Origin of the sequence: Solilutibacter pythonis, assembly GCF_003697345.1 — a bacterium.
Classification (GTDB): domain Bacteria; phylum Pseudomonadota; class Gammaproteobacteria; order Xanthomonadales; family Xanthomonadaceae; genus Solilutibacter; species Solilutibacter pythonis.
On record NZ_RFLY01000017.1, the window covers coordinates 1 to 56,773 of the forward strand.

General features: G+C 65.8%; 46 protein-coding genes and 1 pseudogene (1 of these 47 cut by a window edge). 20 read left to right on the top strand and 27 right to left on the bottom strand.

Features of this window, described 5'->3' with window-relative positions:
* The 3 genes and pseudogenes from EBB59_RS13510 to EBB59_RS10980 form a co-directional block, all read right to left on the bottom strand.
* Window positions 1–1,000: pseudogene (locus EBB59_RS13510) on the bottom strand (AHH domain-containing protein); the annotation flags it as partial.
* A gap of 42 nt (window positions 1,001–1,042) precedes the next feature.
* Window positions 1,043–1,675 carry an imm11 family protein gene (locus tag EBB59_RS10975; RefSeq protein ID WP_122102195.1) on the bottom strand — a complete coding sequence of 211 codons (633 nt, stop codon included), beginning with the start codon at window positions 1,673–1,675 and terminating at the stop codon, window positions 1,043–1,045.
* Window positions 1,676–2,027: 352 nt separating this feature from the next.
* Window positions 2,028–2,270: a hypothetical protein gene (locus EBB59_RS10980; protein WP_122102196.1), complete on the bottom strand. Its 243-nt coding sequence runs from the start codon at window positions 2,268–2,270 to the stop codon at window positions 2,028–2,030.
* Window positions 2,271–2,504: 234 nt separating this feature from the next.
* On the opposite strand from EBB59_RS10980, the gene EBB59_RS10985 reads away from it, so the two are divergent.
* Window positions 2,505–3,281 carry an SDR family oxidoreductase gene (locus EBB59_RS10985; RefSeq protein WP_122102197.1) on the top strand — a complete coding sequence of 259 codons (777 nt, stop codon included), beginning with the start codon at window positions 2,505–2,507 and terminating at the stop codon, window positions 3,279–3,281.
* 296 nt (window positions 3,282–3,577) lie between these two features.
* Here the strand turns inward: EBB59_RS10985 and EBB59_RS10990 are convergent, their stop codons facing one another.
* The 14 genes from EBB59_RS10990 to EBB59_RS11050 form a co-directional block, all read right to left on the bottom strand.
* A complete protein-coding gene (locus EBB59_RS10990; protein WP_122102198.1) occupies window positions 3,578–3,967 on the bottom strand; it encodes a cupin domain-containing protein in 390 nt (129 codons plus the stop codon).
* A gap of 78 nt (window positions 3,968–4,045) precedes the next feature.
* On the bottom strand, window positions 4,046–4,798 hold the full coding sequence (locus EBB59_RS13865) for a DUF4124 domain-containing protein (protein WP_158601784.1): 753 nt from the start codon (window positions 4,796–4,798) through the stop codon (window positions 4,046–4,048).
* On the bottom strand, window positions 4,795–5,511 hold the full coding sequence (locus EBB59_RS13870; RefSeq protein WP_158601785.1) for a hypothetical protein: 717 nt from the start codon (window positions 5,509–5,511) through the stop codon (window positions 4,795–4,797). Before EBB59_RS13870 ends, EBB59_RS13865 begins: the two co-directional genes overlap by 4 nt.
* 50 nt (window positions 5,512–5,561) lie before the next feature.
* On the bottom strand, window positions 5,562–7,040 hold the full coding sequence (locus tag EBB59_RS11000) for an FAD-dependent oxidoreductase (RefSeq protein ID WP_122102200.1): 1,479 nt from the start codon (window positions 7,038–7,040) through the stop codon (window positions 5,562–5,564).
* Window positions 7,037–11,491 carry a glutamate synthase large subunit gene (gltB, locus tag EBB59_RS11005; protein WP_122102201.1) on the bottom strand — a complete coding sequence of 1,485 codons (4,455 nt, stop codon included), beginning with the start codon at window positions 11,489–11,491 and terminating at the stop codon, window positions 7,037–7,039. The genes EBB59_RS11000 and gltB overlap by 4 nt, the downstream gene beginning before the upstream one ends.
* A 79-nt stretch (window positions 11,492–11,570) precedes the next feature.
* Window positions 11,571–12,131, bottom strand: coding sequence for an L-threonylcarbamoyladenylate synthase type 1 TsaC (tsaC, locus tag EBB59_RS11010; protein ID WP_122102202.1), 561 nt, complete (start codon window positions 12,129–12,131; stop codon window positions 11,571–11,573).
* A 25-nt stretch (window positions 12,132–12,156) separates the two neighbouring features.
* Complete coding sequence (locus EBB59_RS11015) at window positions 12,157–12,546, bottom strand: hypothetical protein (RefSeq protein ID WP_122102203.1); 390 nt, start codon at window positions 12,544–12,546, stop codon at window positions 12,157–12,159.
* Window positions 12,547–12,639: 93 nt separating this feature from the next.
* Window positions 12,640–15,129, bottom strand: a complete 2,490-nt coding sequence (locus EBB59_RS11020; protein ID WP_122102245.1) for a DNA topoisomerase I — start codon at window positions 15,127–15,129, stop codon at window positions 12,640–12,642.
* A 143-nt stretch (window positions 15,130–15,272) separates the two neighbouring features.
* On the bottom strand, window positions 15,273–16,148 hold the full coding sequence (locus tag EBB59_RS11025) for an RDD family protein (RefSeq protein WP_122102204.1): 876 nt from the start codon (window positions 16,146–16,148) through the stop codon (window positions 15,273–15,275).
* A 43-nt stretch (window positions 16,149–16,191) separates the two neighbouring features.
* Window positions 16,192–16,920, bottom strand: coding sequence for a pilin (locus tag EBB59_RS14410; protein WP_122102205.1), 729 nt, complete (start codon window positions 16,918–16,920; stop codon window positions 16,192–16,194).
* Complete coding sequence (locus EBB59_RS11035; protein ID WP_158601786.1) at window positions 16,917–18,098, bottom strand: RDD family protein; 1,182 nt, start codon at window positions 18,096–18,098, stop codon at window positions 16,917–16,919. The genes EBB59_RS14410 and EBB59_RS11035 overlap by 4 nt, the downstream gene beginning before the upstream one ends.
* Window positions 18,099–18,177: 79 nt before the next feature.
* Window positions 18,178–18,870, bottom strand: a complete 693-nt coding sequence (locus tag EBB59_RS11040; RefSeq protein WP_147455568.1) for an ATP synthase subunit B family protein — start codon at window positions 18,868–18,870, stop codon at window positions 18,178–18,180.
* An 11-nt stretch (window positions 18,871–18,881) separates the two neighbouring features.
* Window positions 18,882–19,538, bottom strand: coding sequence for an orotate phosphoribosyltransferase (gene pyrE, locus EBB59_RS11045; protein ID WP_122102208.1), 657 nt, complete (start codon window positions 19,536–19,538; stop codon window positions 18,882–18,884).
* Window positions 19,535–20,074 (bottom strand): GNAT family N-acetyltransferase, encoded by a 540-nt coding sequence (locus EBB59_RS11050; RefSeq protein WP_158601787.1) that lies wholly within the window; start codon window positions 20,072–20,074, stop codon window positions 19,535–19,537. The genes pyrE and EBB59_RS11050 overlap by 4 nt, the downstream gene beginning before the upstream one ends.
* Before the next feature lie 67 nt (window positions 20,075–20,141).
* Here EBB59_RS11050 and EBB59_RS11055 point away from each other — a divergent pair, with 67 nt between their 5' ends.
* Window positions 20,142–20,960: an exodeoxyribonuclease III gene (locus EBB59_RS11055; protein ID WP_122102210.1), complete on the top strand. Its 819-nt coding sequence runs from the start codon at window positions 20,142–20,144 to the stop codon at window positions 20,958–20,960.
* A gap of 11 nt (window positions 20,961–20,971) precedes the next feature.
* Window positions 20,972–22,291 (top strand): AmpG family muropeptide MFS transporter, encoded by a 1,320-nt coding sequence (locus tag EBB59_RS11060; protein WP_122102246.1) that lies wholly within the window; start codon window positions 20,972–20,974, stop codon window positions 22,289–22,291.
* On the opposite strand, the gene EBB59_RS11065 is transcribed toward EBB59_RS11060, so the two are convergent.
* Entirely contained in the window at window positions 22,279–23,397 is a 1,119-nt protein-coding gene (locus EBB59_RS11065; RefSeq protein ID WP_122102211.1) for an anhydro-N-acetylmuramic acid kinase, read from the bottom strand. The two genes, EBB59_RS11060 and EBB59_RS11065, sit on opposite strands and share 13 nt — an antisense overlap.
* Before the next feature lie 79 nt (window positions 23,398–23,476).
* Entirely contained in the window at window positions 23,477–24,913 is a 1,437-nt protein-coding gene (locus EBB59_RS11070) for a M23 family metallopeptidase (protein ID WP_122102212.1), read from the bottom strand.
* Between the two features lie 163 nt (window positions 24,914–25,076).
* Between EBB59_RS11070 and tyrS the strand changes: the two genes are divergently transcribed.
* A complete protein-coding gene (gene tyrS / locus EBB59_RS11075; RefSeq protein WP_211327739.1) occupies window positions 25,077–26,294 on the top strand; it encodes a tyrosine--tRNA ligase in 1,218 nt (405 codons plus the stop codon).
* 62 nt (window positions 26,295–26,356) lie between these two features.
* Here the strand turns inward: tyrS and EBB59_RS11080 are convergent, their stop codons facing one another.
* Window positions 26,357–26,710, bottom strand: a complete 354-nt coding sequence (locus tag EBB59_RS11080) for a TfoX/Sxy family protein (RefSeq protein ID WP_122102213.1) — start codon at window positions 26,708–26,710, stop codon at window positions 26,357–26,359.
* 8 nt (window positions 26,711–26,718) lie between these two features.
* Window positions 26,719–27,108, bottom strand: coding sequence for an MAPEG family protein (locus tag EBB59_RS11085; protein WP_122102214.1), 390 nt, complete (start codon window positions 27,106–27,108; stop codon window positions 26,719–26,721).
* An 854-nt stretch (window positions 27,109–27,962) separates the two neighbouring features.
* Here EBB59_RS11085 and EBB59_RS11090 point away from each other — a divergent pair.
* Entirely contained in the window at window positions 27,963–31,787 is a 3,825-nt protein-coding gene (locus EBB59_RS11090) for an autotransporter domain-containing protein (protein ID WP_122102215.1), read from the top strand.
* 415 nt (window positions 31,788–32,202) lie between these two features.
* On the opposite strand, the gene EBB59_RS11095 is transcribed toward EBB59_RS11090, so the two are convergent.
* The gene (locus EBB59_RS11095) at window positions 32,203–33,906 is read right to left on the bottom strand and encodes a M28 family metallopeptidase (protein WP_122102216.1); all 1,704 of its coding nucleotides are present in this window, start codon (window positions 33,904–33,906) and stop codon (window positions 32,203–32,205) included.
* A gap of 38 nt (window positions 33,907–33,944) precedes the next feature.
* A complete protein-coding gene (locus EBB59_RS13875; protein ID WP_158601788.1) occupies window positions 33,945–34,751 on the bottom strand; it encodes a DUF4097 family beta strand repeat-containing protein in 807 nt (268 codons plus the stop codon).
* Between the two features lie 92 nt (window positions 34,752–34,843).
* On the opposite strand from EBB59_RS13875, the gene gpmI reads away from it, so the two are divergent.
* From gpmI to EBB59_RS11120, 6 genes are all read left to right on the top strand, one after another.
* Window positions 34,844–36,385 carry a 2,3-bisphosphoglycerate-independent phosphoglycerate mutase gene (gene gpmI, locus EBB59_RS11100; RefSeq protein WP_122102217.1) on the top strand — a complete coding sequence of 514 codons (1,542 nt, stop codon included), beginning with the start codon at window positions 34,844–34,846 and terminating at the stop codon, window positions 36,383–36,385.
* Window positions 36,382–37,632, top strand: coding sequence for a murein hydrolase activator EnvC family protein (locus EBB59_RS11105; RefSeq protein ID WP_122102218.1), 1,251 nt, complete (start codon window positions 36,382–36,384; stop codon window positions 37,630–37,632). Before gpmI ends, EBB59_RS11105 begins: the two co-directional genes overlap by 4 nt.
* 74 nt (window positions 37,633–37,706) lie before the next feature.
* Window positions 37,707–39,173, top strand: a complete 1,467-nt coding sequence (locus tag EBB59_RS11110) for a S41 family peptidase (protein ID WP_122102219.1) — start codon at window positions 37,707–37,709, stop codon at window positions 39,171–39,173.
* A gap of 144 nt (window positions 39,174–39,317) precedes the next feature.
* Entirely contained in the window at window positions 39,318–39,482 is a 165-nt protein-coding gene (locus EBB59_RS13880; RefSeq protein ID WP_158601789.1) for a hypothetical protein, read from the top strand.
* A 102-nt stretch (window positions 39,483–39,584) separates the two neighbouring features.
* Complete coding sequence (locus tag EBB59_RS11115) at window positions 39,585–40,244, top strand: hypothetical protein (protein WP_122102220.1); 660 nt, start codon at window positions 39,585–39,587, stop codon at window positions 40,242–40,244.
* 13 nt (window positions 40,245–40,257) lie between these two features.
* Window positions 40,258–41,640, top strand: a complete 1,383-nt coding sequence (locus EBB59_RS11120; protein ID WP_122102221.1) for a phospholipase effector Tle1 domain-containing protein — start codon at window positions 40,258–40,260, stop codon at window positions 41,638–41,640.
* 115 nt (window positions 41,641–41,755) lie between these two features.
* Here the strand turns inward: EBB59_RS11120 and EBB59_RS11125 are convergent, their stop codons facing one another.
* On the bottom strand, window positions 41,756–42,436 hold the full coding sequence (locus EBB59_RS11125) for a rhomboid family intramembrane serine protease (RefSeq protein ID WP_245979265.1): 681 nt from the start codon (window positions 42,434–42,436) through the stop codon (window positions 41,756–41,758).
* A 189-nt stretch (window positions 42,437–42,625) separates the two neighbouring features.
* Between EBB59_RS11125 and EBB59_RS11130 the strand changes: the two genes are divergently transcribed.
* Window positions 42,626–44,047, top strand: coding sequence for an OmpP1/FadL family transporter (locus tag EBB59_RS11130; protein WP_122102222.1), 1,422 nt, complete (start codon window positions 42,626–42,628; stop codon window positions 44,045–44,047).
* A 477-nt stretch (window positions 44,048–44,524) separates the two neighbouring features.
* The gene (locus EBB59_RS11135) at window positions 44,525–47,404 is read left to right on the top strand and encodes a TonB-dependent receptor domain-containing protein (RefSeq protein ID WP_245979267.1); all 2,880 of its coding nucleotides are present in this window, start codon (window positions 44,525–44,527) and stop codon (window positions 47,402–47,404) included.
* Here EBB59_RS11135 and EBB59_RS13885 read toward each other — a convergent pair.
* Both EBB59_RS13885 and putA read right to left on the bottom strand, forming a co-directional pair.
* Window positions 47,394–47,537: a hypothetical protein gene (locus tag EBB59_RS13885; RefSeq protein WP_158601790.1), complete on the bottom strand. Its 144-nt coding sequence runs from the start codon at window positions 47,535–47,537 to the stop codon at window positions 47,394–47,396. The two genes, EBB59_RS11135 and EBB59_RS13885, sit on opposite strands and share 11 nt — an antisense overlap.
* Window positions 47,534–50,725, bottom strand: coding sequence for a bifunctional proline dehydrogenase/L-glutamate gamma-semialdehyde dehydrogenase PutA (gene putA, locus EBB59_RS11140; protein ID WP_245979269.1), 3,192 nt, complete (start codon window positions 50,723–50,725; stop codon window positions 47,534–47,536). The genes EBB59_RS13885 and putA overlap by 4 nt, the downstream gene beginning before the upstream one ends.
* A gap of 332 nt (window positions 50,726–51,057) precedes the next feature.
* Here putA and coxB point away from each other — a divergent pair, with 332 nt between their 5' ends.
* Genes coxB through EBB59_RS11160 form a run of 5 tightly spaced genes read left to right on the top strand, consistent with a single transcriptional unit; the run spans window position 51,058 to window position 55,203 of the window.
* Complete coding sequence (gene coxB / locus EBB59_RS11145; RefSeq protein ID WP_245979276.1) at window positions 51,058–51,891, top strand: cytochrome c oxidase subunit II; 834 nt, start codon at window positions 51,058–51,060, stop codon at window positions 51,889–51,891.
* A 42-nt stretch (window positions 51,892–51,933) separates the two neighbouring features.
* Window positions 51,934–53,568 carry a cytochrome c oxidase subunit I gene (gene ctaD / locus EBB59_RS11150; RefSeq protein WP_122102225.1) on the top strand — a complete coding sequence of 545 codons (1,635 nt, stop codon included), beginning with the start codon at window positions 51,934–51,936 and terminating at the stop codon, window positions 53,566–53,568.
* A 10-nt stretch (window positions 53,569–53,578) separates the two neighbouring features.
* The gene (locus EBB59_RS14020; protein ID WP_170156557.1) at window positions 53,579–53,719 is read left to right on the top strand and encodes a hypothetical protein; all 141 of its coding nucleotides are present in this window, start codon (window positions 53,579–53,581) and stop codon (window positions 53,717–53,719) included.
* On the top strand, window positions 53,716–54,294 hold the full coding sequence (locus EBB59_RS11155) for a cytochrome c oxidase assembly protein (RefSeq protein ID WP_122102226.1): 579 nt from the start codon (window positions 53,716–53,718) through the stop codon (window positions 54,292–54,294). The genes EBB59_RS14020 and EBB59_RS11155 overlap by 4 nt, the downstream gene beginning before the upstream one ends.
* A gap of 21 nt (window positions 54,295–54,315) precedes the next feature.
* Entirely contained in the window at window positions 54,316–55,203 is an 888-nt protein-coding gene (locus EBB59_RS11160; protein ID WP_122102227.1) for a cytochrome c oxidase subunit 3, read from the top strand.
* Between the two features lie 262 nt (window positions 55,204–55,465).
* Here EBB59_RS11160 and EBB59_RS11165 read toward each other — a convergent pair whose 3' ends face one another.
* Window positions 55,466–55,690: a twin transmembrane helix small protein gene (locus EBB59_RS11165; RefSeq protein WP_122102228.1), complete on the bottom strand. Its 225-nt coding sequence runs from the start codon at window positions 55,688–55,690 to the stop codon at window positions 55,466–55,468.
* A gap of 47 nt (window positions 55,691–55,737) precedes the next feature.
* Between EBB59_RS11165 and EBB59_RS11170 the strand changes: the two genes are divergently transcribed.
* Both EBB59_RS11170 and EBB59_RS11175 read left to right on the top strand, forming a co-directional pair.
* Window positions 55,738–56,469 carry an SURF1 family protein gene (locus EBB59_RS11170; RefSeq protein WP_122102250.1) on the top strand — a complete coding sequence of 244 codons (732 nt, stop codon included), beginning with the start codon at window positions 55,738–55,740 and terminating at the stop codon, window positions 56,467–56,469.
* Window positions 56,462–56,773, top strand: partial view of a hypothetical protein gene (locus EBB59_RS11175; RefSeq protein WP_122102229.1) — the 5' portion only. 267 nt of this gene lie beyond the right edge of the window; only the first 312 of its 579 coding nucleotides appear in the window; the start codon lies at window positions 56,462–56,464; its stop codon lies off the right edge, out of view. Before EBB59_RS11170 ends, EBB59_RS11175 begins: the two co-directional genes overlap by 8 nt.

Sequence of the window (56,773 nt, forward strand, 5' to 3'; positions counted from 1 at the left end):
TGCCGGTGAGGAATGCGCCGGGCCCGGTCCAGGCGCCGGTGGCCGCGCCATAGCCGGCGCCGAACAGGAAACCGCCGGCCATGCCGCCGGCATTGCGGCCGATGAAATGGTTCTGCGCGGAATCCGCACCGGGTTCGTTGCCTTGGGTATGCAGTTGGACGACGCGGTGGCCGGTATCGATGAAGTCGTGGGCCAACAGGGCGACGCCGGCCGCGCCGGCAACGCGAACGGCCCGGCCGCCGGGGGCGGGGGTGCGTATGGTGCTGGTTTCCGGCCCCACCGGCGCACCGGCCAATATGAGGGGCATCTGCTGTGGGAATGTCGTGCGTAGACGTACATCCAGGGCTTCGGATACTGGCAGACGGCCGGCTTGATTGGCATCGGCAATCGCGGTGCCGAGCGATGGCCGGCCGCCCCAGCGCTCACTGAGCGCAGTGCTGCCCGGTGGGTCGATGGCGTCCAGCGTTTGCCTGAGGTGGGTTTCGGATTGGGTGATGGTTGCCCAGCGCGATTCTGGTGCGGACATCGTGCTGATTTCCGCGATTTGTTTGGCATGGGTACGTTGGTAGCCGTCGATATCGCCGAAGAAGGCGCGAATCTGAGAATTGGCTTGCTCGGGTGTCATGCCTTGCGGCGTATTGGTGACGAGGTCGCCGTTGATCAAGCCGGCTTTGAGTGTGTCGGTCAGCCCATTGACCCGAGTGGCGATGCGTTGGGCGGCGGATCGGTCGCCGTCAAGGGTGGCTTGGCCGTCGGGTGTAAGCTGTAATCGTTCTAGCCGCAATTGCACACCGTCCGAATACCCGCTTAAAGGACCACCTGTGTGCGGCGATACACCGAGGTTGGTTGCCAACACCTGATTGGCTGGTAGGTTAAGCATATTGCGAGAGCCGTGTAGGTCGAAAAGACCTTGTTCCGATAGTGCTCGCAACAACTGGCTGTCTCGAAAAGCTACTTGCTCAATAATGTGATGACCTTGGAAGGCTGGTCTGTCGGCCATTACAGATACTCCCATTCAAAATTCTGTGAATGATGAAATTGATTAACAGTCAGCGGCATCAATGAATCTGATGCCTGTCAGCTTTGACTGCATCACTGCATCATGAAGAATATGATCGCAAAATATCGTAAGTGCGAAAGGCGTGCGGAATATGTGCGATGAGCCAATAGATTCTTCTTTGAAGGTAAGATTTGCCCCACCAGAACGGTCGTAATATTTGCCATTGACAAAATCACCCTTCTCTATCTTAAGTCTTGACGCTTCTTCATCGAGTGCATCCAGTGTGCGCACGACATTACAGAGATAACGTTGGTCGCCGGGTGAGCCATCGGCAAGCGCGAAGTCACAGGCTACAAATGCAAATCCTTCGGGATCGATGGATTCAAATAGCTGCTTCAACCGTTCGGAAACAATCCAGATGCCAGCCAAGCTCTCCAGGTCTCGCGGCATGGCCCCCAATTCCGGCACATGGATCAGTTTTGGTTTCTCGGAGTATTGCTTGGGGTCGCCGTTAGGGGAGGGGATTCTGAAAGTACCAGGAACTCTAAGAGCCTTTTCATTGGCAAACTCTAAGCCGTGGCCCTTTCCGCCACGAATGTCATTTTGAATGATGTAGAACTTACCTATTTGATGCGTACTGTCATACGTGACAGGAATTGCGGTTTCATTGGTCATGGTGATTTCCCTCGTAAGTTTTGTCGCGCTGATCTGGATAGGGGTTGAAAGGTTGGTGGATTAAAATTCAATGAAATTCACGTTCAATAACCTTATAAGAGATCGGGTGGTCGATCAACAGTCGGCAGCATCAATGAACCTGACGCCTGTGGGATTTGATTGCATCACTGCATCACGAAGAACATGGTCGCAAAAGGTTTCTTCTCCAGAAATCAGCTTCATTGCATTGTAGTCGTGTCATGCCGGCTCATAATGGGGTGCTTTCTGTGGCCTTGGCTTTCCGCATTGCTTCCACCTTGGCTATGAGCTCCATCTCTGTATCATCTCATCCCACTCGTGTTTCCACGGAGAATTAATAATAAGCATCTTCGATATTTGGGTTTTTATGATTCCTGTAATTCCCATTTGAAAATCTGGGTTCGAAGGGGGGCTGCTTTATTGGTTCTTTGACGCTTCCCGCTTTCGCATCCTCAATCAGCGGCGGCAAGCCGTGCGGCAGTGCTCGCACATCTTCATTGTTCGGGTATTGCTTCAGCACCCACTCCAAATGTTCGGCGGCCGCTTTGAGTTTTATGTGGGCGATGGTTTGGGTCATGGAAGAATTTCCTCGGTCGAAGGGTGGGTTGCCATGGATGACACATGACGAAGGCTCCGGCTTCGCAATGTCGGATCGCCGGGTGCATTGGGGGTGAGGGGGGCATGGCCGGGCGCCTGGAGTTGCGCCGGAACGGTTTCCGCATTGGCGGTCAAAAAGCCGGGCGTTTCATCGGCAATTCTTCGTTGGGCTGCGGCTATGCTAGTGCGGTCGAATAATTGAGGGAGCAGGCCGATGACCACGCATCGCTGGCGGTTGGACGGGCAACTTGCATTGGTGACGGGGGCGAGCGCCGGTATCGGCCGCGCCATTGCCGCCGAGCTGTTGGGCTTTGGCGCCACGGTGCTCATGACCGCGCGCGACGAGGACGCGCTGGAGGCGGCGCGCGAGGAGCTGGAGGCGGAAATCCCGGGGGGCGAGGCGCATGTGTTCGCCGCCGACGTTGCCGATGGCGGCGACCGTCAGGCGCTGTTCGACTGGGTGGAGGATTTCGGCGGCGATCTCAACATTCTGGTCAACAACGCGGGGGGGAATCTCTCGCGTCCGGCCACCGATTACGCGGATGACGAGTGGCGCGAGATTTTCGAGCTCAACACCTTCAGCGCTTTCGAGCTGTGCCGTTACGTGCATCCGCTGCTGACCCGGCATGCCGTTTCCAGCATCGTCAATGTCGGCAGCGTGTCGGGGCTGACCCACGTCCGTACCGGCGTGGCCTATGGCATGAGCAAGGCGGCGATGCACCAGATGACGCGCAATCTGGCCGTCGAGTGGGCCGAGGACGGGGTGCGCGTCAACGCGGTTGCGCCGTGGTACATCCGCACCCGGCGCACTTCACGAAAACTGGCCGATCCCGATTATCTCGACGAGGTGCTCTCGCGCACGCCGATGGGCCGTGTCGGCGAGCCGCGGGAAGTGGCGGCGGCGGTCGCTTTTCTCTGCCTGCCGGCGGCCGCCTACATCACCGGCGAGTGCATCGCGGTGGATGGCGGCTTTCTGCGCCACGGGTTCTGAGCGCCGGCCGGGGCGGTGGCGCGCTGCGTTTGCGGCGCGTTTGAGCGACGCTGGCTGGTTTTGACATCGAAGGGTGCGGGGCAGCGGCCCGGACGAGAAGGCCGGACGCACCGGTAAATCGCTTCGAACGATGGCCGCGTTGCGCGCTTGGTTTGCCCCGTGCGTGTCTGGTGTGGTCTCAAGCTGGGCGCGGGTGAGCGCTGGCGCGAAACGCCGGCGCGGTATGGCTGGAAGTGCGGGGCCGGCCGCGAGGGGAAACGCCGGGCGGCATGGCGGCCACCCGGCGCGTGCCGGCCTTATTCCGTGGTCTTGCCGTCGAAATGTTCTTCGGTCTCGTCGGCCTTGGTCGGTTGCAGCACGCCGTCGCGGTGTTCCGGCGGGCCGTACAGGGTGTAGAGCTTGAGCGGCGCGTCGCCGGTGTTGATGACGTTGTGGCGGGCGCCGGCCGGGACGATCACGCCCATGTCGGCGCCGATCGTGTGGGTGAGGCCATCGATCACCACCTCGCCCTTGCCGGCTTCGAAGCGGAAGAACTGGTCGTGGGTATCGTGTACTTCGGCGCCGATCTCCTCGCCGGGCTGAAGGCACATCAGCACCAGTTGCAGATGCTTGCCGGTGTAGAGGACGCGGCGGTAGTCGGTGTTGTCTTCGGTGGCTTTCTCGATGTCGTCGACATAACCCTTCATCGGGCTTCTCCTTTTCGTGAACCAGGCCCACATGATGCCGTGGATTGATGAAGATGGCTTGAGTGGCCTCAAGCTGGATCAGGGGCCAGCGGGGGGCGTGGCGCAACTGGTGGCGCTCATCACGCGGCGGGTGCGCAGATGGAGCGCGCTGGCTTTCGCGGCGAGTTCGGGGTTCTCCAGCCGCACCAGCGACTCCGCCTGGCGGTCGTACTGCTTCCATGCTTCGCACAATTCCTGGTCGGGGATGCGTTCGCAGTGGTCTTCGCGCATCTCGCAGGCGGTGGCGCCGCTGTCCTTGCCGTCGCCATCGATGCCGCGCACGCTGAGTTCCTCGCAGCGGGGTTTGCGCTCGCCATCCTCGCTGAGATAGCTGTTGCCGCCGCTCCAGGCGCGGCAGCGGTACAGCGGCGGCGGGGGCAGTGGCTCGGGGGGCGGGGCCGCCACGGTGGCTGGCGGCGGCGGCGGGGGCGGCGGGGGCGGGGCGGGGGCGGCCCGCGCGGCGGGTGCCCGCGCCGATTGCCCGGTGGGGCAGGACGGGCCCGTTTGCGGGGGGATGTCGCCGGTGGCATCCACGCACATCACGGGGGATGAGGCGATGGGGGCCGCCGCTGGCTTTAGGGGTGGAGGCGCCAGCATGGTGCGGGTTTGCTGCGACTGCCCTTTGGGACAGGGCACGCCGTTTTGCAGGGTGACGTTGCCGGTGGCATCGACGCAGCGATAGACCGTCAGTGGGGCGGCGGTGGGCGGGCGTTTTTGCGCGCCGGCGGGCGAGGCGCCGGCGATCGCGAGGAGGAGGGCGAGCAGCGGCCGCTGGGCGGAAGGGTGCGTCATCGTGGGGGGCATTCGGTGGCGAGGCGGGTGTCGATGCCGGCCGATTCCCGGTCCAGTGTGGCGCGTTCGCTCGGCATGGCCTGGAAGTAGCGGCGACGGATTTCGGACTGACGCTCGGACAGCCGTGCGCAGACTTCGGCCTGCGGCAGGGGTGTGCAGGTGTCGTAGACCCAGGTGCCGGCGTTGACGGGGTAGGCGTGGCCGCCGTGGATGGGGGCGCCGATCAGTCGCCGTCCGCTGTCGATCCGCACCGAGGTGTGGCGGTCGCGGTAGTGGATACTGGCCGCGCCGCTTTCGGTCACGGGCATCGGCGGCCAGCCTGGGGATCCCGGCGTCACCGGCAGGCCGATCCACAGTGGTTGCCAGCGCGCCCGGCCCTGTGGCGATTCGCTGGTGTAGCGGCCGCCGTCGGGCGCTTGGCATTCGTACAGCGGACGCGGCGCGGCCAGCGTCATGTAGCGCACGGTTTCGCGCATGGGCGGCGGGGGCGGTGGTGGGGGCGTGCGCACGACCGGCGCGCGCGGCGGGTCGCGCGGGCGGATCATCTGCCGGGTCTGTTGTTTTTCGTTGGGTTGGCAAGGCGAGTCGCGCAGGGTCTGTCTGCCCTTGGCGTCGAGGCAGCGGTAGAGGGTGAGGTCGTCGGCGCGCGCGGCGGCGGCGATGGCGGCCATCGCCAGCGGCAGGAGCGACAAGGGCAGCCACGGGATTCGCATGGCGGCATCATGCGCCGCTTGTCGTGAAGACGAAAGTGGCGGCGGCTGGTTTAGCCGGCCACGGCGGGTTTGTCGCCCAGGAAGCGGGCGATGGCGGCGGCGGCATCGCGGCCTTCGGCCACGGCGGTGACGACCAGATCGGCCCCGCGCACGGCATCGCCGCCCGCGAACAGGCGCGGATGGGTGGTCTGGAACGGCAGCGCCCGCGGCACGGCGTCCGGACCGACGCGGATGCGGCCATCGGCCTGTGCGTCAACGCTGGCTTCGCCCAGCCACGTCGGCAGTTCCGGCGAGAAGCCGAAGGCGATCAGCACGATGTCGGCGTCCAGCACGGTTTCGTTGCCTTCGATGATCCGCGCGCCGCGGCGTCCAGCGGTGTTGGCGGGGCCGGGTTCGGTTTGCGCCATCCGCACGCCGCTTGCGCGGCCGTCGGCGTCGCCGAGGATTTCCAGCGGCTGGCGGTTGAAGAGGAAGCGCACGCCTTCCTCGCGCGCGTTCGCCACTTCGCGCGCCGAGCCGGGCATGCTGGCTTCGTCGCGGCGGTAGACGCAGGTGACTTCCGCCGCGCCAAGCCGCACCGAGGCGCGCACGCAATCCATGCCGGTGTCGCCGCCGCCCAGCACCACCACGCGCTTGCCGCGCACCGCCGGCAGGGCGAGCGTGTGTTCCCAGCCGGCGACCGGGCGCGCGGCGGCCCCGGGCACGCCCTCCACCTCGCGGCCGTGGCCGATCAGGAAGGGCAGCGCCGGCAGCACGCCTCGCAGTTCCTGGCCCGGCAGGCCGCCATCGGTATAGCGGTAGGCGCCGGTGCCGATGAAGACGGCATCGAAATCCTCCAGCAGTTGTCCGATGGCGATGTCGCGGCCCACTTCCACGCCGAGGCGGAATTCGATGCCCATGCCTTCGAGCACTTCGCGGCGCAGGTCGAGTACGCGTTTTTCCAGCTTGAAGGCGGGGATGCCGTAGCGCAGCAGGCCGCCGATGTCCTCGTAGCGGTCGAACACGCGGGCGTGGATGCCGGCATGGGCGAGCCGGTCGGCGCAGGAGAGGCCGGCCGGGCCCGCGCCGATCACCGCGACGCGCTTGCCGGTGGCGCCGACGCGGGAGAGGTCGGGCCGCCAGCCGTCGCCGAGGGCGCGGTCGGCGATGGCTTTTTCCGCCGCGCCGATGCTGACCGCGCCGAAGCCGTCGTTGAGCGTACAGGCGCCTTCGCACAGGCGATCCTGCGGGCACACGCGCCCGCAGATTTCCGGTAGCGGGTTGGTTTCGTGGCAGCGCTCGGCGGCGTCGAAGAGGCGGCCTTCGTCGAGCAGGCGCAGCCATTCCGGGATGAAGTTGTGCAGCGGGCACTTCACCTGGCAATAGGGGTTGCCGCAATCGAGACAGCGCCCGGCCTGCGCGGCGGCGGTGTCCGGGGTGTAGCCGCCGTAGAGTTCGCTCCAGTCGCCGGCCAAGCGCAATTCCAGCGGTTTTTTCGCCGGCATCTCGCGCGGGATGTCGAGGAACTGAAAGACCTGTTTCCGGCTCATGCGGCGCGCCTCAGTTCGTGGGCCAGGGATTCCAGGCTGGCCGCCTTCGGCTTCACCAGCCAGAAGCGGCCGATGACGTCGCGGAAATCGTCCAGCAGCTTCGCGCTCCACCGGCTGCCTGTGTGCCGCGCATGCAGGGTGATGAGGTCGAGCAGATGCTGGCGGTGATGCTCCATGCCTTCGGGCGATATGCGCACGATGTCGATCAGCTCGTGGTTGTAGCGGTCGACGAAATCGCGCTCGACATCCAGCACGTAGGCGAGGCCGCCGGTGAAGCCGGCGCCGAAGTTGCCGCCGGTGCGGCCCAGTACCGCGACCACGCCGCCGGTCATGTATTCGCAGCAGTGCTCGCCCGCGCCCTCCAGCACCGCCAGCGCGCCGGAGTTGCGCACGGCGAAGCGCTCGCCGGCGCGGCCCGCGGCGTACAGCTCGCCGCCGGTGGCGCCATAGAGGCAGGTGTTGCCGAGGATCGGGGTGTCCTGGGTGGCGAGTTTCGATGCCGCGAACGGGCGGATGACGATGCGCCCGCCGGCCATGCCCTTGCCGACGTAATCGTTGGCCTCGCCGGTGAGTTCGAGGTGCAGGCCACCGGCGTTGAACGCGCCGAAACTCTGCCCGGCCACGCCCTGGAGCTTGAGCGTGACCGGGGCGTCGCTCATGCCGAGGTTGCCGTGCCGGCGCGCGATCAGCCCGGACAGCGCCGCGCCGATGCTGCGATCGGTATTGCCGATGGATTCGCTCGCCGTGCCGCCGCGTTTGCGCGCGATGGCGTCGGCCAGCCGCGCCTGCAAGCGCTCGGCCAGGCCGCCGCCGGGCGTTTGCAGCGCCGGCGCGCCGCAGTAGGCGGCGGGCTGGGCGGCGTCGCGTTGCAGGAGGCGGGAAAGATCGATGCCGACGTGATCGCGCGGCATCGTTTCGATCTGTTGCAGCAATTCGGTGCGGCCGATGATTTCGTCGAGCGTGCGGGCGCCGAGCTTCGCCAGCCATTCGCGCACGTCCTCGGCCACGTGGCGGAAGAAGCACTCGACGCGCTCGGGCAGGCCGTTGAAGTGATCCTGGCGCAGGCGCGCGTCCTGCGTGGCCACGCCGGTGGCGCAATTGTTGAGATGGCAGATGCGCAGGTACTTGCAGCCCAGCGCGATCATCGGCGCGGTGCCGAAGCCGAAGCTGTCGGCGCCGAGGATCGCGGCTTTCACCACGTCCAGCCCGCTCTTCAGGCCGCCGTCGGTCTGCATGATCACCTGGCCGCGCAGTTCGTTGGCCTGCAAAGCCTGCCGGGCTTCGGAAAGCCCCAGTTCCCACGGGATGCCGGCATAGCGGATCGAGCCGAGCGGGCTGGCGCCGGTGCCGCCGTCGTGGCCGGAGATGGTCAGCATGTCGGCGCCGGCCTTCGCTACGCCGGCGGCGATGGTGCCGACGCCGGCATGGGCGACCAGCTTCACCGAGATCAGCGCGTGGGGATTGACCTGGCGCAGGTCGAAGATCAGTTGCGCCAGGTCCTCGATGGAATAGATGTCGTGATGCGGCGGCGGGGAGATCAGGCCGATGCCGGGCTTGGCGTAGCGCAGCCGCGCGATCAACGCATCCACCTTGTTGCCCGGCAGCTGTCCGCCCTCGCCGGGCTTCGCGCCCTGGGCGACCTTGATTTGCAGCACGTCGGCGTTGACCAGATATTCCGGGGTCACGCCGAAACGGCCCGAGGCGATCTGCTTGATCGCGCTGCGGCGCTCGTCGCGGTAGCGCGCCGGGTCCTCGCCGCCTTCGCCGGAATTGCTGCGCGCACCGAGCCGGTTCATGGCGATGGCCAGCGCCTCGTGCGCCTCGGGGGAGAGCGCGCCGAGGCTCATCGCGGCGGAGTCGAAACGGCGCACGATGCGCGATACCGGCTCCACCTCGTCGAGCGGGATCGGCGTCGCGGCTTCGCGCAGCCGCAGCAGGTCGCGCAGCGCGGCGGCCGGGCGCTGGTCGATGAACTGGCGATATTTTCGCCAGTCCTCGCGGCTGCCCGAGTGCACCGCCTGTTGCAGCGCCATCACCACTTCGGGGTGGTACTGGTGGTATTCGCCGCCGTGCATCCAGCGCATCAGCCCACCGGGCTCGGGCGTGGTGGTGGCGTCCCAGCCGAAGGCGGCGAGCAGGCGGGCGTCTTCCTCCAGCCGGGCGAAACCCGTGCCCTGGATGCGCGAGGGCGTTCCGGCGAAGCATTTCGACACCACCTCGTCGGCCAGCCCGACAATCTCGAACAACTGCGCGCCGCGATAGCTGGCGATGTTGGCGATGCCCATCTTCGAGAGGATCTTCAGCAAGCCTTTCTTGATGCCGCGGCGGTAGCTGCGTCCGTATTCGCGCGGCTCGCTGGCATGTTTGCCGGCCAGGATGCCGGCGTTGCCGAGCGCGTGCAGTGTCTGGTAGGCAAGATACGGGTAGACGGCGGTCGCGCCGTAGCCGATCAGGCAGGCGAAATGATGCGGATCGCGCGCGCTGCCGGTCTCGACGATCAGGTTGACGTCGCAGCGCAGCCCGGCCCGTACCAGGTGCTGGTGGATGGCGCCGGTGGCGAGCAGCGCGTGTACCGGGATGGCGTCGGGGCGCGGGCGGCGGTCGGAGAGGATCAGCAGCTCGATGCCTTCGCGCGCGGCGGCATCGGCTTCCCGGCACAGGCGATCGAGGGCGGAGTCGAGGCGTTCGCCGCCGGCGAATTGCAGGTCGAGGTAGCGATGCGCCGTGGCGAAGCGTTCCATCCGCAGCAGTTGGTGCAGCTTGCGCTGCGAGAGCACGGGTGAGTTGAGGATGACGTGATCGACGTTCGAAGCCGCGTCCACGAATAGATTGCCCTCGCGGCCGATCTGCGTGGCCAGCGTCATCACGCAGGCTTCGCGCAGCGGGTCGATCGGCGGGTTGGTCACTTGCGCGAACGCCTGGCGGAAGCAGTCGTAGAGCGGGCGCACGCGCTGGCTCAGCACCGCCATCGGCACGTCGTCGCCCATCGATCCGATGCCTTCCTGCTCGGTATCGGCCAGCGGCCGCAGCACGTAGTCGATTTCCTCGCGGGTGAGCTGGTGCAATTTCTGGAAGCCGGCCAGCACGCCCGGTGGGAAGGGGGCGTCGGCGAGCGCCGGGTCGATCAGCTCGGTATGCAGATAGGTCATGCCGTGCTTCAGCCACTCTTTGTAGGGCGCGCGCCGGCGGTTGAGTTCGTCGATGGCGTCGCTGTCGAGCAGCGTGTCGTTTTCTAAATCGACCGCGATCATCTCGCCGGGGCCAAGCTTGCCGCGCGCGGCCACCTGCTCCGGCGCGATGTCCCAGACCCCGGTTTCCGAGGCGATCAGGAAGCGGCCATCGTCGGAAAGAATCCAGCGCGCCGGACGCAAGCCATTGCGGTCGAGCGTGCAGGCGGCGTGGCGGCCATCGCACATCACCACCCCGGCCGGGCCGTCCCAGGGTTCCGAGTTGATCGCGTAATACTCGTAGAAGGCGGCCAGATCGGCATCCTTGAACTCCAGCGATTGCGTCGCCGGGGGGATCAGGATGCGCATCGCCTTGGGGATGTCCATGCCGCCGGCGAGCAGCCATTCCAGCGCGGAATCGAGCGATTGCGAATCGGAGCCGCGCATGGCGATGGGGCTGCCGACATCGTCGATGTCCAGCAGCGGCGAGCGCCACAGGCCACGGCGCGCTTCGGCCCAGCGGCGGTTGCCTTCGATGCTGTTGATCTCGCCGTTGTGGGCGAGGCGGCGGAACGGATGCGCCAGCTTCCAGCGCGGCAGCGTGTTGGTGGAGAAGCGTTGGTGGAACACCACCGCGCGGGCGATGAGTTCAGGTCGTTGCAGGTCGGGATAGAGCGTGGCGAGGTGCTGCGGCAACACCATGCCCTTGTAGTTGATGAGGCGCGCGCTCAAGCCGACGACATGGAAATCGGCTTCGTCGGCCAGGTCGCGTTCGGCGCGCAGGCGGGCGGCGTAGAGGGCGCGCTCGAAGGCGGGGAGCGCGCCCGCCCCGCGCGTTTGCGCGAACACCTGGCGGATGAGTGGACGCGTGCGTTGCGCCAGCGCGCCGCAGATCGAGACATCGAGCGGCACTTCGCGCCAGCCGAGGGTATCGATGCCGGCATCGGCCAGATGCGTTTCCAGCGCGACGACGCAGCGCGCGGCGGCGCGCTCGTCAGTCGGCAGGAATACCAGCCCGGTGGCGAGCGGCGTGTCGGCGCGCGCGCCGAGGCCGGCCTCTTCCGCCAGCAGCCGGATGAAGGATTCCGCGCCGGCGATCAGCACGCCGCAGCCATCGCCGGACAGGCCGTCGGCGGCTACGCCGCCGCGATGGGTCATGCGCGAGAGCGCGTTCAGCGCATCGTCGATCAAGGTGCGTTCGGCGTCGCCGCGGACGCGCGCGATCATGCCGAAGCCGCAGCTGTCGTGTTCGGTGTCGCTGGCGTAGAGACTGCGCGTGTGCATCGCGGGGTCCGGCTGGCGTGGCCCCTGAATACAGCACAATTTGTGCGCCGCCGCAATTCGCTCCGGTGTGGACTTTGGTCTAGCCGCGCACGATGGCGCCGCTGCGGGCGTCGCGGATCAGGCTGGGTGCGTCGCGGCCGTCGGTTTCGCCTTCGCACACACCGTCGATGCGGGCGAGAAGCGTGGGGTCCAGCTCGCCTCGCCGACGCGCGGCCGGCTGGCCGGAGAGATTGGCGCTGGTCGATACCAGCGCGCCGCCGAAGGCCGTGCACAGCGCGATGACCCCGGGGTGCGCCGAGACTCGCACAGCGATGCCGTCATGCGCGCCGGTGATCCAGCCGGGTGCGTTTGCCGTGGCCGGCACGATCCAGGTGTTCGGGCCGGGCCAGCTTTGGCGCGCGGCGGCGCGCGGCGCGGGGGGCAGGCGCGCCATGTCGATGAACGGGGTTAGCTGGGTCTCGTCGGCGGCGATCAGGATGAGCCCCTTGCCGATGTCGCGGTGCTTGATTGCGAGTAGGCGCCTTACCGCGGCTTCGTTCGATGGATCGCAACCCAGGCCCCAGACGCCTTCGGTGGGGTAGGCGAGGATGGCGCCGGCTTTCAGGCGGTTTCCGGCGGCGTGGGGGGGCAGGGGCGGCATGGGGGTGGATTGGAGAGGGCTGCGCTCAGTCATCGATTCCACCGAACCATGCTTCGACGTCGCGGTTCGGGCCGTTCGGTGGGCGTGCGCGGGTCAGCCGGTGGAGGTTGTCGTCATCGGCATACGCCACATAGGAGCGCCGACGCGGGATGGCGTCGTCATCGAACCTGACCTCGATCCGGGATACCCGGTCGGCCCCGTAGGGCGCGGTGCGCGCGTGGCCGTGGCGGGGCTTGCCATCGGCCGTGCGGCGCAGGCGGAGCGCCTCGTCGTCTTCGTTGCCGCTGGCGGCCAGGCTGCGGTGGCGGCTGGCCTTTCGGGTGGCGTCATAGCCGATGACCCGATAGCGGCCGGCCGGCCAAGCGCTGGCCCTGGCCTGGTTGCCCTGGGCCGGCGGACGCGATTCCGCCAGCACGCGTTCCGCGGCCGGATCGGGCGGCGCTGACAGGGCAAGCAGCAGGATAGGGTCGATGGCGTTGCTCCTAAGGCCGTCTGCCGCGTGGGGCGGTCAGAACGGCGCGTCGTCGCTGGCGGGCTTGGCGGTTTTCTTCGCCGCCTTCTTCGTCGCGACTTTTTTGGTCGCGGTTTTCCTGGCGACGGTTTTCTTCGTGGCCGCTTTTTTCGCCGGCGCCTTGGTCGCGGCCGCTTTCCTGGCCGGCGCTTTCTTGGCCACGGTCTTGGCCGCGGCCTTCTTGCCCCAGCCCTTGCGCGCCGGTTTGCCCGTGTCGGCCAGCATTTGGGTGGCTTCTTCCAGGGTCAGCGATTTCGGGTCGCGATCCTTGGGAATCTTGCCGTTCATCGCGCCGTCGCTGATGTACGGGCCGAAGCGGCCGTTCAGCACTTGCACGTCGCTGCCTTCCCACTGGCTGATGATGCGGTTGCGGGCGATCTCCTCCTTCTCCTCGATCAGGGCGAGCGCGCGCTCGAAATCGATGGTGTAGGGGTCGTCCTCTTTCTTCAGGCTGGCATAGGTGCCGCCGCGCTTGGCGAACGGGCCGAAACGGCCGATGCCGACGCTGACTTCCTCGCCGTTGGATTCGCCGAGTTTCCTGGGCATGTCGAACAGCTTGAGCGCCTGTTCCAGGGTGATCGAATAGATGCTCTGGCCGGGCGTGAGCGAGGCGAAGCGGGGTTTTTCCTCGTCCTCGACGGTGCCGATCTGCACCATCGGGCCAAAGCGGCCGATGCGGGCGCTGACTTCCTTGCCGCTGGCCGGGTCGGCGCCGAGCACGCGCGCGCTGCCGGCGTCGGTGCGGTCGAGGCTTTCGGTCTTGTCGGTCACGAGGGTCTTGAACGGGCCCCAGAACTTCTCCATCAGCGGAACCCACGCTTCCTCGCCGCGCGAGACGGCATCCAGCTCGTCCTCCATGTGGGCGGTGAAGTCGTAATCGACGTATTGGGTGAAGTGCGAGGAAAGGAACTTGGAGACCGCGCGGCCCACGTCGGTGGGACGGAAGGCGCGGCCTTCGAGTTCGGTGTATTTGCGAAACAGCAGCGTGGCGATGATCGAAGCGTAGGTGGAAGGCCGGCCAATGCCGTATTCCTCCAGCGCCTTCACCAGCGATGCTTCGGTGTAGCGTGGCGGCGGCTGGGTGAAATGCTGGTCGGCGTGGATGCGTTCGAGCGGCACGTTGTCGCCGGGCTTCATCGTCGGCAGTTTGCGGCCTTCGTCGTCGTCCTCGGCGGATTTCTGGTCCTTGCCCTCTTCGTACACGGCGAGGAAGCCGGGCACCACCACCGTGGTGCCGCTGGCGCGGAAGGCGTGCTCGCTGCCGGCGGCCAGCTCGACGGTCACGGTATTGAGCGTGGCCGGAATCATCTGGCAGGCCACGCTGCGCTTCCAGACGAGTTCGTAGAGCTTGCGTTCGTCGTCGCTCAGGAAGCGCGCGACCTGCGCCGGCGTGCGCAACGCGGAGGTCGGACGGATCGCCTCGTGCGCCTCCTGCGCGTTCTTCGATTTGGTCTGGTAGAAGTTGGGCTTGTCCGGCAGCGAGGCGGTGCCGTAATCGCGGGCGATGACGTCGCGGATCTCGCCCAGCGCGTCCTGCGACAGGCTGACCGAATCGGTACGCATGTAGCTGATCAGGCCGACCGTGCCTTCCTCGCCGATGGCGATGCCTTCGTACAGTTTCTGCGCCACCTGCATGGTCTTGCGGGTGGTGAAGCCCAGCTTGCGCGCGGCTTCTTGTTGCAGGGTGGAAGTGGTGAACGGCGGCGAGGGCCGGCGCTTGCGCTCCTTGCTGGCGACATCGGTGACGTGCAGGCGACCGTTGGCGGCGGCGGAGATCCGCTTGCGCGCGTCCTCGGCGGATTCGCCATCGGTGAGGGTGAATTGTTCGAACTTCTTGTTGTCGAGCTTGACCAGCTTGGCGCTGAAATGCTGGGTGGGATGCGCGCAGTCGGCTTCGATCGTCCAGTATTCGCGCGCCTTGAAGGCTTCGATTTCCTCTTCGCGCTCGACGATCATCCGTAGCGCCGGCGATTGCACGCGGCCGGCCGACAGCCCGCGCTGCACCTTGCGCCAGAGCACCGGCGAGAGGTTGAAGCCCACCAGGTAGTCCAGCGCGCGCCGCGCCTGTTGGGCATCGACCAGCGGGGCGGAGATGGTGCGCGGTTCGGCGATGGCCTCGCGGATCGCGCGCGGGGTGATTTCGGTGAACACGACCCGGTGCAGGGGCTTGTCCTTCAGTAGCTTCTTTTCTTTCAGTATCTCGGCGATGTGCCAGCTGATCGCCTCGCCCTCGCGGTCCGGGTCGGTGGCGAGGTAGATGTCCTCGGCGGCCTTGGCGGCCTTGGTGATGGCGGCGACGTGCTTTTCGTTTTTCTCGATCAGCTCGTAGCGCATGCGGAAGTCGTCGTCGGGATCGACCGCGCCCTCCTTCGGCACCAGGTCGCGCACGTGGCCGTAGCTGGCGAGGACGTGGAAATCCTTGCCGAGGTATTTGTTGATCGTCTTGGCCTTGGCCGGTGATTCGACGATGAGGAGGTGCTTGGACATCGCGTGCGGTTCCATGCGGCGCGGCCGCAACGGGAGGTGGGAGTGCAGAAACCGGCGCCCGGGGGACGCCGGGCGCCGGTGAGTTCTTTTTATAGTGGAATCATGCCGATGAGCGACCTGTCAAGCCAACGGGAGGCTGCGGTTCAGTGCCAGCCGCCGGCGCCGATCGCGGCGATTACCAGGCCAAACAGAACCAGGCTGAGCAGGATGAGGATGGCGCCGACCACCAGCACGGCGATGGTCACGCCGTCCAGGCCGCGTTTTTGCAGTTCGGGGCGGTGGGTGTAGGCCCATTTGTCCACCACCACGGTGTCGCAGATCATGTCGTGGAGGCCGCGCTTGCGCTCGGTGAAGGCGGCCATCAGCACGCCGACGTAGAGCGGCAGGCAGCCCAGCAGCAGGGCGAAGTAGCGGCCGAAGCCGCGCCAGAAGCCGATCCGCGCGCCCTCCGGGCCGCAGACCTTGATGCCGACGGCCATCTTGCCCAGCGTGGCCTGGGCCGGGCGCGAATGCATCCAGGCGAAATAGGCGGCCTGCATGCCGAACAGCAGGAAGTACACCAGGCTCATCAGCGGCAGCATGGTCATCAGCGGGGCATCGGCGTACTGATTGAGGCTGGCGGCGGTCAGGCCCATCATCATGGATAGCGGCAGGATGAGCGCGTAGCTGGCGACGCCGATGATCATCGAATCCAGCCAGTTGGCCGCGACCCGGCGCCAGAAGCCGGCGTAGGCGATGTCGCTGCGGTCGATGTCGGCGCCGGCCGGCATGATCGCGGCCTGCGAGGGTAGCGGGTCGATGCCGGGCGCGGCGGGGGGCGTGGCCAGTTCCGGCACCGTGGCCAGCGGCAGCCAGTCGGCCATACCGTCCTTCCACACCAGGGTGTCGGCGCGCAATTCGCCGCGGGCCAAGCGGGCCATCAGCTCGTCGGTGGTGATCGGGCCATGCTGCTGGCGCGCGGCATCGACGTGGAACCATTCGGCGGCGGGCAGCACGGGCGGGAGGGTGTCTTCGGTCATGGCGATGCGCCGGGAGAAGTTGGGCGCAGTGTAGCGGGGTGGATCAGTCGCGGCACTGCCGCGGCAGGTATTGGTGGTTGGCGGTGCCGGCGCAGACCCATTCGCGCGGGCCGTCTTTCCCGCTCTGGCGGTACTCCCAGCGCAGCGTGGTGCCGTCGAGACGGGTATGGCCGGTGCCGCCGAAGGTGAGGGTGATGGCGCAGACCGGGGTGGTTCCGTCGCCGTCTTCGCGCGGGCCTACCTCGACGCGCGTCACGCCATCGAGGTCGAAGCCGTTAGCGGTGGGGATGTCGTCCTCGCCGTTGCCCGGGCAATGGCCGTCGTCAGCCTGGCGTTCGGCGAGGTGGGCGCGCAGGCCCGCCAGCCCGGCGCTGGCCGTCGCCACTTTGGCGCGCAGGACGTAGTTCTGGTAGGCGGGCACGGCGATGGCGGCGAGGATGGCGATCACCGGGATCGAAATCGCCATCAGCCCGGCGGCGACCAGCAGGGCGATCAGGCAGCCGCCCATTTTCTTCTTCCCGGCCGCGGGGGAAGGCGTGCCGCTGCCGAAGGCGACCGCGCGCATGTCGGGCGGCGGCAATTCGAACACCTCGGCCAGGGGCCGCCACTTGTCCATGCCCTGGCGCCAGACCAGGCTTTCGCGGCGCAGCCGGCCGTCGCGATGGAGCGCGAGCACGTCCTCGCGCCCGACCGGGCCTTGGCGCCGGTAATCGAGATCGGCGTAGAACCAGGCTTCGCCGCTTGGCGGCGGGGCAGTTTCTTGATTGCTCATCGGCAGTCTTCCGGCAGGCTTTTATTGGGCAGGCCATGGGCGCTACAGCGCCAGACGCCGCCGTGGTCGGGGCGGTATTCCATCGTCATCTGGCCGACCAGCGGGGGCTTTTCCTTTTGGCCGTTGATGTCGATCCGCAGCGCGCAGCCGCCGTTGCCGGTGGGGCCGAACTCGACCGCCTGGAGCATGTAGTCGCGGTAGTCGCGCGGTTGAGTGAAGGAATCCTCGCCACTTACCGGGCAGCGCCCGGTCTGGTCGTGGAAATGCTGGATTTGCATGCGCATGACCTGCGTGGTGGCCAGCAGGTAATCTTCATCCTTCGTGGCGTACCGCACGTAGGCCGACAGGGCGAACGCGGCGACGATGACGGCGAGGCCCACCGCCGAGACGGCCGCCAGTGCGACGAGTACGACCAGGCAGCCGGAGCGGCCGCCCCGCTGGCGCTCGGGGTAGGGGGTGAAGGCCCATTTGTCCACCACCAGCGTCTTCGCCATCACATCGTGCAGGGCCTTCTTCTCGGGGGTGAAGGCGGCCATGATGAAGCCGATGCACAGGGTGAGGTAGGACAGGCTGGCGGACATCCAGCGCAGCAGCGCGCGCGGCGGCTTGATCGGCTTGCCAGCGGTATCGGTGACTTTGATGTTGAGCGCGCGTTTGCCCAGGGTGGCCTGGTGGCGGCCGGATTCCTGCAAACTGTAGTAGAGCGCCGCGATGATGGGGTAGAGGAAGAGGTAGAGGTCGCCGAGGTCGCTGACCTGCCCTCGGTCGATGTTGCGGAACGCCCCGTTCAGGAAGCCGAATAACAGGGTCAGGCCGATCAACGGAATGCTGATGGCCAACTGGTCGAGAAACAGGGCCGCCCAGCGCCGCCAGAAGCCGGCGTGGACCACCTCGTGGGGGCGGCCTGGTGGCGGGGCGTCGGTGGCGCGGTGGAGGTCGCCGGACGAACGCGCCGCTGGCGTGGCCATCGAGTCCCCGGCGGGCGCGGGTCGCGTGGCGGCGAGTTCGGCGAACTCAGCGATGTCGCGCAGGGGCTTCCAGGCTTCCATGCCCTCGCGCCAGGCGAGCATGTCGGCATGGGCTTCGCCATTGTGCAGGGCGAGCCTGAGCTGTTGCGTGTCGAGCGGTCCCTGGCGCTTGCGCGCGCTATCCAGGTAGTACCAGTTGTGTCGTTCCATCCCCATTGTCCCCTGGCGCCGATGCTAGCGGCGCCAAGTGGAGTGTAGGGGCCGCGCGCCAGGCAGGGAAGATGTGCCCTCAGTCGCCGCTGGCGGTGGTTTCCGGGGTGGGGGCGGCATCCAGCCCACGGGCGCGCCGCCAGCGCGCCACCGCTTCGACCAATGCACTGTCGAGCGCGACGCGTTCTTGTTGCTGTTGGCGCAGCGATTGTTGCGCTTCCATCACCGCGGCGCGTTGGTTGCGTACGTTCTTGGCCAGTGTGGCGGACACTTCGCCGCCTTGCAGCTCGGCATCGGCGGCGTTTTGCAGCAGTCGCAGCAGGGCCATGTGCTGGTTATCGATGGCCATCCGCGCGGTCTTGATGCCTTGGTCGACCAGGTCGTAGCGGATTTTGTAGGCGCGTTGCAGCGCTGCCTCGGATTCGTAGGATTCGGCTAGCGCGAGATCGGCCCGTTTGCGGGCCTGGGCAAGTTCGTTTTCGAGTTTTTGCCGTGCTTCCAGCACGCGCTGGGCGGCTTGTTCTTCCGCTGTCGGCGCGCGTTCGATGCGGGCGTTGGGCAGGCCGGTCTTGCCGCTCATCTCGGTGCGCGCGCTGTTCACCGCCGAGGCCGGCAGGGCATCGGCGCAGATCCGGCGTCCGTCTTCGTTCCAGCAATACAGGCGTTTTTCGGCCGATTTTTCCTGTGCCGGCGCGAGCGGGGCAAGGCCGAGGGCGAGGAGGGTGGCGAAGAGGGCGGTGGGGCCGGTGATGCGCATGCGTGGCTGCTCCATGGCGGCGGTGTTCAGTTCGGCGTGGCGCCGTAGCGTTGGCGATAGGCGGCCAGCGCTTCGCGCCAAACGCCGAGTTCGGCGTTGCGGGTAGAGAAATCTAGCAGGTCGGCCAGGGTGGCGACCGCGATCACGGGGATGTCGTGCTCCTCGGCGACGCCTCGCGCGGCCGAGCGCGGGTCGCCTTCGCGGACGATCTCCTGGCGGTCGAGGCCGATCACGATCCCGGCCACCGTGCCGCCGGCCTCGGCGATCAGGCCGAGCGCCTCGCGGATGGCGGTGCCGGCGGTGATCACGTCATCGACGATCAGCACCCGCCGCCCGGCCATTGGCGCGCCGATCAGCATCCCGCCCTCGCCATGCGATTTCGCTTCCTTGCGGTTGAAGGCCACGGGCACGTCGTGGCCATCGGCGGCCATCGCGCAGGCGAGCGCGGTGGCGAGCGGGATGCCTTTGTAGGCCGGGCCGAACAGCAGGTCGAAGTCGATTCCCGTCTCGGCGATCGCATCGGTATAACAGCGGCCGAGCGCGGCCAGCGCGGCACCGGAATCGAAGCGGCCGGCATTGAAGAAGTACGGGCTGACGCGGCCGGATTTCAAGGTGAATTCGCCGAAACGGAGCGCTTTGGCCGCAATCGCGGTGGTGAGGAAACGGGCGCGGTGGTCGTTCATTGGGCGGGTTCCTGCGGAGGTGTTTGCGAAGACGGCCGGGCGGCGTCGAGTGCCAGCCACATGAGTTGCTGCGGCCCGGCGCGTCCCCCCGGCTGCCACTCGCCGGTGGCGACGAAGCCGGCGCGCCGGTAGGTGGCGATGGCGGCGCGGTTGCGGCAATGCACGGCCAGCACCATGAGGCGGCGCTCGGCATGCCGGCGCGGCACGTCACGGATCATCGCGCTGACCGCCGCGTGGCCAAGCCCGATGCCTTGCAAACGATGGTCGATGCAGAACGCGCGCAAGCCGACGTGCGGCATGCCGAGTGCGCGGCCGAGCACCGCGCGCGGGGCGAAGTCCAGCCGATAGAAGCCGATGGGGCGGTCGCCGGCGATGACCGCCATCGCCTCGCTGGCGTCGTCGCGGAGGGCGTCGTCGAGGTTGAAGGCGACATCGCCGACGAACATCGACTGCTCCCGGCCAAGTTCGATCGCGCGCACGCCGGCGGCGAGCGTCGGCGTGACCGGGACGACGCGGATCGGCACGTGGGTGGGCATCGGCGGGCGGTGGGCGAATGGGGAAACGGCGTTGCTATCATCGTCCCACATCCATCGGGCCTCGCCTATGCGTATCCTCAGTTTCAACGCCAACGGCCTGCGCTCGGCGGCGAAAAAAGGCTTCTTCGACTGGTTCGCCGCGCAGGATGTCGATGTCCTGTGCGTGCAGGAAACCAAGGCCCAGGAACATCAATTGCAGGGGGCGGAATTCCTGCCCGCCGGCTACCGCGCCCGGTTCCGTGATTCCACGGTGAAGAAGGGTTACAGCGGCGTGGCGATCTACAGCCGGCGCGAGCCGGACGAGGTGCTCACCGCGCTGGGTCGCCCCGATTTCGACGAGGAGGGCCGTTATATCGAGGCGCGCTTCGGCAACCTCTCGGTGGTGAGTTTCTATATCCCTTCCGGCAGCTCGGGCGAAGTGCGGCAGGGGGTGAAGGAAGACGTGATGCGCTGGCTGGCGCCGATCCTCGACGAATGGCTGGCCAGCGGCCGCCAGTACGTGCTGTGTGGCGACTGGAACATCGTCCGGGCCGGTAACGACATCAAGAACTGGCGCGGCAACCAGAAGAATTCCGGCTGCTTGCCGCACGAGCGCGCCTGGCTCTCCGGCATGATCGACGACGACTGCCATGACGGCCTTTCGCGCCGGCGCGAAGGCGGCTGGAAGGACAGTTTCCGCGTCGCCAAGCCCGATGCGGTCGAATACAGCTGGTGGAGCCAGCGCGGGCAGGCGCGCGCCAACAACGTCGGCTGGCGCATCGATTACCAGTTGGTGACGCCGGCGCTGGCCGGGCGCATCCGCCATGCCGAGATATTCCGGGAGCCGAAGTTCTCCGACCACGCGCCCTATCTGGTGGAGTACGACTGGGCGGACTGGCGCGAATGAGCGGTGGCGAGATGGCCGCCGCCGCGGACGGAAAAGTGTCGTACAAGGGCTGGCGCGGCATCCGCCGGGCTTTCGGCACGCCCTCGGCGCTGACCATGTTCTTCCTCGGCTTCGGCAGCGGCCTGCCGTTCCTGCTGATCGCCTCGCAAACGCTGTCCACCCGCCTGCGCGATGTCGGCATCGATCTCAAGAGCATCGGCCTGATCAGTCTGGCCAGCTTCTTCTATCTGCTGAAATTCGTCTGGGCGCCACTGCTCGACCGCCATGCCTTTCCGCTGATCGCCTTCCTCGGCCGCCGCCGCTCGTGGCTCCTGGTTTCGCAGTTCGTGGTGATGGTCGCCCTGTTCGCGCTGGCCTACACCCGGCCGGAGATGGGCGTGGGGCCGCTGGTGCTGTGGGTGCTGGTGGCCTCCTTCGCCGGCGCGACCCAGGACTCGGTGGTGGATGCCTACCGTATCGAGATCGCGCCCGACGCCGCCCAGGCCGCGCTCGCCGCCACCTACACGCTGGGGTATCGCATCGGCCTGATCTTGGCCGGCGCCGGCGCGTTGTATCTGGCCGAATTCAAGGGCTGGGTCTGGGCCTATCTGGCGATGTCGGCGCTGATGCTGCTGCCGATCCTCACCACCTTGCTGTGCCGGGAACCCGTCGCGCCGGTTGCCACCGTGCAGCGGCGGGTCGATTTCTTCGGCGCGTTCTGGCAGCCGATTTCCAGCTTCTTCACCCACAACGGCGTGGCGATGGCGCTGGTGCTGCTGCTGTTCGTCGGCATGTTCAAGTTTCCCGACCAGGTGATCGGGGTGATGGCCGGGCCGTTCTATCTGGATTCGGGCTTCACCAAGGCCGACATCGCCACCGTGTCCAAGCTCTTCGGGGTGTGGATGGGCATTCTCGGCGCGTTCCTGGGCGGCGTCTGCGTGGCCGCGTTCGGCTTCAAGCGCATGCTGCTGGTGGCGACGATCGGCGTGGCGCTGTCCAACCTGGCTTTCCTGTTGATGGCGCGCCATCCGGGCGAGCTGTGGGCGTTCTATGCCGCGCTTTCGGCCGACAACCTGTTCCAGGGGTTCGCCGGCGTGGTGTTCATCGCGTTCGCCTCTTCGCTGACCGATCGCAACTTCACCGCCACCCAGTTCGCGCTGCTGGTCTCGCTGGCGAATCTACCCGGTAAATTCGTCGGTGGCGTTTCCGGCTACGTGGTGGAAGCGACTTCCTATGGCACGTTTTTCGTGCTGAGCACGCTGACGGTGATCCCCACGCTGTTGATGCTGGCTTGGCTGTGGAAACGGATACGGCCTTCGTCGCCCGGTGACGCCGGGCCTCAGGCGGGATAAATCGCCCCCAGCACGCGGAGCCCGCGCGCACCGGTGACGGCGGGCAGGTTGCCCGGCAGACCGCGCAGAGTCTGCCGCGCCAGCCAGGCGAAGCCCATGGCCTCGACGTAATCGGGATCGACGCCCCGCTCGGCGGTCGATTCCACCACCGTGCCGGGCAAGGCCGCCGCTAGCGCCGCCATCAGCGCCGGGTTGTGCACGCCGCCGCCGCAGACCAGCAGCCGCCGGGTGGCCGGCTGGTTGGCGCGGAGGGCGTCGGCCACGCTCCGCGCGGTGAGCGTGAGCAGGGTGGCCTGGACGTCGGTGGCGGTTTCCTCGCCGCCGAGATGGCGGCCCAACCAGTCGAGGTGGAAGTGCTCGCGGCCGGTGCTCTTCGGCGGCGGTTCGGCGAACCACGGTTCGGCCAGCAGGCGCGAGAGCAAGGCGGCATCGGGGCGGCCGCGCAGGGCGAAGGCGCCGCCGGCATCGTATTCGGCGCCGGTATGGCGCTGGCACCAGGCGTCCATCAGTGCATTGGCCGGGCCGGTATCGAAGCCGCGCACGGTACCCGCCACCGGCAGCAGGGTCAGGTTGGCGATGCCGCCCAGGTTCAGCACCGCGCGGTCTTCTTCCGGCGAGGCCAGCAGTGCCGCGTGCAGCGCCGGCAAGAGCGGGGCGCCCTGGCCGCCGGCAGCCAGATCGCGGCGGCGGAAATCGGCGACGGTGGCGATGCCGCTGGCCTCGGCGATCGCGTTGCCATCGCCGATCTGCAAGGTGAAGGGGGGCGCCAGCGCCGGTCGGTGGCGCACGGTCTGGCCGTGCGAGCCGATCGCGCGCACCTGCCGGGCATCGATGCCGGCCTCGGTCAGCAGCGCGCGCGCGGCCTCGGCGAAAGCATGGCCGACCCGCACGTCGAGCTGGCCGAATTCGTCCAGCGAATCGATCTCGCCGCCCTGCCCCAGCGCCACCAGCCGCGCGCGCAGGTGCGGCTCCCAGCGCTGGGTGCGGCCGCGCACCAGTTCGGCCCGCACCGCGCCGTGGCCGTCGTCGAAGCGGACCAAGGCGGCGTCGATGCCATCGGCGCTGGTGCCGGAGATCAGGCCGAGATAGAGGTCGGATGAATTCATTCCCACACTATCGCCGATCTCCGGGCCGGAAACGAAGACGCCGGCGCGGGGCCGGCGTCGCTGTCTGGCGGGACGGCGCTCAGCCGTGTTTGCCGCTGGCTTTGGTGGTTTCGGCGCGGGCGAAGCGCGGCTCGTCCTCGCCCTGGAAGACGATGTTCTCGACCTCGCGGATCTTCGCCAGCGCGCGTTTGGTTTCGCCCTTGAACTCGGCCAGCATCGCGCCGGCCAGCGGCGTCGGTGGTGGCAGGGTCATCTTCAGCGGATTGACGTGGGCGCCGTTGACGCGGAATTCGTAATGCAGATGCGGCCCGGTGGACAGCCCGGTGCTGCCGACGTAGCCGATCACCGTGCCCTGGGCGATGCGCTGACCGGGACGGATATTGGCGAAGCGCGACATATGGGCGTAGAAGGTGGTCTTGCCCTGACCGTGGTCGAGTTCGACCGCCTTGCCGTAGCCGCCGCGCCAGCCGACCGATCTCACCCGCGCGTCGCCGGCGGCCATGATCGGGGTGCCGGTGCCGGCGGCGTAGTCCACGCCCTTGTGCATGCGGAAGCGGCCGAGTACCGGATGACGCCGCCCGCCGAAGCCCGAGGTCAGACGTGCGTAGGGGATTGGCATGCGGATGAACGGCCGCTCCAGCGAACGCCCGTCGGCGGTGAAATAACTGCGTTTGCCGTCGCGCTCGAACAGGAAGCCGCTGTGGAGCTTGCCGTCGGTGGTGATGGTGGCGGCCAGCACCGGCCCGGTCTTGACCAGCTTGCCGTCCTTCCAGGTCTGGTCGACCACTACACTGAAGCGGTCGCTCTCGTCGAGGTCGGAATCGAAATCGACGTTGTATTTGAAAATGTCGTCGGTGAGTTCCTTGAGGTTCTGCGAGGTCAGGCCGACCCTGCGGGCGGACTTGAACAGCGAATCACCCACCGTGCCGGTCAGTACCACCGTGCGCACGTCGACCTGCTGTGGCACCACGGTTTCGACGATCTTCTCGCCCGTCAGGTCCAGTTCGACCTTCTGGCCCATGCGGGTGTAGCGGAAACCGCGCAACGCGCCGCCGGGCGGCAGGTCGAAGGCCAGCTCGGCGCCGGGGCGCAGGCGGCGCATTTCCAGCCGCACGCCGGGATATTTCAGCAGTCGCGCCAGATCGGCCTGCGGAATCCGCAATTGCTCGAATATCTGGCTGGCGGTTTCGCCCTTGCGCACGTTGACGGCCTGCCAGCTATCGCCCTTGGCGGTGTTCGTCGCGGCGGCCTTGTGCGGGCCGATGTACGGCAAAGGCAGCGCCAGCGAAGCGCGTGGCGCCTGCCCCGGCACGCTCAATGCCTGGTCCAGCCCGGGCACCAGCGCGGCCAGCAGGCCGGCGATACCGGCGCACAGACCGGCGTGCGCCCATTGCCGGCGTGTCCAACGGCCGTTGAAACCCTCCGGGATGCGGGGGGCGACGTACCGCCTGAGCGCTTCGGAGCGCAGGACGCTCAGGCGTCGTTCGCGGGTGGCGTCCCGACCGGAAGCAGTCATTCAGCAATCTCCACGCAATGTGATGACGAAATCAACGCGGTACCATAAAGACACTAAGACCTCGCGTCAAACCATTGATCCAAATGAAGTTTTTGACAAGGATCAAATTTAACGGAAGATTTACTTCCACTCCCCGAAACCATTGCCCATTCAGGAAGCCTCCGTGTCCCAAGCCGCCATCGCCGACGCCCTCGATCTCATCGCCCGTGGTAGCGACGAACTGTTGAAGCGCGACGAGCTGGAAACCCGCCTCGAGGAAGGCCGCCCGTTACGCATCAAGGCGGGCTTCGACCCGACCGCGCCAGACCTCCATTTGGGCCACACCGTGTTGCTGAACAAGATGCGCCAGTTCCAGAACATGGGCCATCAAGTGATCTTCCTGATCGGCGACTTCACCGGGATGATCGGCGACCCCACCGGCAAGAACGTCACCCGCAAGCCCTTGACCCGGGAAGACGTGCTGAAGAACGCCGAAACTTACGCCGCGCAGGTGTTCAAGGTGCTCGACCGCGATAGAACCGAGGTGCGCTTCAACAGCGAATGGTTCGGCCGGATGAGCGCCGCCGACATGATCCGCCTGGCGGCCCAGCACACCGTGGCGCGGATGCTGGAGCGCGACGATTTCGCCAAGCGCTACGCCGCCCACCAGCCGATCGCCATCCACGAATTCCTCTACCCGCTGGTGCAGGGCTACGACTCGGTGGCGCTCCGCGCCGATGTCGAACTGGGCGGCACCGACCAGAAGTTCAACCTGCTCATGGGCCGCGGCTTGCAGGAAAGCCACGGCATGAAGCCGCAGATCGTGCTGACGATGCCGCTGCTCGAAGGCTTGGACGGCGTGCAGAAGATGTCGAAATCGCTCGGTAATTACATCGGCATCGACGAGCCCGCCATCGATATCGTCACCAAGGCGATGAAGATCGGCGACGCGTTGATGTGGAAGTGGATCGACCTGCTCAGCTTCGATATCGGCATCGACGAAGCCAGGACGCTGCGAGGCGAGATCGAAGCCGGCGCGCTCAACCCGCGCGATGTCAAACTGCGCCTGGCGCGCGAACTCGCCGCCCGCTTCCACGACGCCGCCACCGCCGAAACCGCCATTGCCGGCTGGCATGCCGCGGTGCGCGGCGAGGGCGATGTCTCCCATCTGCCGCTGCAAGAAGTCGCGGTGCCGCCCGAGGGGCTGCGCATCGCCGCTTTGCTGACCGCCGCCGGCATCACGCCCAGCAATTCCGAGGCCAACCGCAAGCTCAAGGAACGCGCGGTGCGGGTGGATGGCGAGGTGTTCGAAGACGCTGTGCGCCTGTTCACCCCTGGCTTCGAGGGTGTGCTGGCGGTGGGCAAACGTAATTTCGCGCGGGTGCGGCTGGTCGGGGGATGAGCAGCTCTTTGGTGGGCGGAAGGGGGCTCCCGTCGCCCGCATCGTTCTCGGTTTGAGCGCTTTTACCGTTTCGGCTTCGGCTTCGGCTTCGGCTTCGGCTTCGGCTTCGGTGCTAGCGCCGGCAACGCGTCGGCGGTGGCGATGAGGAGCCGGCGCAGCGCCTCGTCGTCGTCCAGCAGTTCATCGGCGAGCAGATACTCCTTCGACCCCGGATATGGCGGCCGTCGGGGCAGCTCCGGCGCCAAGCACGCCGTGGCGCCGGTCGGCTTGACGAACAGGCTGTTGTCGCAGGCCAGGGCGACCACTTTACCGTCGAGGTAAAGCGCGTATTCGCCGAACATCTTCTTGTGGGTCAGGCGCGCGCCAAGCGCAAGCTGTCCGGTGACGTAATCGATGAAATCACGCCCGGTGGCCATGGCCGGCCTCAGGCGATCCGCAGCAATGCCATCACCAACAGTGCGGCGATGCAGACGAAGCCGCCAAACCACACCACGCTGCGCAGCGTCGCCTTGTTACCGATGTAGAACAGGCCGTGCAAGACGCGAAAGCCGATGAAAGCCGCCGCCAGCGCGCCGATGCGCCCGGAATCGATGCCGGCCATCTGTGCCATCAGCACCGCGGCGGCGAAGGCGGGGAAAGCCTCGAAGGCGTTTTTCTGCGCGGCATCGGCGCGGCGCACGCGCGGGTTTTCCTGTTTTTCAAGCCACAGGCGCGGCTCGCCATTGTCGAATTTCGGCGCGCTGGATTTGGCGACGATGGTCCAGACATAGGGCAGCAGGGCGGCGGCGATCACACAGGCGTAGGCAAGAGTCATGGGCGTGTCCAGTGAGCAATGGCGGAGGAGAATGATGCCCGTAATTGGCAGGTCGGAGATGATCCTCTATCATATAAATAGAGGCGAGGGGATGGCGAGAAGCGGTGGCAGGGCGTGTCGTTTGTCGCGACACGCTCAGGCCGTTGCCGAACGCATGGCTCGGGAGTTCTTGTGACGCCGGGGTTTGCGGTGCCTGTCTGCAATTATTGGTGCCATGCACATCGCATGTCCCATTGATTGACAGGGAAAGGTGCTTGGCCGCACCGCCACGGGATTATGGACAAGCCCTTGATTTTTAAGGTGGGATGCCTTGATTGCCAGTATGGATTGAGAGTGAGAATCAATAAGAAATAGCTATTCGTGAAAAATTTCCGCATGGCCTATAAGGTCTCGGTGAAGCACCTGCTCTTTACGGAATTCCCGTGGAATTTTCGTGAAGCGGGTTCTTGATTTATCTGAAGTGGGAGTTCAAACACCTGCCCGGGTGGTCGTATTTTTATGCCCGAAAGACAGCGGCGCCGTGCCCTGATCTGGATTGTTCGAATTGCCGTTAGGGCCTGATTTCGATCTGTGCCCCATGCCCGATGGCGATATGACGGCTGTCATTTTTCACGGTCGCCGATGAAGATGGCGTGATCGTGAGTGGAAACAACAAGGAGGCGACTCATGGAATCAAAAGCTTCCCGATGAAGTAGTTGATGGTAAGTAAAAGATGTCGATTTATTTTTAATTTCAATGTGTTCGATAAGTCATAACCCGGCCAAGATGGGTCGGGTATTCAATTGGTTTGTATGCGCCACATGGTTTGTTTTTTGTGGCGGTGTTTTATTTGTATCAAATAGAGGAAGATTTAAGTGAATAAGGTATATCGTGTCGTTTGGAATGCCAAGGCGGGTGTGTGGCAGTGCGTTTCGGAATTTGCCAAATGCAAAGGAAAGGGCAAGAACGTTGCCACCACCGCGGCAGCCACTGCGGCACTGCCCGCACTGTGCTTTGCACTGATTTCCCCGGCGTTTTCGGCGGAGGTTGTGTGGAGTGAAAATAAAAACTATAGCGATGGCAAAGTCAGTGTCGTTAATGGCGGTACTAAGCTTGTGGTGAATGGCGGGAGCACGCCCACGGTTTCCGTCAGTGATGGCGCTACCCTGAAGATTCTCGATAAAGAAAACGAAACGGATGCCCAGCCTGTTGATCTGTCGGTGGGCAAGGATCGGTCCGGGAAATTGGTCTTGAGGAGCCGCGGCAAGATTTCCAATAAGGATGGGGTGCTTGGCGAGCAAGCTGGTGGCCGTGGCGAGGCGGAAGTTGCCGGTGAGGGCAGCCACTGGGAAAATATGGTATATTTATACGTGGGGAAAGAGGGTAATGGTTCGCTGAAGATTGAGGAAAAAGGGAAAGTCACCAGCTTTAATGCCTATATCGGTAACGAAGTGGGCGGGGTGGGGAGTGCCTTAGTCTCGACAGGCGGTAGTTGGGAAAATGGTGGCATTATATTTGTAGGTGTTTCCGGCGAAGGTAGGCTGGATATTGAATCCGGCGGAAAAGTTGAGAGCAATCAAGCCTTCGTTGGCCAGAACAAAGAAGGCAAGGGCGTTGTCACCGTCAATGGCGCCGGCAGTCAATGGGTCGCTTCCGGGACGGATGCCAGCGATTACTTCGTCGTTGGCGATAAGGGGAAAGGGGAGCTGAATATCAAAGACGGCGGCAAGGTGGTTGCTTCCGGTGTCTTCAGGGTGGGAGCCGCTAAGGATGGCGCCGGCACCGTGACGTTAAACGGCCAGAACAGCCGGCTGGAGGTGGGAATTAATGCACATGTGGGCAACTCTGGCAAAGGGACGGTAAATGTCCAGACAGGTGGCGCCGTGTCAAGTCGCTGGTTGGATATGGGTGTTAACAGGACGGGCGTTGGCGAGGTCAACATCGACGGTAAAGACGCCGCATGGGAAATCGAAAACAATCTAGTGCTGGCTCGAAAGGGCAAAGGGACTGTCAACGTCCTCAATGGCGGTCAACTTGCCAGTAATGGGGCGGAAATCGCTGTCGATAAGGGCGCCAGTGGCACTGTTATCGTGTCCGGTCAAAACAGCCGCTGGGCAAACAAGCAGAAACTAACCGTGGCCGGCAGTGGTGTGGCGACGCTGACCATTAAGGATGGCGGTCAGTTCAATGGTGGAGCAAGTGCCGTCACTGTAGGGAAAAACAAAGACAGCATAGGTGCCGTCACCGTGACAGATGCTGGCAGCCGGTGGAACAGCGATGCTGGAAAGTTGGTGATTGGCGAGCTTGGAACGGGCAAGTTGGTCGTTAATTGGGGCGCAAACGTCCAAACGGGCGATGCCGTTATCGGCAACGGTGTTGGCGGTAAAGGCTCCGTTACCATTAGAGAAGGCGACAGCAAATGGACAGTTCGGGGCGATGCCTTGACCGTGGGCGGAAACGGAAGCGGTAGTCTGGTCATTGAAAAGGGTGGCATTCTGGAAACCAAGCAGTTGCTGCGTGGTAAGGATTCGCAAGGCTCGACTGTCCGTCTCGACAACGGCATGCTGCGCTTGTCTGGCGACCAGGAGATGCTTTTCGCGAACTTCACCAAGGCGAACACCATTGAGTTGGCTGAGGGTGGCGGCATCATCGATGCACAGACCTTTACCGTGGCACTGAATCCCGAAGCCGTCATTAGCGGTGCCGGTATGTTGCGCACGCGCAGCACGGGCCAGGGCAGCCTGACTTTGGCTGGAACGCAAACCTATACCAGAGATACTGCCGTCGAAACCGGAATGCTGAAGTTGGCGGCGAATACCTCGCTGGCATCCTCGCAGATACTAGTCAAGAAAGGCGCGAATCTGGTGGCGATGCGCGATGCCTCGGTGAGGGCCGTGCATAACCAGGGGACGTTGACCCTATCCGAAGCGGGTAGCACCTTGAACGTCAATGGTAATTTCATTACCAGTGATAGATTGAATATAAAAGTCGCCGATATGAATACCTACGGGAAAATTGCCGCGACCGGCAATGTGACCTTGGGCGGCACACTGGATGTCGATGCCAAAGATGCCAGCGGCTTGATGGAAAATGGCATATTGAAGAGCGTCATCACGGCGGGCGGCAAACGCGAAGGCGCGTTCAAGACTGTCAGCGACAACAGCACGCTGTTTGATTTCGTTGCCGACTATAGCCGTGACAAAGCGGTGGATTTGAAGTTGGTGGCAGCGGGTACGGGCGGTAAACCGCCAGTGGAAGCCCCGAAACCGCCAGTGGAAGCCCCGAAACCGCCGGTGGAAGCGCCGAAACCGCCAGTGGAAGCGCCGAAGCCGCCAGTAGAAGCGCCGAAACCGCCAGTGGAAGCGCCGAAGCCGCCGGTGGAAGCGCCGAAGCCGCCAGTGGAAGCGCCGAAGCCGCCAGTAGAAGCGCCGAAGCCGCCAGTGGAAGCGCCGAAGCCGCCGGTGGAAGCGCCGAAGCCGCCAGTGGAAGCCCCGAAGCCGCCGGTGGCAGCACCGAAGCCGCCGACAGTTGAGCCCAAGCCGGTAATGCCCAGGGGCTGTGCCACAGTTACCGCTTGCGTTACCGCCGAGCAAAACTGGGTCGCCCTGCCCGTGGCATCGGTATTGGATGACGTAGTGAAAAACCAGACCAGTGGCGATCTGGCGCGGGAACTTGTGTCCCTGAACGGACAAAAATCCGTTTCCAAGGCCGCGGAGCAGGTTCTGCCCTTGTTTGCCGGTGCGGGTAGCCGGATGATTGCGGATGTGGCGCAAGGGGTGACGGATATCGTCCAGGGCCGTACTCATCGCAGTGCCGGGGCCACTCGTATCGCGGGTGCGCATTATTTGGTCGATCCGGTATCGCAGCACCCGGATGGTTATGGCAGTGCCTGGGTGGCCCTGAATGGCGCACGGGAAGAGCAGCGCCAGCGTGACAGCACGCCCGGTTATGAGGTTGCCTCCGACCGGGTGGTGATTGGCGCGGATGTCAATATCGGCGATACCCGCGTGGGTGGCGCGCTTGCCCACACGCGTTCGGATGCCAAAAGCCGTGGTAACAGTGCCTACCAAAGCATGAAGGCCGATACCTGGCAGGTGCTGGCATACAGCGCTCATGCCTTGAGCGATACCTTCAGTATCGATGCCCAGGCAGGTTTTGGTCGAGCGAACGTCAAGGGTATGCGCGATATTTCCTTTGCCAGGAAAACCGCCGTATCGGATTACGATGCCAGCATCGCGCAAGTGGGCGGTGGTGTTTCCTATCGCATTGGCGAGGCCGCGAAGAGCGTCACGCCGTTTGCGCGTGTGGATTACGCCAGGGTCAAAGCGCATGCTTACAAGGAAAGTGGCGCGGGCGCGTTGGATCTGAGCGTGAACAGCGAGGCGTTCAGTTCGCTGGTATGGCGTTTGGGCGTGCGTGGCGAATACAAGGTGGACGAGAAGCTCGCATTCTTCGGCCATACCGCGGTGGGTGTGGAGAGCCTGGACAAGGCGGCCAGCGTATCGGCTGCTTTCGCCGGCTCGGCGGGTAACGTATTCACCACCCAGGGCGTGAATAGTGGCCGGATGGTGGGTTCGGTTGGCCTGGGCGCGGTTTATCGCCCGGTCCAGCGTCTGGAAGTCTCGGCCCGTTATGGCGCGGACTGGCGCAAGGGCTACACCGGGCAGGATGCCTCCGTGACCTTGCGCATGGTGTTCTGACCCCAAGCGGGTTGAATACCGCTCAAGGCTAAGCTGTAAAGACGGAGGGCTTCGGTTTCAAACCGAAGCCTTCCGTTCTTTTATGGCTGGGTGGGGCGGTGTCTTATCCACCTCGGTGAGGTTTGTCGCACGGGCTCGATATCCGCCCTTAAAAATCGATTTTCCCTGTCGCGCTCTGGCGGTGTTTGATGTAAAGCGGCCGCCGGCGAAGCCACGCCATGTTTCTTTTCGGGCTGATTGGCGGCGATACGGGAAAGGCGATATCCACTTTCCGGGCGATTGAGGTTTTCGCCGCATGGACATGCGAAGCCGGATGGAAGACGGAAGCGTCCGAACCGCGCCATTGGATTTCGATGCGTCAAACGAAACGGCCCCGGATCGCTCCGGGGCCGTTGTCGTTATGGCGATGCGCCGATCATGGTTGTTTGGCTTTCGCCGCCATCATCTTGTCGCGGGTGGCGCGAAAGGCGCTGCCGGCGCGCCAATTCGGCCAGGAGCCGTCGTTGGCCACGACATTGCCGACCTGATACAGCGCTTGCAGGTCTTCGACGATGCCATCGAGTTTCCAGTTGGCGTCGAATTGGTCGGCCGGCTTGTGGTAGCGGTGCTGGCGGTAATCGGCTTCCGCCGCGTGGCCGGCCTCGGTGCCGCCTTCGAGCAGGTCGTCGCCGCCCTTGGCATAGAGCGCGGGGACGCCGGCCTTGGCGAAATTGAAATGATCGGAGCGGAAGTAGAAGCCGTCCTCGGGGGTGGATTCGGGCGTCAATACGCGGTTCTGCGCTTTCGCCGCGTCGGCCAGCAGGTCTTCCAGTTCGGAGTTGCCCATGCCGACCACGGTCATGTTCTTCGAGCGGCCGCCCACGGGCATCGCGTCCATGTTGATGACGGCGACGGTCTTGTCCATGGGGATCGTGGGGTGGGCCACGTAGTACTTGGAGCCGAGTAGGCCGGATTCCTCCAGCGTCACCGCCAGGAACACGATCGAGCGCTTCGGTTTTTCGCTGCTTGCGGCGAATTTCCCGGCGATCTCGATGATGCCGGCCACGCCGGTCGCGTTGTCCACCGCGCCGTTGTAGATGTTGTCCCCGCTCTCGCCCTCGTGCTTGCCGAGGTGATCCCAGTGCGCCATGTAGACGATGCCTTCGTCCGGCTTCTCGGTGCCCGGCAGGATGCCGACGACGTTGCGCGAGGTCTGCTCGCGGGTGGTGCTCTTGAGGTCGAGCGAGAGTCGGGCCTTCATCGGCACGGCCTTGAAGCCGCGCTTGCCGGCGGCTGCGCGCAACTCGTCCAGGTCGAGGCCGGCATCGGCGAACAGCGCTTTGGCCCGCTCGCCGGTGATCCAGCCCTGCGCGGGCAGGCGCGGCGCCGGGTCGTCCTTGGCCGGCAGGTCGTGTTGCGGGCCGGACCAGGAGTTCTTCACCACCTCCCAGCCGTAGGCGGCGCCGGCATCGTCATGGATGATCAGCGCGGCCTTGGCACCCTTGCGCGCGGCTTCCTCGAACTTGTAGGTCCAGCGCCCGTAATAAGTCATGCGCTTGCCTTCGAACAGGTTTTCGTCCTGCGAATGGAAGCCGGGATCGTTGACGAACATCACTACCGTCTTGCCTTTGACGTCGATGCCGGCGTAGTCGTTCCAGCGCTGTTCGGGCGCATCGACGCCGTAGCCGACGAACACCAGTTCGCTGCCGTCGATCTTCACTTCCTTTTCGCCGGTGCGGGTGCCGACCACCATGTCGTTGCCGAACTTCAGCTCGCGCGGTTTGCCGTTGACCTCGATCTTCATCGTGGTGGTGGGATCGGCTTCGCTCACCACCATCGGCACGGTCTGGAACCAGCCACCGGCATTGCCGGGCTTGAGGCCGATGCGTTCGAATTGCGCCTTGATGTAATCGACCGATTTCTCCTCGCCGTAGGTGCCGGGGCCGCGGCCCTCGAATTCGTCCGAGGCGAGGGTTTTCAGAAGCTCGGTGTAATCGGCGAGGTTGATGTCGGGGGCGAAGGCGTGCTCGGGCGCTGGCGCGGAGGTGCCGGCGGCCGGCGCGGCGAGCGGTTCGGCGGGCTTGCAGGCGGCCAGCGCGGTGACGGCGGCCAGGCCCAAAAACAGGTGGCGGTGACGCATCGGGACTCCGTTGAAATGGCGGAGTCCCGATCTTAGCCTCAATCCCTCGGTGCCACCGGGGTGTCGAAGCGGGTCGGTGTGGCCCCGCTGATCGCGCCGGTCTTCGCGCTCGAATGCACGTACAACTTCACTTCGTGCTCGAAATTCATCGGCCCCTCGACCACCGCGTTCGGGCCAATGATGATGCGCGGGATGCGCATCGGGCCGTTCACCGTCACCTTGCCGTCGCTGATGTTGATGCCCACGCTCACGCCGCTGCCGCGCTGCGGCTTCTTCACCCGCAGCCCGCCCTTGACGCGCGAACCGATGCCCACGGTGACGTTGCCGGTATAGGTGACGATGTCGCCGCCCACCTCGGTGCCGATCAATCCGATCGAGCCGCTGACCGTCGAGATGCCGTTTTTCACCCGGCCGCCGCGCTCGACGAACACCTCGCCGCTCACGGTGCTGGCCTGCTCGAACACGGCGCCGGTTCCGTAGTGGATGTCCCCGCTGACGGTCTTGGCCGAACCGCTGCGGGCGTCGTTGCCCAGCTTGAGGTCGCCGCTGACGGTTTCCACGTTGCCCAGCCGCACGCCGGCATCGCCCTTGATGTCGCCGCTGACGGTCTTGACCGCGCCGGCGCTCACGCGCTCGTCCAGTTCGATGTCGCCGCTGACGGTGGTGAGCGCGCCGGCGCTCGCGCCGGCCTTCAGGCCGATGTCGCCGCTGACGGTCTTCGCTTCGCCGGCGATCTGCCCGGCAGCGATGTCGATGTCGTCGCTGACTTTGCTGAGATTCTGCTGCGCCAGCGCCGGAGTGGCGGCCAGCAGCAGCGCGAGTGCGAGCGGCGCTAATGTGGGCATGGAAGGCTCCTTGGGGACGGGGGGAACATGGGGACTACAATTCCACCTCGCCCGGCCACGGGCATCCGCCATAAGTCACTGGTTCATAAGTCATGTCCGAAGCCGCATCGCCCCCCAAGCCCGTCGTCCTGCTGATCCTCGATGGCTGGGGGCACCGCGAAGCGCCGGAGGACAACGCGCTCGCGCTCGCCGACATTCCCAATTTCCGCCGTCTGTGGGCAACGCGCCCGCACACCCTGATCCACACCGAGGGCCGTCACGTCGGCCTGCCGGACGGGCAGATGGGCAATTCCGAAGTCGGCCACATGAACCTCGGCGCCGGCCGCATCGTCTACCAGGACCTGACCCGGATCGACGCGGCGATCGAGGATGGCGAATTCTTCCGCAACCCCGCACTGAGCCAAGCCTGCGAAGCGGTCAAGCGCGACGGCGGCACCCTGCACGTGATGGGGTTGCTCTCGCCCGGTGGTGTGCACAGCCATGAAGCACACCTCTTCGCGATGTTGCGCATGGCCTGCCGGCTCGGTGTGCCGAAGGTCGCCGTGCACGCCTTTCTCGATGGCCGCGACACCCCGCCGCGCTCGGCGCGCGAAAGCCTCGCCGCGCTGCAATCGTTGTGCGACGAACTGGGCAATGCGCGTATCGCGAGCATGTCCGGGCGCTACTTCGCGATGGACCGCGATCAGCGCTGGGAGCGGGTCGAGGCCGCCTGGCGGGCGATGGTCGAGGCGCGGGCCGCGCAGCACGCCGGGAACGCCATCGCCGCGCTCGATGCCGCCTACGCGCGCGGCGAAAACGACGAGTTCGTGCAGCCGACAGTGATCGGTGGCGGCGCGAGAATCGAGGACGGCGATGCGGTGGTGTTCATGAATTTCCGCGCCGACCGCGCCCGCCAACTTGCCGCCGCCTTCGTTCAGCCCGGCTTCGAGGGGTTCCTCGCGCGCCGGCCGGCACTGGCCGATTTCGTCTGCCTGAGCGAATATGACGCCAAGCTGCCGGCCAGCCTCGCCTATCCGCCGGACAACCTGCCCAACACCCTGGGCGAGGTACTGGCCGCCCACGGCCTCACCCAATTGCGCATCGCCGAGACCGAAAAATACGCTCACGTCACCTTCTTCTTCAGTGGCGGGCGCGAGGATCTCCATGAAGGCGAAGCGCGCACGCTGATCCCCAGCCCCAAGGTCGCCACCTACGACCTGCAACCGGAAATGAGTTGCCCGGTATTGACCGAGAAACTGGTCGCGGCGATCCGCGCGCGGGCTTTCGACGTCATCGTCTGCAACATCGCCAACCCCGACATGGTCGGCCACACGGGGTTGCTGGAAGCCGCGGTCAAGGCGGCCGAAGCGGTCGATCTCGCGCTGGGTGAGATTGCCGACGCGGTGGAGGCGGCCGACGGCGCGCTGCTGATCACCGCCGACCATGGCAATCTGGAAATGATGCGCGACCCCGCAACCGGCCAGCCGCATACCGCGCACACGGTCGGGCCGGTGCCGCTGATCTATGTTGGCGCGCGCACCGATGCCAAGCTGCGCGAAGGCGGCGCCCTGCGCGATGTCGCGCCGACGATGTTGGCGCTGCTCGGCATTGCCCAACCCGCCGAGATGAGCGGACGGAGCCTGCTGCAAGGATGAACCCGCGCCTTGCCCGCATCGTGCTGGCCGCGTTCGCGTTGACGCTCGTCATCGGCGCGGCCACCGCGCAGGATGCCGGCGAGACCGAGAAAAAGCTGCGCGCGCTGCGCAACGAACTGAGACAGATCGGCAGCGAGCGGCGCAAGCTGGAAGGCCAGCGCGGCGAAGCCAACCGCGCCGTGCGGGAGGCTGACGAATCGGTCGGCAAAAGCAGCCGCTCGCTTGCCCGGACGCGCGCGGCCATCGCCGGCCAGGAAGCCCGGCTCGACGCGCTGCGGCGGCAGCGCGAGGCATTGCAGCAATCGCTGGCGGGCCAGCGCGAAGTGCTGGCGAAACTGCTGCGCGCCGCCTACATGAGTGGTGGCGACGCGCCGCTCAAGGTGATGTTGTCGCAGGATCAGATCGCCCGTGGCCAGCGCGACCTGATCTATTACGGCGTGCTGCAACGCGACCGCGCCGGGCGCATCCGCGAGATTGGCGCGCGGTTGGCCGAATTGCGCGCGGTGGAAGCCGAGATCGCCGAAAAGCGCGAAGCCCTGAGCGCCGCGCAGCAACGCCAGCGCAGCGAACTGGCCGAGGTCGAGCGCCAGCGCAAGGCGCGCGCCGAGGCGCTGGCCCGGGTCGATGCCAAATACCGGGACAAGGCCAGCCGCGAAAAAGCCCTGGGCCGCGATGCCCGTGCGCTGGAGCGCGTGCTGGCGCAATTGCGCGCCGCCGCCGCCCGTGCCGAGCGCGCCCGCCGCGCCGCCGCCGAGCGTGCCCGCCGCGCGGAAGCCGTGCGCGCGCGCGGAGAGAACGTCGCAGGTCGCCGCGACGGCGGCAATACCGCCCGCGCGCCCGCGCGCGTCGCCAGCGCCGCGCCGGTGGCGGTCGGCGGGGCCGGTTGGCCGCTGGCCGGCAGTCTGCTGGCCGGCTTTGGCGGGACCATGCCCGACGGCACGGCCAGCACGGGCTTGTTGATCGCCGCCGCCGCCGGCACGCCGGTACGCGCGGTGGCCGAGGGCCAGGTGGTGTTCGCCGAATGGATGAGCGGCTACGGCCTGCTGTGCATCGTCGATCACGGCAATGGCTACATGAGTTTGTACGCGCACAACGACGCGCTGATGAAGGATGTCGGCGCAACGGTGAAACGTGGCGAGACGGTCGGCAGCGTCGGCAATTCCGGTGGCCAGGGCCGGCCGGCGCTGTATTTCGAGTTGCGCCGCGGCGGCAAGCCGGTCAACCCCTCGGTCTGGCTGCGGCGCTGAACGCCCGCGCGGCGCGGCTTCCGCATTCAGGCCCGTCGCGCATAATCGCCCCCTCGCCCTTCGCGGAGTTTTCGATGCGCCTTCGTCCTCTTGCTTTCGCCCTCGGCCTGCTGCTTGCGTGGCCGGCCACCGCGCAACAGGCCGCGCCCGCGCCGTCGCCGGACGCGCCGGATGGGAAGGAAGTCGCCGGTGTCGACGATCCCGGTGGCGCGGAGCACGCCAGCCGGCAGGTGCCGCTGGCCGAGATCCGACGTTTCGTCAGCGTCTACAACGCCATCCGCGAGGCTTACGTGGCGCCGGTCGAGGATGCCCGCCTGATGCACGCCGCGCTGCGTGGGCTGCTGCTCGACCTCGATCCGCACAGCGTCTATTTCGATGCCGATGCCGCGCGCGACTTCGACCAGGAAGCCTCCGGCGCGTATGACGGCGTCGGTCTCGAACTACAGCAGCAGCCCGGCCCGGTGCTGAAGATCATCGCGCCGATGGAAGGCGGCCCCGGCGACCGCGCCGGCCTCAAGTCCGGCGACATCATCACCGCCATCGACGGCAAGCCGGTCAACATGGACGATGGCAGCACCCCGCTGCGCGGCAAGGCGGGCAGCGCGGTGCGTCTGACCCTTCAGCGCGAGGGACGCGACAAGCCGTTCGACGTCACCCTGACCCGCGAGCGCATCCGCGTGCAGAGCGTGCGCGGCCGCCTGCTCGAACCCGGCTATGGCTACGTCCGCATCGCCAGTTTCCAGGCCGGCACCGGCGAGGACTTCGGCAAGGCGGTGGAAGCGTTGAAGGCGGCATCCGCCGGCGGGTTGAAGGGGGTGGTCATCGACCTGCGCAGCAACCCCGGCGGCCTGCTGGCGCAGGCGGTGAAGATCGCCGATGACTTGCTTGAGCGGGGCCTGATCGTCAGTACCCGGGGCCGGCAGAAAGGCGGCGATCTGGTCAACCGCGCCACTCCGGGCGATCTGCTGGATGGCGCGCCGGTCATCGTGCTGGTGGATGCGGGTTCCGCCAGCGCCTCCGAAGTGCTGGCGGGCGCCCTGCGCGACAACCGCCGCGCGCGGGTGATTGGTAGCCGCACCTTCGGCAAGGGGTCGGTGCAGACCCTTCTGCCGCTCGACAACGGCGATGCGGTCAAACTCACCACCGCGCGCTACTACACGCCCAGCGGGCGTTCGATCCAGGGCGTGGGCATCGCCCCCGACGTGATTCTGCATGCCGAGGGCGGCGGCTCGCCGGCGCCGGTCAGCGAGGCGCAACTGGCCGGGCATTTGATCGGCGAGGAAGAGGGCGAGCCGATGGCCGGCGCGAACGCCGGAGAAGTATTGCCCGGCGAGGCCCCGGTGAAATCCGCCCTGGCCGAGCTGAAGTCGCCCGGCAGCGTGGCCGCGGCGCAGGCGGCGAAACCTGCTGTGGATGCGCCGAAGGCGACAGGGACGGGCGGGAAGCCCGCTGCCCTGGACGAAACCGCCCGCCCGGCCGCACAACCTGCCGCTTCGAGCGAAAAGAAAAATCCCGCCACAAAACCCGAAGAAAAACCCTGACCGGGCAACAGAAACAAAAATGAACCCGATGTGCCGGGGGCTTGCCCCAAGGCCAGGCTGGCGGCGACCCAAGCTGAAAGCTCATTGCCGTGAACCATATCGGTCGGCGCTTCGATGCTTGACTAAAAAAGCCACCCGATATCGATGGCTGGAAAACCGGCAGATATTTTCATTGGAATGGCCTGTGAGGTTTATTCCAGGGAATTTCATGTCTGGCGGAGGAAGTTGATGGGCAAAGGCGAAAATCACGTGCGGCGCGATCCGGTGACGCGCAAAGACCTGGAGCGTTATGCCGAGGCCGAGCGGTAACCCGCACGGATGCGAGCCCCGCGCCTGCCGCGTGGCGACAGACCGCGTAAAGACCATGGATCGCCGCCCATTGCAATACCGGCTTGCAGGCGGCGGCGCCTGATGCTAGAAACGGCCCAGGATGACAAGGAGACCGGCATGTCAATCCTTTCTTTCCCTCGCGCCTTGCACTTCGCCACGGGCGTCCTGTTGATCGCCAGCACCGGATGCACTTCCGCCATGAATCACACCCAGCCCAATCCCGACGCCGCCCCGCACGCCACGACGGAAAGCAGCCCCAAGGCCACCTTGTGGGAATGGCCCTTGAAGTTCACCGCGCATAATTTCAGCACGGGCTGCTTTGATACCCAAACTTGCTCGATTCTGTATGGAAACTTTCCTCATGGCCCGGAGCGCCCAGCTCCTTCAGTCGAGTCTTATGGACGCCCTTTTGAGAAGTTGTATGCTGCCAAACGGCTAGCCATCCGTAACTTCCCACCTCCGGCCATCGTCACCTGGCGCTCCCGGGACGGCACCCCGCATCGCGCGGAAGTGGACATGGCCGAGATCTTCAAGGATGGCCTGATCCGACACCACCTGCGGCGTGAGGAAATCGCCAACACAACTAATATGTTCGTGCCCGACATCATCCTGGAAGTCAACGACCGCACCATCAACGTTTACATGCGGGCGCATATCAGCACTATCAAAGAGCAGAAACCCGGTAATCCACACAGCAACTTCCGCAATGACCTGATCAAGGTCTACAGTCAAACTTACTGAGGGGGAATACAGCATGGGCAAGGGCGAAGACCGCGTACGACACGATCCGGTGACGCAGGAAGACCTGGAGCGCTATGCCGAGGCCGAGTGGCAACTTACCCAAATGCAGGCCCCGCTCTTGCTGCGTAGCGACCAGCCCCACGAACGTCTCTACATCGCCGCGCTCGACGGTACCGGCAACAGCATCTACAAGGATGCGCCGGAAAACTGGAGCGCCGTCGGCAAGATTTACAAGCAGATCGACGACACAAAGCCAGCCGGTATTGCTACAGGCTACGTCGAAGGCATCGGCACCCAGGACGGCTGGCTGGCCAACCGCTGGGACGGCCTGACCGGGCACACCTTCGGCCAGCGCGTCGAAACCGCTTATTTCCAATTCTGTAAACAAGCCAAGGCCTGGATCGAGGAAGACCCCAGCGCCCAGATCCGTGTCGCCGGCCTCGGCTTCAGCCGGGGCGCGGAACTCGCCGCCGCCCTCAGTCGCGTCATCCACGAGCGCGGCATCATGGACCCCGATACCGCCACCCTCCAGAAAACCCCGGACGGTCTCGTCACCCGCGCCGAATACACCCGGCAACTGGCGCCGCCCGGCCAGACCTTGCAGGCGCTGGTGCTGCTCGACCCCGTCGCCACGAACATCACCGAGCACGACCGCCGCATCCCGCCTTCGGTGGTCGGCGCGATCGCCCTGATGTCCGAAGACCGCCGCGACGCGTTCAAGGGCAACCGCCTGATTCCCGAGGGCATGACCGAAGGCGGCCGCTTCCTCAGCCTCACCCTGCCCGGCGCCCACAGCGACCTGGGCAACAGCTATGCCCGCGATGGCCTGGGCGTGCTGAGCGCCAATCTGGCCGTGGACTATCTCAACAGCCTGGGCGAACGCGACTTCCTGACCAAGCAAGCGGTGCCGCAAGACCCCGCGCGTTACGTCATTCACCGCTCGGAAGAACACATGCCGCTCTACAGCACGCGGGGTTTTCGCGATGGCGCGCGCGACTTCATCGCGCAGCCCGGGCCGAGCGGGGCGTGCCGGGTGGAAGCGCAGCCGGATTGCACGCGCAAATCGCCGGTCGATCCCGCGTTGGATGCCCAGGTGGAACGGCGGCCGGTGCGCATCCAGCCCGTGGCCGGGCCGCCGCGTCTACGCCCGGCCGAGCCGGAGGACCCGATCGAGGCGATGTTCATGCGGATGACCGACGCGGCGTTGCGGCGCGATGTCGACGGGATGCTTCGGGTGGGCCGCGAATATGCGCAAAGCCCGGAGGGGCAAGCCTGGCTGCAACAAGGGCGGGCATACAACCTGGAGCAGCAGGCCGCGCGCGAGCGGGAGATAGCCGAGGCGTTGAACCGGCAGCAGCAAGCCGAAACCCCGCGCGGGCCGGTCATGAGAATGTGATTCACAGCAAAAAGGGGAGGGAATATGGGGACGAGGGAAATCCAGCAACTGGCGTTGCGGTTGAGTGCATTTACCGATGCACCGAGACGCTTCGGCATCGTTTGACTGTGACGGGCTAATAGCCGGCCTGCTTGCGCATGCGCTTGGCGATGGCCCGGCGAGAGAGAAGCGCGAAGACGCCGCCAAACCCGAACCCCGCCAAGTGAGCCACCCAGGCCACTTGCCCATAGGCCGGGCCGATGTAGGCGAAAACCACTTGCAGCAGCGCCCACAGCCCGATCAGCAGGGCCGCCGGCGCGCGCACGAATTCCAGGAACAGGCCGAGCGGCACCACCACCCCCAGGCGCGCGCGCGGGAACAGGGCCAGCCAGGCGCCGAGCACCGCCGAGACCGTGCCGCTGGCGCCGATGATCACCCGCCCCTCGGCCAGCGATACGGCGGCGGCGAGATTGGCCACCGCGCCTCCCAGCAGGAACAGCAGCAGAAAACGCGACGAGCCCATCAGCCGCTCGGCGGGCAGCCCGAAGATCATCAGGAACACCAGGTTGCCGACCAGGTGCGCCCAGTCGGCGTGCAGGAACAGGCTGCTGATCAGTCGCAACCACGCCAGCGCCGATCCAGCATCCAGCCCCAGGCGAAGCGGCCCGCCCAGCGCCCCCCAGGCCAGCAGCCAGGCCTGTCGCGTCGGGGCGGGCAGCATTTGCATCCAGACGAAACTCGCGCACAGCAGCGTTACCAGCAATGGCGTGACCCAGCGCGTCTGTCGATGCTTGCGGGGACGGATGGCGACAAACACGGAGACTCCATTCAGGCTGAACCGGGGCGTTACGTACGGCGCACGCTGCGGTGCGAGATGTTAGCGCCAGGTTAATGCCGGTATAGTGCGGGCGGCGTCATATGCCGGAAGACTGGTGAACCGGCGATTCCGGCCGGCACCGTCGTGCATTATCGGCCCCCTATTCGTCGTTATTCGAGGAGAAAGTTCATGCAACACGTTTCCACTCAGGCGCGCTTGTCCGCGCTGGCCGTCGCCGTGATCGGCGTGCTGGCCGTCGGCGGCGCGGCCGCTTCGGGCTTCCAACTGCGCGAAACCAGCACCAAGGCGGGCGGGCGCGCGTATGCCGGCACCACCGTGGCGACCAACGACACCGCCGTGGTCGCCGGCAATCCGGCGGCGATGGTCAATAACGACAGCGTCGTCATCCAGGCGGGCGTCGGCGTGGTCGACCTCAAGGCCCAGTTCACCGGTGGCGGCGTCACCGCCCTCGGCACCCCGCTGACCGGCAATGACGGCGGCAACCCCGGCAGCCGCAAGCTGGTCCCCTCGCTGGGCGTGATCGTGCCGATGAAGGGCGCGCTGGAGGGCCTGACGCTGGGCGCCAGCCTGACCGCGCCGTTCGGTTCCGGCACCGAGTACCAGAAGGGCTGGGTGGGCCGTTACAACGCCACCGAGACCAGCATGAAGACCGCCGACCTGACGCTCTCGGCCGCCGTGCAGATCACCCCGGCGTTCTCCGCCGGCGTCGGCCTGGTCTACGAGCGCGCCCAAGTGACCCTGGGCAAGGATCTGCCGCTGGGCGTGATGCTGGCCGGGGGCTTGCAGAACCCGGCGCTGGCCGCCACCCCGGATGGCAACGTCAGCGTCGAAGGCAGCGACAACGGCTTCGGTTGGGTGGCCGGCATGCAGTTCCGCCCGAGCGACAAGTTCGCTCTCGGCTATTCGCACCGTTCGGAGATCAAGCATGACTTCAACGGCGATGCCACCTTCACCATGCCGCAGCAGTTCAAGGCGATGCAGCCCGGTTTCGCCGCCATGGCGGGCAATCCGGCGGCGCCGCTGACCGCCGCCCAGCGCCAGCAACTGATGGTGCTGGGCCGTGGCTTCGTGAACACCCAGGGCCGTGCGCGCTTCGTGACGCCGACCATCGACACCGTGAGCGTGATGGTGGGCATCGGCGAGCGTGTGAAGCTCTACGGTGAAGCCCAGCGCACCGGCTGGAGCTCGTTGCAGAACGTGAACATCGATTTCGCCAACCCCTACCAGCCGGTTTCCCACGAGGATTTCCGTTGGAAGGACACGATGTTCTATTCGATCGGCGCCGATTTCGCGCTGAGCGATGCCTTCACCCTGCGCGCCGGCGTCGGCTACGACGAGTCGCCGACCAACAACGTGGACCGCACCCCGCGTCTGCCCGACAACAATCGCAACCTGTACTCGCTCGGCATGAGCTGGCAGGCCACGCCGAACCTGTCGGTGGATGCTTCGTTCACGCACGTCGCGATCAAGAACTCGACCACCAACCTGCCGATCAACCCGAACCCGCCGTACAGCCGCTATACCAGCCTGAAGGGCGATTTCAGCGGCAGGGCCAACGTGCTGGGCCTGGGCGCGACCTACAAGTTCTGATTCCCGGAACGCAATATGCGCCGCAAAAGACCCCGCTTCTGCGGGGTCTTTTGTTTTGGGCGGCAGCGGCGCGCGGGTGATCCGTGGCAAGGGTGGGCGTGTCGTTTCAATCGAATCGTTCGGGATAACGCGTAATCTTTTTTCCGGGTCGGCAGGGGTTCTTATTTCAGTGGCTTGCGGGCGGTGATGGGGCTGCCGATGCGAAACCTGGCCTTGGGCATGGGCGCTTCGTCGATGTCGCGCGGGTGGTCGATGCGGTGTGGGCGATGGGGGGCGGGTTCCGTTTGTGCACGTTGTGCGAGACGTTTCGGGTGCCGGGCGATTGGTGCGAAGGGTTGGGTAAAAACCGGGTTTGTTGCGTCCGGGTGAAGGAATCGTTAGTTTCGAGTGGCCGGCGGGGGCAGGGTTGCAATGGTTAGAGGGAGCTCATGGGGAATTGCAGGGATCTGCCGGGCATCCCACTTCAGGAGAACTTCGATGAAACGAAACGCCTTGAGCGATGGCATCGTCACCGCGTTGTTCACCATGCTGGCCTTGCCGGTTTTCGCCCAAGAGGCGGATACCCGGGATACGGACAAGCAGGCGAAAGCGCTCGATGCCGTTACCGTCACCGGCAGCCGCGTGGTGGTGCCGGGGCTGAGTACTTCCAGCCCGGTGATGACGATGGACCGGGAAACCATCGACCGCACCCAGCCGGTATCCGCGGAGGAATTTGTGCGGACTTCGCCGGGGATCAGCGTGCCAGTCGGCCCCGGTACCAACAACGGTTCCAACGGCGGCGCGATGATGAGCATGCGCAGCCTGGGCAGCAATCGCAATCTGGTCCTGATCGACGGCCGTCGGATGGTGCCGTACACGTTGAATGGCCAGGTGGACGTCAACACCATTCCCCTGGCGTTGCTCTCGGGCGTGGATTTTCTTACCGGCGGCGCTTCCGCGGTGTATGGCGCCGATGCGGTGTCGGGCGTGGCCAATTTCATGCTGAAGCGGGATTTCGAGGGCGTCGAGATATCCGCCTCCATGGGGCAATCGTTGCCGGGCAGCGATCAGGTGCGGCGGCGCCTCGACGTGACCGGCGGCTTTGGTTTCGCCGAAAATCGCGGCAATCTCACCCTGAGCGTGGGCCGTACTTTCAGCGGCGCGCTGTTCCAGGGGCAGCGCGAAGTCGGGCTGGTGTCGATCAATTCCGGTACCGGGCGGCCGCAGGGCTCCAATACCGCGGTGCCGGCGCAGGTGAGCATCGTCGGCAGCGGCCGGCTGACCAACCAGCAGGTCGATATCGCCACCGGCGGCCTGGTGCCGCGTTACGGCACCTACAACTTCAATCCGCTCAATTACTTCTACACGCCGATGAACCGCGACCAAGGGACGTTGCTCGGCCGCTTCGAAATCACGCCAAGGGCCGAGTTGTACACGCAGGCGTTCCAGACCAAGTCGCGGGTGCAGTTGAGCCTGGCCCCGAGCGGCAGCTTTGGCAATACTTTCGAGGTGCCGATCGGCAACCCGTATATCCCCGATGCGATGCGCCAGCAGATCTGCGCGGATCGCGGGATCGTGGCGGCCGATTGCGTGGCGGGCAATGCCACGCCGGTGGAAATGGCGGTGAATCGCCGTTTCACCGAATACGGGCCGCGTTTCAATGATATCGAGACCCGCACCCGGCAATATGTCTTTGGCGTGCGCGGCGACCTGTCCGATCACTGGTCTTACGATGCCTACCATGCCAGCGGCAAGTCCGTGCAGAGCAGCGCGCGGGTCAACTGGGGGGCACGCAGCAGGCTGGCGCAGGCGTTGAATGCGACCAGCACCACGGCGTGCGTCGGGGGCGGCGACTGCGTGCCGATCGATGTCTTTGGCCCCGAGGGTTCGATCACGCCGGACATGCTGCGTTTTCTGGACGTGACATCGGTCGGCACCACCACCGTGCGCCAGAAGGTGTTCTCCGCTTTCGTGAACGGCGATCTGGGCGAGCGCTTGAAGAGCCCGTGGAGCGAAACGCCGATTGGCGTGGCGTTTGGCGTCGAGCGGCGCAGCATGGAGGCGGGCAGCTCGGCCGATCTTGCGACCCAGACCCGTGGCGAGGTGTTGGGAACCGGCGCGCCCACGCCCGACCGCAGCGGTGGGTTCACCATCAGCGAAGCCTATCTGGAATCGATCGTTCCGCTGGTCGAGGACAAGACCGCGTTCCGACGCCTGAACCTGGAATTGGGTTATCGCCGCTCCAGGTTCGAAACCTCGGCCGGCACCGGCTTCAATTACGGTACGTGGAAATATGGCCTGGCCTGGAAGCCGGTCGAGGACCTGACCTTCCGCGCGATGTTCCAGCGCGCGGTGCGCGCGCCGAACGTCAACGAGTTGTTCGCGCCGGTGGTGACTGGTCTGGCCAATCTGGCCCGCGATCCATGCGCCGGCACTCGGGTCAGCCAGGCGGAGGCGAATACCCCCGGCACTCTGTCCAACCTTTGCCGGCTCAGTGGCGTTCCGGTTTCGCAGCTTGGGGTGCTGAGCCAGCCGAATGCCGGGCAGGTCAACGTGCGCGCCGGCGGCAATCCACAGTTGACCCCGGAGGTGGCGAATACCCGTACCTTCGGCCTGGTGTTCGAGCCGAGCTTCATCGGCAATCTCTCGATGACGCTCGATTACTGGCAGATCAATCTGACCGAGGCCATTTCCGCGCCCGCGGTGGGTGATCCGTTGCGGGCCTGTTACGGCACAGCGGCGAATCCGGGGCTTGCCTACGTGGCCGATTGCCAGAATCTGGGGCGCGACCCCAAGACTGGCCTGTTCAACGGCGGCGGCTCCGATGGCATCCTGCTCGCGCGTTCCAACCTGGGCCGCATCGACACCCGGGGTTACGACCTGGGGCTGTATTACCAGCTTGGCCTCGGTGATGCCGGGCGGCTCAATTTCGCTTCGCAATCGACCTGGACGCGGGAGTTCCGGAGGCAGCCCACGCCGGCCTCGGTGAATCGTGATTGCCGGGGTTTCTACAGCACCGATTGCGATTTCGGCCCGTTCCGCTTCAAGTCCAACCTCACTACCGTCTGGACCCGGGGCGGGCTGGATGCGTCCTGGCGCATTCGTCACCAGTCGTCGATGCGGGTGGAGTCGGGCAAGGTCGATTTTCTCGCGGGATTCGCTCGTATCCCGGCGTATACCTATCATGACCTGAGTATCGGCTACCGTTTTCCGCACACTTACAGGTTGACGCTGTCGGTCAACAACGTGTTGAACAGGCAGCCGCCGATGGTCGGCAATACCATCGGCACCACTTCGACCAATTCAGGCAATACCTTCCCGCAGTGGTACGACGTGATTGGCCGTTACTGGAACCTGGGCGTGACCATCAAGTTCTGATTTCGTTCTGGCCGAAAAAGAAGCACCCCGCCATGGCGGGGTGCTTCGCATGCGCGTCGGCGCCTGGCGCGTCGTCGTGACGCTTCATGTCCACCGCCCGCCAGTCGAGTGCGCGGGCGGGGATGATGCTCATTCGCCCAGGGTCAGCAGGCTGGCGTTGCCACCGGCCGCGGTGGTGTTGACGGTGACGGTCTTCTCGGTGGCGAAGCGCGGCAGGTAGTGCGGGCCGCCGGCCTTGGGGCCGGTGCCGGAGAGGCCCTGGCCGCCGAACGGTTGCACGCCGACCACCGCGCCGATCTGGTTGCGGTTGACGTAGATGTTGCCGACCTTGGCGCGGCTGACGATGCGCTCCACCGTCTCGTCGATACGCGAATGGATGCCGAGCGTCAGGCCGTAGCCGCTGGCGTTGATCTGGTCCACCACGGCGTCGAGTTCGTGGGCCTTCCAGCGCACCACGTGCAGCGCCGGGCCGAATTTCTCGGAGGACAGTTGCGACATCGATCGTAATTCCCAGGCCGAGGGCGCGAAGAAGGTGCCGTGCTCGGTGCCTTCGCCGAGCGTGGCGGTGGCGATGTGGCGGGCTTCCGATTGCATGCGCGCGGCGTGTTCGTCCAGCACGCGCTTGGCGTCGGCGTCGATCACCGGGCCGACGTCGGTGGACGGCTCGCCCGGATTGCCGACGGCGAGTTCCTGCATCGCCCCGGCCAGCATGTGGATCACCTTGTCGGCGATGTCGTCCTGCACCAGCAGCACGCGCGCGGCGGAGCAGCGCTGGCCGGCCGAGGTGAAGGCCGAGCCGACCGCGTCCTTGACCACTTGCTCCGGCAACGAGGAGGAGTCGGCGATCATCGCGTTCTGGCCGCCGGTTTCGGCGATCAGGGTGGCGATCGGGCCGGCTTCACGCGCGGCCAGCGCGCGGTTGATGAGCCGCGCGGTTTCGGTGGAGCCGGTGAAGCAGACGCCGGCCACGCGCGGGTCGCGGGTCAGCGTCGCGCCGACGGTGGCGCCATCGCCCGGGACGAATTGCAGGACTTTTTCCGGAATGCCGGCTTCGTGCAGCAGTTTGACGGCGGCGTGGCCGATCAGGTTGGTCTGTTCGGCCGGCTTGGCGATCACCGTGTTGCCGGCCGCCAGCGCGGCGGCGATCTGGCCGGTGAAGATCGCCAGGGGGAAGTTCCACGGGCTGATGCAGACGAACACGCCGCGCCCGGCCAGTTGCAGGGTGTTGGATTCGCCGGTGGGCGAGGGCAACGCCTCCACGGTGAATTGCTTGCGCGCCTCCAGCGCGTAATAGCGCAGGAAATCCACCGCTTCGCGTACTTCGGCCACGCCGTCGGGCAGGGTCTTGCCGGCTTCCTTGGTGCACATCGCCATGTAGGGGGCGAGGCGGGCTTCCATCAGGTCGGCGGCTTTTTCCAGCATCTTCGCGCGGGTATCCACGGCGGTGGCATCCCAGTCCGGCTGGGCGGCCATGGCGTTTTCCAGCGCTTTTTCCACGGTGGCGGCATCGGCGGCTTGCCAGTGGCCGACGGTTTCGCGGCGGTCGGCGGGGTTGGTCACGGCGATTTTTTCGCCTGTGGCGTTGGCGCCCGGCACCAGCGGCGCGGCCTGCCATGCGCCGCTGCCGGCGCGGTCGAGTTGGGCGGCGAGTGCGCGTAGTTGGTCGTCGTTGGCGAGGTTGATGCCCATGGAGTTGTCTCGTGCTTGGTGTTGGCTGCGGTAGAGGTCGACCGGCAGCGGGATGCGCGGGTGGGAAATCTGGTCGAAGGCGGCGACCGTTTCCAGCGGGTCGCGCACCAGGTCGTCGATGGGGATGTCCTCGTCGGTGATGCGGTTGACGAAGCTGGAATTGGCGCCGTTTTCCAGCAGCCGGCGCACCAGGTAGGGCAGCAGGTCCTCGTGGCTGCCGACCGGGGCGTAGACACGGCAGGGCACGTCCAGACGGTCTTGCGGCATGACTTCGGCATAGAGGTCGTCGCCCATGCCGTGGAGTTTCTGGAATTCGAAGCGGAAGCCCTCGCCCTCGCGCGCGCCGCCGCCCAGTTCGGTCAGCGCCATCCGGTGGATGGCGGCGATGGTCTGGGCGTTGTGGGTGGCGAACATCGGGTAGATCGCGTCGGTGTTCTTCAAGAGCCGGCGCGCGTTGGCCTGGTAGCTGACATCGGTGTTCGGCTTGCGGGTGAACAGCGGGTAGCCGGGCTGGCCTTCCACTTGCGCGCGCTTGATTTCGGCATCCCAGTAGGCGCCCTTCACCAGCCGCACCGGGATGCGGCGGCCGAGCCGCCGCGCCTGCGCGGCGATGAACTCGATCGCGAACGTCGCGCGCTTCTGGTACGCCTGCACGACGATGCCGAAGCCGTGCCAGTCCGCGAGCGAGGCGTCGGCGAGCACCTGGAAGATGAGATCGAGCGAGAGTTCGAGGCGGTCGGTTTCCTCGGCGTCGATGGTCAGGCCGATGTTGTATTGCCGGGCGATCTGCGAGAGTTCCAGCAGGCGCGGGCCCAGCTCGGCCAGCACGCGCGCGCGCTTGGCGTGCTCGTAGCGCGGGTGCAGGGCGGAGAGCTTGACGGAGATACTGGGCGCGGCGAACACGTCGCCGAACGGCCCGGTCTTGCCGATGGCGTGGATGGCCTGGCGGTAGGCTTCCAGGTAGCGGTCGGCGTCGGCCATGGTCAGCGCGCCTTCGCCGAGCATGTCGAAGGAGTAGCGGAACCGGGCGTTCCCGTCTTTCTTCGAGCGCTCCAGCGCTTCGACGATGGTGCGGCCCATGACGAACTGGTGGCCCATGATCTTCATCGCCTGACGCACGGCGGCGCGGATCACCGGTTCGCCGAGCTTGCCGACCAGCCGGCCGAAGGCGCCGTGGGCGTCGCGCTGGGTGGCGTCGGAGAGGTTGACCAGCTTGCCGGTGAGCAGCAGGCCCCAGGTCGAGGCGTTGACCAGCAGGGAGTCGCTCTGGCCGAGGTGGCGCTTCCAGTTTGCGTCGCCCAGCTTGTCGCGGATCAGCGCGTCGGCGGTGGATTGGTCGGGGATGCGCAGGAGCGCCTCGGCCACGCACATCATCAAGACGCCTTCCTCGCTGCCCAGGTCGTACTGGCGCATGAAGGCTTCCACCGTGCTCTGGTTCTCGGCGCGCGCGCGGACACGGCGCACCAGGTCGGCGGCGGTTTCGCGGATGGCGGCGCGGTCGGCGTCCGGCTGGCGGGCCTGTTCTAGCAGCGCGTGGACGTGCGCGGTTTCGTCGATCACCCAGCCGTGGGTGATGGCGGCGCGGAGGTCGTCCGGCGCGGCGGGGATTTCGGAAAGAAGCGTCGTGCCCACAGTGGTTTCCGTCGAAAGCCAAGCCGAGAATTGTAGCGCTGGCGAGGGCGTGTTCAGGCGCTTGGGATCAATCATCGATCGGCCCGCCATGTTGCGTTGCGCCATAGCGCATATGGCATCCACTCGATTTGATCTCGCTCAAATTTTCTTGCCGTGCCGGAGCGGGAGGGCTAACATCCGCGCGTTGTCTTGTCCATTCGATGGACGTTTGCCCAATCCAGCCAACGGGCCCAAAGCCCGTAGCAAGAATTTCGGGGTTCAAGACCATGGTGCAATTGGCTCGCGGCTTGACGGCGGTGGCAACCGGGACGCTGGTGGCGTGCCTGCCGGTGATGGCCTGGGCGCAAGCCGCCGATCCGCATCGTTGGCAGCTCAACATGGGGCGCGGGGTCACTTCCACCGCGCACAACGCCTACCAGGCGCACATGTGGGCGCTGTGGGTGTGCGTGGTGATCGGTGTGATCGTGTTCGGCGCGATGGCCTACGCCATCTTCAAGTTCCGCAAGTCGAAAGGGGCCGTGGCCGCTCAGTTCAGCCACAACACCAAGGCCGAGATCGTCTGGACGGTGATCCCGGTGCTGATCCTGGTGGGTCTGGCTTTCCCGGCGACTTCCTCGCTGATCAAGATGTACGACACCCGCGATGCCGGGATGACGATCAAGGTCACGGGCTTTCAGTGGATGTGGAAGTACGAGTACCTGGGCGAGAACGTCGCCTACACCAGCCGCCTGGACCGCAAAAGCGAAGCGCTGCGCCAGAGCGGCCGCCAGGTGCGGCGCGAGGAGCACGCTAATTATCTGCTTGACGTGGACAACCCGCTGGTGGTGCCGACCGGCCGGAAGATCCGTTTCGTGATCACCGCCGATGACGTCATCCATAGCTGGTGGGTGCCGGCGCTGGGTTGGAAGCAGGATGCGATCCCAGGCATCGTCAACGAGGCATGGACGCAGATTGACCGGCCTGGTCTGTACCGGGGGCAGTGCGCCGAGCTGTGCGGTAAGGATCACGGCTTCATGCCGATCGTGGTGAAGGCCGTGCCCCAGGCCGAATACGAGCATTGGCTGGCGGCGCGGAAGGCCGCCGCCCGGCCGGCCGAAGCCACGCCGGGCGCCTCCGCCGCCGCGCCGGTGATGGCCACCGCCGCCGTTCCCGCCGCCGCGGGTTGACCGGCCGGCATCCCGACGACACGACATCCCGAGGTTCCGCGCATGTCCGCCACCCATCCCACCGCCGATCACTCCCACGACGCACACGGCCACGACGCGCACGGTCACGAGCAGCGCTTCGTGGAGCGCTGGTTCTTTTCGACCAACCACAAGGACATCGGCACGCTGTATCTGGTGTTCAGCTTCGTCATGTTCATCATCGGCGCGGCGATGTCGGTCTACATCCGCTTCGAGCTGGCGGTGCCGGGGCTGCAAGGCGTCAGCCCCGCCTTCTTCAACCAGATGACCACCATGCACGCGCTGGTGATGATCTTCGGCGGGGTGATGCCAGCCTTCGTCGGCCTGGCCAACTGGATGATCCCCTTGCAGATCGGCGCGCCGGACATGGCGATGCCGCGCATGAACAATTGGTCGTTCTGGATCATGCCCTTCGCTTTCGCGCTGCTGCTCTCGACCCTGTTCCTGCCCGGTGGCGGCCCGGCCGGCGGCTGGACGCTCTACCCGCCGCTGTCGTTGCAGGGCGGCGCCAGTTTCTCCTTCACCATCTTCGCCATCCACATGATGGGCATCAGCTCGATCATGGGCGCGATCAACATCATCGCCACCGTGCTCAACATGCGCGCGCCGGGCGTGGATCTGCTGAAGATGCCGATCTTCTGCTGGACCTGGCTCATCACCGCCTTCCTGCTGATCGCGGTGATGCCGGTGCTGGCCGGCGCGGTGACGATGCTCCTGACCGACAAGTTCTTCGCCACCAGCTTCTTCAACGCCGCCGGCGGCGGCGACCCGGTGATGTACCAGCACATCTTCTGGTTCTTCGGCCATCCCGAGGTCTACATCATGATCCTGCCGGCCTTCGGCATCATCAGCGAGGTGATTCCGACCTTCAGCCGCAAGCCGCTGTTCGGTTATCAGGCGATGGTCTACGCCACCGCCGCCATCGCCTTCCTTTCGTTCATCGTCTGGGCCCACCACATGTTCACCGTGGGCATGCCGCTGGGCGGCGAGATCTATTTCATGTTCGCCACCATGCTGATCTCGGTGCCCACCGGGGTAAAGGTGTTCAACTGGGTCAGCACCATGTGGCGCGGCTCGATGACCTTCGAGGCGCCGATGCTGTGGGCGATCGGGTTCGTGTTCCTATTCACCATCGGCGGCTTTTCCGGGCTGATGCTGGCGATCGTGCCGGCCGATTTCCAGTACCACGATACCTACTTCGTGGTCGCCCATTTCCACTACGTGCTGGTGACCGGCGCGCTGTTCGCGATCATCTGCGCGGTCTACTACTGGTGGCCGAAGTGGACCGGGCGCATGTACGGCGAGCGCATGGCGAAGTTCCATTTCTGGTGGACGATGGTGTTCGTCAACCTGCTGTTCTTCCCGCAGCACTTCCTGGGGCTGGCCGGCATGCCGCGGCGCATCCCGGATTACAACGTGGTGTTCGCCGACTGGAACCTGGTCAGCTCGATCGGCGCGTTCGGCATGTTCGCCACGCCGTTCATGATGGCTTTCATCCTGTGGCGCTCGCTGAAGACCGGCGCGCGGGCCGAGGCGCGCGCCTGGGAAGGCGCCAGGGGCCTGGAATGGACGGTGCCTTCGCCGGCGCCGCATCACACCTTCGAAAAGCCGCCGGTGATCCGTCCGGGCGACCTCGCCCACGGCGACCTCGCCCATTGAGCGCACGAAGATGAGCGAACGCGATCCCGCACCGCCGGTCTATTCGCTCGAAGCGCGCCGCAAGGCCGCGCGGCGGACAGCGTGGGCGATGGCGTTGATCGCATTGGCCATCTTCGTCGCGTTCATGTTGAAGGGGATTCTGGGCCGATGAAGACGCGCGGTCCCGATACGCCGAAGCGTCGTCGCGGTCTCGGGCGGATGCTGCTGGTGGCGCTGTTGGCGTTCGGTTTCAGCTTCGCGCTGGTACCGCTGTACCGGATCGCCTGCGAGAAGGTGCTCGGCATACGCCTGGAGCAGGGGCCGGCCAACGCGACCGCTGCCACCCGCCGTGGCGTGGACGAGACGCGCTGGGTCACGGTGCAGTTCGATGGCGGGGTGAATTCGGCGCTGCCCTGGGAGTTCCATCCGCGCCAATTGAGCATGAAGGTGCGGCCGGGCCGACAGTACGAAACCACCTACTACGCCAGGAACACCAGCCGGCGGGTGATCGTCGGCAGCGCGGTGCCTTCGGTGGCGCCGGCGCGCGGCTCCAGGTACTTCAACAAGACCGAATGCTTCTGCTTCACCGCGCAGACGCTCCGACCCGGCGAGTCGCGCGACATGCCGGTGCGTTTCATCGTCGATCCGGGGCTACCGAAGGACGTCAACACGCTCACGCTTTCCTACGCTTTCTTCCGCAACGACCCGCTGACCGCCGAAGCGGCTCGGGTCGCCGCGGCCCGTTGAGCACCCGCAAGAGAGAACGACATGGCCCAAGCCCACGCCAGCGATCCGCGCGACCCCAACGTCTATTACGTGCCCGCCAAAAGCCCGTGGCCGATCTGGGCCTCGGTCGCTCTGTTCGTCACCATGATCGGCTTCGCCAACTGGTTGAACGAAGCCGCCTGGGGCAAGGTAGTGTTCCTGCTGGGGGTGGCGTTCCTGGCCGCGATCGTCTTCAAGTGGTTCGCCGACGTCATCACCGAATCGGTGCGCGGCTACTACAACCGGCAGGTGGACGTGTCCTTCCGGATGGGGATGATCTGGTTCATCGTCTCCGAGGTCTTCTTCTTCGCCGCCTTCTTCGGCGCGCTGTTCTACACCCGCCAGTTCGCCTTGCCGTGGCTGTCCGGCGCGGGCGACGGCGCGATGACCAACGCGGTGCTATGGGAGGGTTTCGCCGCCGGCTGGCCGTCGAACGGCCCGGCCGCGATTGGCGGCGCGTTCCAGACCGTCGGCGCTTGGGGGTTGCCGCTGCTCAATACGCTGATCCTGCTGTCCTCGGGCGTCACCATCACCATCGCCCACCACGCACTGAAGGAAAACCAGCGCGGCCGGCTGCTGCTGTTCCTCGGCCTGACCGTTCTGCTTGGCCTGGTGTTCCTGTTCTTCCAGGCCGAGGAATACATGCACGCCTGGCGCGAGCTGAACCTGACGCTCGGTTCCGGCATCTACGGCTCCACCTTCTACCTGCTGACCGGCTTCCACGGCCTGCACGTCACCCTCGGCACCTTGATGCTGGCCGTGATCTGGTTGCGGTGCCTGAAGGGCCACTTCAGCGCCGACCATCATTTCGGTTTCGAGGCGGTGGCCTGGTACTGGCACTTCGTCGACGTGGTCTGGCTGGGACTGTTCCTGTTCGTTTACGTGCTTTGAGAGCAGGGGGCGGGGAGCAGAGGCTAGGGGCCGGAGAAAAGCGGTATGCGTGTTGGTTTCGTTTTGCTTCCAGTCCTTTGTTTGTCGCGGGATGGCGCTCGGTATTCGAGGCTGCGATGCCTTCACCATCCCTGCCGCTGACCGCTGACCGCTGACCGCTGACCGCTGACCGCTGACCGCTGACCGCTGACCGCTGACCGCTGACCGCTGACCGCTGACCCCTGACCCCTGACCCCTGACCCCTGACCCCTGACCCCTGACTTCAAGGATTCCTTCCCACGCCATGCGGCACGATCCAACCCATCTTGATCGACAGCGCGAGGATCAGGATCAACGCCACCGACAGCGCGATGCGCTTGGTCAGGGCGTTGACGGTGCGTTTGGACTGGCCCTTGTCGGACACCATGTAGAACAGGCTCGCGCCAAGGTTCCAGACGATGGCGATCAGGAAGGCGACGATCAGCAGGGTTTTCAGCGCGGGACTCATCACCCGCCGCACTGTACGCCGATTGTCCGCATGGCGTGGATGGCGGCATGAACCGGCATCGCCACACCTTCGCGATGGGGTGGGCGGCGGCGCTGCTACTGGCGGTGGCGTTCTGCGCGCTGGGTGGCTGGCAGTGGCGGCGCATGCACGAGAAGGAAGCGATGCTGGCCTCGGTCGCGCGGGTCATCGAGGCGAAGCGTGCGGCGCCGTTGGCCGCCGCCGCCGATCCGGCGCGGACGAAGGATTACGACTGGGCCGAAGGCCGCGGCCGCTTCCTGGCGCGGCCGGCCTGGCTGCTCGACAACCAGCAGCGCGCGGGGCGGACCGGTGTGCGGGTGTTTCGGCTGTTCCAGGCCGAAGGCATGGCGATGCCGCTGTTGGTCGAACTGGGTTGGTTGCCGCTGCCGGCCAGCCGTGCGCTGCCGGCGATCGCGCCGCCACCGTCCGGTCGGCAGGTGCTGCGCGGCTTGTTGTTGCCGCCGCCCTCGCCAGGCGTGATCGCCGCGAAAGCGCAGGTGACGCCCGCCGGTGAGCGCCTGGCGATTGCGTTGAAGCCGGCCGCTATCGCCGCCGAGCTCGGCCTGCCGGCAATCGCGCCGCGCGTGCTGCGGCTGGACCCGGCATTGCTGACCGGCCACGCGCGCGACCTCGACGTGCTGCCCAATACGCTGCCACCGGCGCGCCATCTGGGCTATGCCGTGCAGTGGTTCGCGCTGGCCGCCGCGGTGTTGGCCATCGCCCTCGTCCTCACCCTGCGCGCCCGATCTCGCCATGAATGATTCCCCCCGCCCCGCGCGGCTTGCCGCGCGTAAGAAAAACCGCCACGCACTGCTGGCGATCGCGCTGATGGTGTTCGGCACCTTCGTGGTGGCCGGTGCGCTGCGCTTTTCCGGCTGGCGACCGGTGGGGATGAAGAACAAGGGCGAATTGCTCGATCCACCAGGCGACCTGCGCCGGGCCGGGCCGCGTCTGGCCGGGGGCGGCGTCTACCACTGGCGACCGGCCGAGCGTCATTGGCGCATCCTGGTGGCCGCGCCGGAGAATTGCGGCGCGCCGTGCGACACCCTGGCCGTCGATCTCGAC

What these genes read in the sequence shown, in the direction of transcription:
- EBB59_RS10975 (WP_122102195.1), bottom strand. Translation starts at nt 1,675, where the DNA reads ATGACCAATGAAACCGCAATTCCTGTCACGTATGACAGTACGCATCAA.
- EBB59_RS10980 (WP_122102196.1), bottom strand. Translation starts at nt 2,270, where the DNA reads ATGACCCAAACCATCGCCCACATAAAACTCAAAGCGGCCGCCGAACAT.
- EBB59_RS10985 (WP_122102197.1), top strand. Translation starts at nt 2,505, where the DNA reads ATGACCACGCATCGCTGGCGGTTGGACGGGCAACTTGCATTGGTGACG.
- EBB59_RS10990 (WP_122102198.1), bottom strand. Translation starts at nt 3,967, where the DNA reads ATGAAGGGTTATGTCGACGACATCGAGAAAGCCACCGAAGACAACACC.
- EBB59_RS13865 (WP_158601784.1), bottom strand. Translation starts at nt 4,798, where the DNA reads ATGACGCACCCTTCCGCCCAGCGGCCGCTGCTCGCCCTCCTCCTCGCG.
- EBB59_RS13870 (WP_158601785.1), bottom strand. Translation starts at nt 5,511, where the DNA reads ATGCGAATCCCGTGGCTGCCCTTGTCGCTCCTGCCGCTGGCGATGGCC.
- EBB59_RS11000 (WP_122102200.1), bottom strand. Translation starts at nt 7,040, where the DNA reads ATGAGCCGGAAACAGGTCTTTCAGTTCCTCGACATCCCGCGCGAGATG.
- gltB (WP_122102201.1), bottom strand. Translation starts at nt 11,491, where the DNA reads ATGCACACGCGCAGTCTCTACGCCAGCGACACCGAACACGACAGCTGC.
- tsaC (WP_122102202.1), bottom strand. Translation starts at nt 12,131, where the DNA reads ATGCCGCCCCTGCCCCCCCACGCCGCCGGAAACCGCCTGAAAGCCGGC.
- EBB59_RS11020 (WP_122102245.1), bottom strand. Translation starts at nt 15,129, where the DNA reads ATGTCCAAGCACCTCCTCATCGTCGAATCACCGGCCAAGGCCAAGACG.
- EBB59_RS11025 (WP_122102204.1), bottom strand. Translation starts at nt 16,148, where the DNA reads ATGACCGAAGACACCCTCCCGCCCGTGCTGCCCGCCGCCGAATGGTTC.
- EBB59_RS14410 (WP_122102205.1), bottom strand. Translation starts at nt 16,920, where the DNA reads ATGAGCAATCAAGAAACTGCCCCGCCGCCAAGCGGCGAAGCCTGGTTC.
- EBB59_RS11035 (WP_158601786.1), bottom strand. Translation starts at nt 18,098, where the DNA reads ATGGAACGACACAACTGGTACTACCTGGATAGCGCGCGCAAGCGCCAG.
- EBB59_RS11040 (WP_147455568.1), bottom strand. Translation starts at nt 18,870, where the DNA reads ATGGAGCAGCCACGCATGCGCATCACCGGCCCCACCGCCCTCTTCGCC.
- pyrE (WP_122102208.1), bottom strand. Translation starts at nt 19,538, where the DNA reads ATGAACGACCACCGCGCCCGTTTCCTCACCACCGCGATTGCGGCCAAA.
- EBB59_RS11050 (WP_158601787.1), bottom strand. Translation starts at nt 20,074, where the DNA reads ATGCCCACCCACGTGCCGATCCGCGTCGTCCCGGTCACGCCGACGCTC.
- EBB59_RS11055 (WP_122102210.1), top strand. Translation starts at nt 20,142, where the DNA reads ATGCGTATCCTCAGTTTCAACGCCAACGGCCTGCGCTCGGCGGCGAAA.
- EBB59_RS11060 (WP_122102246.1), top strand. Translation starts at nt 20,972, where the DNA reads ATGGCCGCCGCCGCGGACGGAAAAGTGTCGTACAAGGGCTGGCGCGGC.
- EBB59_RS11065 (WP_122102211.1), bottom strand. Translation starts at nt 23,397, where the DNA reads ATGAATTCATCCGACCTCTATCTCGGCCTGATCTCCGGCACCAGCGCC.
- EBB59_RS11070 (WP_122102212.1), bottom strand. Translation starts at nt 24,913, where the DNA reads ATGACTGCTTCCGGTCGGGACGCCACCCGCGAACGACGCCTGAGCGTC.
- EBB59_RS11080 (WP_122102213.1), bottom strand. Translation starts at nt 26,710, where the DNA reads ATGGCCACCGGGCGTGATTTCATCGATTACGTCACCGGACAGCTTGCG.
- EBB59_RS11085 (WP_122102214.1), bottom strand. Translation starts at nt 27,108, where the DNA reads ATGACTCTTGCCTACGCCTGTGTGATCGCCGCCGCCCTGCTGCCCTAT.
- EBB59_RS11095 (WP_122102216.1), bottom strand. Translation starts at nt 33,906, where the DNA reads ATGCGTCACCGCCACCTGTTTTTGGGCCTGGCCGCCGTCACCGCGCTG.
- EBB59_RS13875 (WP_158601788.1), bottom strand. Translation starts at nt 34,751, where the DNA reads ATGCCCACATTAGCGCCGCTCGCACTCGCGCTGCTGCTGGCCGCCACT.
- gpmI (WP_122102217.1), top strand. Translation starts at nt 34,844, where the DNA reads ATGTCCGAAGCCGCATCGCCCCCCAAGCCCGTCGTCCTGCTGATCCTC.
- EBB59_RS11105 (WP_122102218.1), top strand. Translation starts at nt 36,382, where the DNA reads ATGAACCCGCGCCTTGCCCGCATCGTGCTGGCCGCGTTCGCGTTGACG.
- EBB59_RS11110 (WP_122102219.1), top strand. Translation starts at nt 37,707, where the DNA reads ATGCGCCTTCGTCCTCTTGCTTTCGCCCTCGGCCTGCTGCTTGCGTGG.
- EBB59_RS13880 (WP_158601789.1), top strand. Translation starts at nt 39,318, where the DNA reads ATGGCTGGAAAACCGGCAGATATTTTCATTGGAATGGCCTGTGAGGTT.
- EBB59_RS11115 (WP_122102220.1), top strand. Translation starts at nt 39,585, where the DNA reads ATGCTAGAAACGGCCCAGGATGACAAGGAGACCGGCATGTCAATCCTT.
- EBB59_RS11120 (WP_122102221.1), top strand. Translation starts at nt 40,258, where the DNA reads ATGGGCAAGGGCGAAGACCGCGTACGACACGATCCGGTGACGCAGGAA.
- EBB59_RS11130 (WP_122102222.1), top strand. Translation starts at nt 42,626, where the DNA reads ATGCAACACGTTTCCACTCAGGCGCGCTTGTCCGCGCTGGCCGTCGCC.
- EBB59_RS11135 (WP_245979267.1), top strand. Translation starts at nt 44,525, where the DNA reads ATGAAACGAAACGCCTTGAGCGATGGCATCGTCACCGCGTTGTTCACC.
- EBB59_RS13885 (WP_158601790.1), bottom strand. Translation starts at nt 47,537, where the DNA reads ATGAGCATCATCCCCGCCCGCGCACTCGACTGGCGGGCGGTGGACATG.
- coxB (WP_245979276.1), top strand. Translation starts at nt 51,058, where the DNA reads ATGGCCTGGGCGCAAGCCGCCGATCCGCATCGTTGGCAGCTCAACATG.
- ctaD (WP_122102225.1), top strand. Translation starts at nt 51,934, where the DNA reads ATGTCCGCCACCCATCCCACCGCCGATCACTCCCACGACGCACACGGC.
- EBB59_RS14020 (WP_170156557.1), top strand. Translation starts at nt 53,579, where the DNA reads ATGAGCGAACGCGATCCCGCACCGCCGGTCTATTCGCTCGAAGCGCGC.
- EBB59_RS11155 (WP_122102226.1), top strand. Translation starts at nt 53,716, where the DNA reads ATGAAGACGCGCGGTCCCGATACGCCGAAGCGTCGTCGCGGTCTCGGG.
- EBB59_RS11160 (WP_122102227.1), top strand. Translation starts at nt 54,316, where the DNA reads ATGGCCCAAGCCCACGCCAGCGATCCGCGCGACCCCAACGTCTATTAC.
- EBB59_RS11165 (WP_122102228.1), bottom strand. Translation starts at nt 55,690, where the DNA reads ATGAGTCCCGCGCTGAAAACCCTGCTGATCGTCGCCTTCCTGATCGCC.
- EBB59_RS11170 (WP_122102250.1), top strand. Translation starts at nt 55,738, where the DNA reads ATGAACCGGCATCGCCACACCTTCGCGATGGGGTGGGCGGCGGCGCTG.